The organism is Nonomuraea recticatena (assembly GCF_039533245.1).
Classification (GTDB): domain Bacteria; phylum Actinomycetota; class Actinomycetes; order Streptosporangiales; family Streptosporangiaceae; genus Nonomuraea; species Nonomuraea roseola.
In genome coordinates this window covers 110,266-164,012 of sequence record NZ_BAAATE010000021.1, presented here as the reverse complement: position 1 = coordinate 164,012, position 53,747 = coordinate 110,266, and the positions used below count along the sequence as shown (strand labels likewise).

Below are 53,747 nucleotides of genomic sequence, written 5' to 3'. Positions count from 1 at the left end.
GATCGCACCTACGAAGATACGGTGCTCGAAGGCCCCGAGCCCCTCCGCAACTGGGCCGCGTTCCAGTGACCGAGCGCCGACCATTCGACGCCTGACCGGCGGTGTGGCTCAAGGCCGTTGCGTTCTCGGCTGTTGAGACGGTCACACCCCTGGGCCGGGGGGCGGGTGAGGGCACGCGCCATCCACCGCCAGGTCGACGGGCTCACCCTGACCGAGAACCGCCGCCAGCGCGACCCGATGGAACGCAAAGCGCTGGAGCTGTGGCGCGCCGACCAGCGGCGCGAGGCCCTACGGACGTGGGGCGAGGGCGGCCGCGTGCACGCCAGGGCAGGCGCCGACGACACCATGGCACGCCTGATCGCCGACTGGGCGACCGCGCGCCAGCCGTACCAGGGCGAAGGGCCGGGGGCGGTGCATGACGAGCTGGCCGGGGTGCTGGTGCTGGCGGGCATCAAACGAGGCCGTCGACCGGCTCAACCTCGCCGCCCGCGCGCGCGACGTCCAGAAGCTTGGCGGATCCACACGCCGCGGCGAGGCGCGCGAACATACCGAGGACATACCACGTGTCACTACCGTCGCCTCTCGTCCAGACACCCTGATTCGGGAGAAGACGGTAGTGAGATATCTGCGCAAGACAGCCTTCATCGTCCCGACGTCGTGACGGCCCTGGTCCCGGTAGACCCAGCCGAGGAAGCTGCGGAGCTGGGCCTTGTCCTCCCATGCGCCGATGCGGTCGGCCACCTGATGGCGTGCGCGTAGATGTCGGCCAGTTGGGTGTGCCAGCCCTGGTAGTAGGAAGGCCAGTGGAGGCCGATGGCCAGGCCGATGGCCAGGCCGATGGCGGTCTCCGGGTCGGAGCCGGCCAGCGCCTGCTGCGCGGCGGCGAGCAGGTTGTCCCGCTCGTCCTGGGCCCATCGTCCCGCCTCGGCCGGGTCCTTGAAGGTGTTGTCGGGTAACTCGACGGGGCATCGCACTACAGGGTCGTTGTGGAACATGGTGGTCGCCATCCAGGCGGTGGTCAGGTAGTGGTGGAGCGCGCGCCGTACGGCGGCGGTGCGTTCCTGCTCCGGCAGGTCCTGGTGTGCGCGTTCGCGGGCGTAGAGGCCGGCCAGGTCGTGGAACTGGTAGCGGTCAGGCCCGGCGGGTTCGAGGAGGCGGGCGTCTTGGAGGCGTTCCAGGGCGGCTTCGGCGCGGTGGTGGGGCCAGCCGGTCAGGGCGGCGGTGGCGGGGGTGTGGCTGGGCAGGTCGAGCAGCCCGAGCAGAGGCAGCAGGTGGGCGGCGTCGTGGCCGGCGGGTTCTTCTCGGAGGTGGTGGTGGCTGACGGAGATGCTGGCGCGTACGGCCAGGTCGGCGTACTCCAGCACATCCAGGCGGCGGGTGGCGTCGGCCAGGCGTTTGGCCAGGTCGGACAGGGTCCAGTCGGGCCGGGCGGCCAGGCGGGCGCCGGCGATCCGCAGGGCGAGGGGGAAGCCGCCGCACAGGTGCACGACCTGTTCGATCGCCTGGGGTTCGGCGGGACGGGTGCGCCGTGGCGGGATGTGCCTGCGCGGTATGGCGAATGGGAGACGGTGTACGGGCTGTTTCGCCGCTGGCAGCGCGATGGGACCTGGCCTCGGATCGTGCGGGACCTGCAGGCCCTGGCGGACGCCAAAGGCCTGATCACCTGGGACGTCAACGTGGACTCCTCGATCGCTCGCGCCCACCAGCACGCCGCTGGCGCGCGGAAAAGGGGATCTGCAGGTCGAGCCGCCCGGCGGAGTGAGTACGGAGCCCGCCGACCACGGGTTGGGCCGTTCCCGGGGCGGGCTGACCACCAAGATGCATCTGGCCGCCGAGCAGGGCCAGAAGGTGCTGTCGTTGATCGTCACCGCTGGTCAGCGGGGGGATTCTCCGCAGTTCCAGCCGGTGTTGGAGAAGATCAGCGTGCCGAGGCTCGGCCTGGGACGGCCCCGCAAGCGACCGGACAGGGTCCGGGCCGACAAGGCGTACGGCTCCCGCGCCAACCGCGCCTACCTGCGGCGACGAGGTATCACCTGCACGGTCCCGGAGAAGATCGACCAGATTCGTCATCGCAAGAACCGAGGCAGTCGAGGAGGCCGCCACCCGAAGTTCTGCACGATCGACTATCGCGCGCGGCACGCCGTCGAGTGCGCCATCAACCGGCTCAAACGCCACCGTGCCGTCGCGACCAGGTACGACAAGCTCGCCGTCCGCTACGAGGCCACCGTCCAGATCGCCATCATCAACGACTGGCTGACCTGCTTATGAAACAGGCCCTCTAGCACGCGCACTATCGGTGAGCACTTCGCCATCGAACGGGAATTGCTCAAGCCGCTGCCGGGCGAGCCGTTCGAGACGGGCCGGCACTTCGCTCTGCGCGTGGACCGCCACAGCCAGATCAGCGTTCGCACGAACCGTTACTCGGTGCCGGTGCGCCTGATCGGCCGCAAGGTCCGGGTACTGCTGCACGCCTCCGAACTGGTCGTCTATGACAGGCGCGAGGAGGTTGCCCGTCACGAGCGGTTGAAGGCCAAGGGTCAGGTCCGCCTGGTGCTGGACCATTACCTGGAGGCGTTGGTGCGTAAACCTGGTGCGCTGCCAGGGGCCACAGCACTGGAGCAGGCCCGCGCGGCCGGGCGCTTCACCCCAGTCCACGACGCATGGTGGGCTGCGGCCTGCAAGGCTCACGGCGATTCCGAGGGCACCAAAGCCCTGGTAGCGGTGCTACTGCTGAATCGTCACATGAAGCACGAACACGTCGTCGCAGGCTTAGCTTCAGCGCTTCGCGCTGGTGCGCTGACCGTCGACGCGGTGGCGCTGGAAGCCCGCAAGGCAGCTGAAGCCGAACAGGCGGAATCAGCGGCTCCATCGCAACAACCACCGGAACCCACCCAGCACGCCACGGTGACATCGCTGACCGTGCGGAGGCTGGCCCAGCTTCCGCCCGATACACGGCCGCTGCCTTCGGTGGCCGTCTATGACCAGCTACTGCGCCGCAGATCCAGCGGTCAGGGCCCCTCCAGCAAGGGAGAACTGTGATGACGTTCAACCGCAACCGCGGACTGTATGAAATGGGAGACGTCGGCCGTCCGCTGGGGGTGTGGGTGGGAACGAGCGCCTCACGCCAGTAGCCGGGGCGGGCGCCTCCCAGGAGGGTGTGGTCGGCCAGGTCCTCGAAGCAGACCACGTCCTTGCTCGTCAGGGGATGCGTGGGTGAGAGCGCGAGCACGATGGGCTCGGTGTAGACGATCGGACCGACGGTGAGGTCGGGTTCGTCGACGGACAGCCAGATGAGCGCGATGTCGATCTCTCCACTGCGCAGCGTGCGGAACGGGTCGCCGAAGTCGATGCTGCGGATCTGCAGATCGCATGAGGGATGACGGGCCTTGAAGGCGTAGAAGAGGGGCCGGAGATCTTGGGGGTTGTGCCCGACCATGCCCAGACGCAGCACGCCGGTCCTGCCTTGGGCGGCCCGGATGGCTCGCTCGATGCCCTCGCGCAGGCCCTGATATGGGGTGGAGGTCGTGGTAGAGCTGCCGGCCGATCGGTGTCAGGGCCACGTTGCGGTTGTCGCGGTCCAACAGGGCGGCGCCGATGCGGCGTTCCTGCTTCTTGATCGCCTGGCTGACGCGGGCCTGGGTGACGTGCAGCCGCTGGGCTGTCCGGCCGAAGTGCAATTCCTCTGCCAGTGTCAGGAAGATCTCGACGTCGCGAAGCTCCACCTGCAGCGCGCCCCTCAAGTGATTAGCGGCAGGTTATGGCGTGTTACCGGACTTGCGATTGTTCTCCCGGCTCCAGAACGCCAGGCTTAAGGACATCCGGAACGACCGGATAAGCGCTGGTCCATCTGCCTGTTGCAGGAGATGGCAGCCTAAACGATCATAAAGGAGACAGGTCAGTGAGCGACGTGAACGAGCCGGTTGAGCGCTATATGGCGGCGTGGAACGAGACAGGCGCCGAAACGCGGCGGACCCTGGTCGCCCAGGTGTTCGCTGAGGACGTCACGTACACCGACCCGCTGGTGGCGGTGCAGGGCCGTGACAGCCTGGACGCCACCATCGCGGCGGTGCAGGGGCAGTTCAAGGGGCTGACGTTCAGTCTCGGCGCGCCGGTGGACGCACACCACGACATCGCCCGCTTCACCTGGCATCTCGGCGCCGAGGGCGCCGATCCGATCGTCATCGGCTTCGACGTCGCCGTGATCGGCGACGACGGCCGCATCAGCCAGGTGCTCGGGTTTCTCGATCGCGTGCCGGCCGGCGCCTGAGCCGGCACGGGCGGCCCCGTTCAAGGGCCCTCCCGCCGGCCGCCGAGACAGTTTCGGTGTCCGGCACCCGCGTATCTGATGGAGGAATGATGACCGCTTACATGCTCGCGCACCTTCGTAAGTCCGCCGAGGTCCACCCCGAGGTACTGGAGTACCTGGAGCGGATCCAATCAGTCTTGGACCCGTTCTCCGGCCGGTTCCTCGTACACGGAGGCACAGTGGAGGTCCGGGAGGGAGATTGGCCTGGAGACGTCGTGCTGGTGGAATTCCCGTCGATGAAACACGCACGCGACTTCTACGACTCGGCCGCCTACCAGGAGATCAAGCCGCTCCGTACCGCCCATCTCGAGGGCGATCTGATCATCGTGGACGGTGCCGACCCCGACCACGACTCGGCCGAGATGGCTGCCGCCCTGCGCTCCGCCTGACGGAGACGCCGGCACACTTCGACACCCCTGCCATGGCAGGAGAGCACCGCGCTGAGCGGGCGATCCGCCATGACCATCACCGCCGGAGCCCCGCCCCTTGTCGACGTTCCCGACAAGGCGCCGGCCGGCGCGCCAAGCCGACGAGCGCGAGCAGCGCCCGGCTTCATCTTCGCGTCCTCCCGGCCGGTGGCCGCTACGAGCATGAGATCCCCCGCTTCGCCTGGAAGCGCCGGCGGGCTTCGACGTGGCACCTGATCATCCGCCGACGGCTGCATCGGCCGCATGCACGGCTCTTTCCCAGAACATCCCGACCGGCACCTGCGCTCAGGCGCCCGAGGAGAAACGACCATGACCAATAGGAAGCGGTTCCTGACCGCCGCCCTGCTCACCACCCTGACTCTCACCACATTCGCCGGGCCCTCGTGGGCCCAGCAGGAGGACGGCCCGGTGACCGAGGGCACGATCTCCCCTCAGGCACAGACCTTCATCGACCGGCAGACCCGGTTCGGCTCCATGCCCACCGGCGACGGCACGGAGCGGGTCGAGGCCTACGCCGTGATGTTCGCCGAGGATGCGACTCTCTGGGAGGCCGCCAGCCCCCTCATCCGCGGCAAGGAGAACATCAAGCAGTCCATCACGGCCACCCTCGGGCTGGTGCCGCAGATCGGATTCACCCCGCAGCGCATCGCCGCCGGCGGCGACACCGTGATGTACGGAGCCCACAACTCGGCTGTCATCGGCGGCAAGGCGATCGACTACCCCGCCATCTACCGGGTGGCCCTCGACGAATCCGGCGACGTGGTGCAGGGACGGCGCTACTACGACCGGTACTCCTGGTTCGCGCCCATCGCCACCGGGGAGTTGAAGCTGGACAACCTGTTCGGCGGGATCACCGACCGCACAGCCGACGCCGAGCGCCCGGCCGAGGTGCCAGCGGCACGGTTGCGCAAGGGGCTGCTCGGCCGGGCCGCCGCCTGGAACGCCAGGAACGCCCGCGCCCTGGTCGCGGCCTCCGGCCGGGCACCCCTGACCGGCCCGGGACTGGAGGGCCGCAAGCTGTACACGACGACCGCCAAGCTGGCCTACCTCGACAGGCTGCTCGGCAGGTTCGACGACGACGAGCAGGGCCGCAACCCCACCGCCCTGCGCCCCGGACAGGCGATCCCCACGCGCGAGGCCACCTACCAGGAGTGGTACGGCACCGTGCGCAGCCAGGGCCGCGAGATCACCTACGGCGTCATCGAACGCTTCGGCCACCACAACGGCAAGGTCACCGACTGGAGCCTGACGTTCGACACCCTGCCTCTCATCGCCGACGCCGACAAGATCACCAACCTGTACGGCCTGCTGCGCCCTACCTCGTGAACCACCGTCACCACCTCGACAGCTGAAGGAAGACCATGGCACTGGACGGACTCCGCCCGGACGAGTGGATCGCGCCCTCGCGGGACCTGCGCGCTCGCCTCGAGCACTGGTCCAGCCTGACCGGAATCGCCGTAGAGGTGTGGGCACTGCCTCGCGAGCCCCTGGCCGGCCCGCTCACGGAGCTCGTCCAGGCCACAGTCCTCCACGTCCTGAACGGCTTCGAGGCGGACGGCACGGTGCGGCACGTGGGCTTCGCGCTCACCGCAGGCGCCCGCGGCCTGCGCCTGACGATCAGCGGCGACGGCATCGGGCTGCCGCCGGGGCGACTCGTCGAAAGCCTGCGCGCCGACCGGGCGCGGTTCGCGGAGCTGGGCGGAAGGTTGTCGGTGAACGCGGTGCTCGGCGGCGGGATCACCGTCAGTGCCGCGCTGGCGCTCGCCGGCACCGACCGGAGATAGTCGACGGACGGGACCCCTTGGACAACCGTGCGGTGCTCGTCCACATCACCGCGACAGGCACGGCCATCGTGGAGGGACGCCGCACCGACCGCATCGCGCATCTCGCAGACCTCACCGGCCGCCTGACACCGGCCGAGTGGGCCCCCATCCTGGCCGCCCTGCCCGCTCTGAGGCGGCTGGTGGACCTCGACCAGCAAAGTGAACAGCAGGAGCAATCGTGACGCAGTCGCCCCAACCGGCCCCGATCCACGTCTCCGACGAGGTGCTGCATGACCTGCAGCGGCGCCTGGAGCTGACCCGCTGGCCGGACGACGCGGGCAACGAGGACGGCTACTACGGCGTCCGCCGCGCCTACCTCGAAGAGCTCGTCGAGTATTGGCGTGACGGCTACGACTGGCGCAGGGCCGAGGCCGCGATCAACGCCTACGAGCACTACCGCGTCGAGGTCCGCGGCGTCCCGGTCCACTTCATGCGTAAGCCCGGGACCGGACCTGCCCCCACTCCGCTGATCCTCACGCACGGCTGGCCCTGGACGTTCTGGCACTGGTCCAGAGTCGTCGACCCGCTGGCCGACCCGGGCGCCCACGGCGGCGACCCGGCGGAGGCGTTCGACGTGATCGTCCCCTCCTTTCCCGGGTTCGGCTTCTCCAGCCCGTTGCCCAGCCACCCGGACATGAACTACTGGAAGGTCGCCGACCTGTGGCACACACTCATGACCGACGTCCTGGGGTTCGAGACATACGGTGCGGCGGGCTGCGACGTCGGCGCCCTGGTGACCGGGCAGCTCGGTCACAAGTACGCCGACAACCTCCACGCGATCCACATCGGCTCCGGCCAGAAGCTCACCTTCTTCAACGGCGAGCGGGCCTGGGACCTCACCGGCGGCCGGCCCATCCCCGACGGCCTGCCCGCGGAGGTTCACGCCGGGATCGTCGCGATGGAAAGGCGTTTCGCCGTTCATCTGGCCGCGCACATGCTCGCCCCGAGCACCCTCGCCTACGGCTTGACCGACTCCCCCGCCGGGATGCTCGCCTGGATCCTGGAACGCTGGGCCAACTGGAGCGACAACGGCGGCGACATCGAGACCGTCTTCACCAAGGACGACCTGCTCACCCACGCCATGATCTTCTGGGTCACCAACTCGATCGGCACCTCGATCCGTACCTACGCCAACAACAACCGCTACCCCTGGACCCCGGCACACCACCGGCAGCCCGCCGTCGAGGCCCCCACCGGGATCACCTTCGTCGGGTACGAGAACCCGCCCGGGGTCACAACAGACCGTCGCGTCGAGCACTTCCTCAACAGTGACCGGGCCTCCTGGTACAACCTCGTCAACCTCGCCGCCTACGACCACGGCGGCCATTTCATCCCCTGGGAGATCCCTGACCAGTGGGTCGATGACCTGCGGCGAACCTTCCGGGGCCGCCGATGAGGAATGCGGCCCCAGACGGCCGGCCAGGATCGATGGCTGCTTCGCCGCCGGCGTGGAGGAGGGCCGATGGCAAGCTGACCTGATCAGCCGACAGGACAGGGCCGTGCGCCTGACGACGTATGGCAGTCGCGACATCGCAGGCCGGCGTTGGTCCGGATCCACTCCGTGTCGAAGCCGATCATGTCGGTGGCGGTGACGATGCTCCAGAGTGGGCCCGCGGCCTGACTACCGGTTCACCCGGATGCTGCTGCGTCGCGGCCAGTTCGAGGGAGCTCGCGTTCTCGGCTCGCGCACGTCGCCCGCATGACGCGCAATCACCTACCCGGTGGTGCCGACGTGGCCGGCTGACCCATATCGAGCCATCGGGCCACCGCAACACCCGCTGCTGTGGTGCTCAGTGGTAGAGGCCGGCGACGGCCTCCAGCAGGCGCTGCCGGGCGACGCTACCGAGGGTGACGCCGATCAGCACGTAGGCGGCCAGTCCTTCGGCCAAGGCCACGAGGCCCAGCGCCGTCGCGTCGGGATCCAGTTCACCGGGAACGCGCCCGGCCTGCTGGTCCATACGGATGAAATCGGCCATCTGGCGGTGGAAGTCGTCATACAAGGCGCGCAGCCGGGCCGCGATGGTCTCGTCGGCGAAGGCGTAGGCGTGGAAGGATTGGCGGACCCTCATGTGCGCCTCGGTCGTGGCGTCGGACGGGATCAGCTCGGTCAGCACGGTGGTGAGCACCAGGCGCGGGTCAGCGACGCCGGTTTCGGAGCCCGCCCGCTGCCGGATGCGGGCGCTGCTGAGTTCGTTGCCGCGCTCGAAGGCGGCCTCGATGAGCTGCTGCTTGGCCGGGAAGTAGTGCTGCACGCGGCCGGGCGAGACGCCCGCCTGGGCGGCCACCTCGGTCAGCGAGACAGCGGCCAGCCCGCGCTCGGCGACGATCGCCAGCACGGCGTCAGCGAGGTCGTTGCGCCGCTGCTCGTGCTCCGCCCAAGGCCCACGTGTACGCCGCTCTGCCACGCCACCACCTTCGCCGTTCCAGCTGTGAGCCCGGTCACGCCACGGCGACCAGATAGGGACTTCTCATCTCCCCGAAGTATGCCTCGGGCGAGCCTTCCAGGTGCTCGGGCAGCGCGTTCATGAAGGCGCGCAGCAGTGGGGTCGCGTTGTGCCGGTCGAGGTCCTCCTGGGAACGCCAGACCTCGTAGAGAAAGAATCGGCCGTCCTCCTGCTCGTGAAGGTGGTACTGGAGGCTGCCTTCGTGCCCTCGGGACGGCTCGACGAGGTCCGTCAGAAGCCTCCTGAGCTCGTCGGCGTGTCCGGGCTTGGGGGTCAGGAATCCATAGAGCGAAACGGGTACCGGTGCAGTCGATGCTGTCGTCATGTGATCAACGTTAAAAGGTGACATCAATGTGAGATTCAAGCCCCTGAGCTATGAGGTGGCTCACAGACGCGCTCCACCCCAGGATGCCGACAGGAGGATCTTGATCCGTTATGACGGCACCGGGCGCCCACTGCTGCTCGCAGGGAACTTCGATCCACCGGACAGAGTCGACAACGGACGGGGCATGCCCCTGATCCACCCCGATCTCCTGATGCGTCGGATTGCATGCTGAAGGAGTAAACCGAGGTGATCATATTGCTTTGATGCGAGGCCGAGAGTGAGAGTCGTCCTGGCGCTGGTGTGCGCGGCGCAGTTCATGGTGGTGCTCGATGTGTCGGTCGTGAACGTGGCGCTGCCGTCGATCCAGGACGCGCTCGCCTTCGACGGGCGACATCTGGCTTGGATGGGCAACGCCTACGCGCTGGTCTTCGCCGGCTTCCTGCTGCTCGGCGGACGTCTGGCCGACCTGTACGGGCACCGCCGCGTGCTCGCCGCCGGCCTCGGCCTGTTCACCGCCGCCAGCTTGGCCGGTGGCCTGGCCGCCACGGCGGGGATGCTGATCGGCGCCCGCGCCGCTCAAGATCTCGGGGCCGCCGTTCTCGCCCCGGTCACGCTCACCATCGTGACAACCGTCCTCCCTGAGGGGCCGCGCCGCACACGGGCCGTCGCCATCTGGACGGCTGTGAGCCTGGCGGGTGGGACCGCGGGCAACCTCGCCGTCCAGTTCGGCGACCGTCTCGTGGGTGGCGCGCCACTCCGCCCCAAGGAACGGCACCAGCGACCGGCCGCGCTCCGTCAGGTCGATCCGCCGGGTGCGGGCGTCGGGTCCTGACTCTGAGGTGACCAGATCCTCCGTGCGCAGGGCAGCGATGGTCTGGCTGATCGCAGAGTGCGAGCGGTTCAGGGACACGGCGAGCTCGCGGATGGTGAGCGGGCCAGTGTGAGCAAGCCGGATCAGCGGATAGGCGAACCGAGGCCACACCCCCTTGAGGCCACGCTCGACGTAGACCTGCTCGATCTCGGCGTCCATCAACGCAAGAAGCTCGTGCAGAGAGTGCCAGGGATCGAGTAGCGCAGTAGGACCCTAAGATGTCACAGCACTAATATAACAGCGCTACGATAATTTCGCCGTCTCGTCCCGGGTCTCCGTCATGGACATCAGCAGCCTCGACCAACCCTCACGGAACCGGGCGAACGGGGATAAGTCCTGAGATGTACATCGCCGAGAGGAACCCTCTTGTATCCCCCGATCGAACCGTACGAGCACGGCATGCTCGACGTCGGCGAAGGCAACCTCATCTACTGGGAGGTCTGCGGCAACCCGGACGGCAAACCCGCCGTAGTCGTGCACGGCGGGCCGGGGGCGGGCTGCTCGACCGGCTCCCGCCGCAGATTCGACCCCGAACGGTTCCGTATCGTCCTGTTCGACCAGCGCAACTGCGGCCGCAGCCGCCCGCACGCCAGCGACCCGGCCACCGACCTGACCGGCAACACCACCCAGAACCTGATCGCCGACATGGAACTGCTGCGCGAGCACCTCGGCATCGACAAGTGGCTGCTGTACGGCGGGTCGTGGGGCTCGACGCTGATCCTGGCCTACGCCGAAACCCATCCCGAACGGGTGACGGAGATCGTCATCCCCGCCGTCACGACGACCCGCCGCTCGGAGATCGAATGGCTCTACCAGGGCGTTGGCAGGTTCTTCCCCGAGCAGCAGGAGCGGTTCGTGCACGGCGTCCCCGAAGCCGACCGCGACGGGGGCGTGTTCCAGGTGCTGGCCGCCTACTCACGGCTGCTCTCCGACCCCGACCACCGGGTACACGAGAAAGCCGCCCGGGACTGGATCACCTGGGAAGACGCGGTGATCTCCCAGGAGGCTAACGGCGACCCCAACGCCTACAGCGACCAGCCGGACGACGCCGTCATGGCCATGACCCGCATCTGCGCGCACTACTTCTCCAACGGCGCCTGGCTGGAGGAGGACGCGCTGCTGCGCGACGCCGGACGGCTGACCGGCATCCCCGGCGCGCTGATCCACGGCCGCCTCGACATGGGTAGCCCTCTCCACACGGCCTGGGAACTGACCAGGGCCTGGCCGGACGCTGAGCTGCACGTGGTGGAGGACTCCGGACACACCGGCAGCGAGATGCTCAGAAAGGTGCTCCACGAGGCCATCGAGGGCTTCTCCCCCGCCAAGAAGGGGTGAACCCACGGCTCGCGATCATCTCGTGCCCTCGGATGCCACCCCCAAGGCGACCACCGCCGCGGGGGCCGGACGACTCCGTACGGGTGAGCCGCGGGTTCGCCGGCCAGCAGGCGGACAGGGCACGGCGAGGCGACCCAGCCGACTGACGCCGGTCGGCGCTGCCGGGCACCGCTACGCCTTCTGCCAGGTGGCGGCCGGCTCAGGCGTCGGCGAGTGCGCGAGTTGAGGCTTCGAGGATGTGCCCCAGCGCCGTGCGAGCTTGGGTGAGGTCGGCTATGCGGGAGTCCAGCTCGGCGTACTGAGTTTTCAGGTGGTCCAGAACGCAGGCCTGGAGCTGGGTGCCATCGCCGACGAAGCAGGGCATGAGCTCGCGAATGATCTTGGTTGGGAGCCCGGCGGCGAGCAGGGTGCGGATGCGCTCGACGGTGGCGAGGGCCTCTGGCCCATAGTGGCGATGGCCGCCTTCGCTGCGGTGCGAGGTGAGCAGCCCCTGGTCCTCGTAATAGCGGAGAAGGCGTACGGCCACACCCGTTTCGCGCGACAGCTCCCCGATCTTCATGTGACCCACCTCATGGCGCACCGGCTTGAATCTCACACCCGTGTCACATTCTAACGTTGACCACATGACGACGACATCCACTTCACCAGCACCCGTCTCGCTCTACGGATTTCTGACTCCCAAGCCCGGACACGCCGATGAGCTCCGCAAGCTCCTGATGGACCTCGTCGAGCTGACGCGAGGACATGAGGGCAGCCTCCAGTACCACCTTCACGAGCAGGAGGACGGCCGATTCTTTCTCTACGAGGTCTGGCGTTCCCAGGAGGACCTCGACCGGCACAACGCCACCCCGTTGCTGCGCACCATCATGAACGCACTGCCCGAGCACCTCGAAGGCACTCCCGAGGCCTACTTCGGCGCGATGAGGAGTTCCTACCCGGGCCGTCGTGACCTGACCTGATGCGCAACTACTTCCAGCCGATGAGCCCCCCTTCTCAAAGCGTCCTAAGCGCGGCCGCCCAAAGCTCCAGGAACAACTTCACCGCCGGCAACATGCCATAACCTCCGCTAATCAGTTGAAAGGGAGCGCGCAGGTGGAGCTTCGCGACATCGAGATCTTCCTGACACTGGCAGAGGAATTGCACTTCGGCCGGACAGCCCAGCGGCTGCACGTCACCCAGGCCCGCGTCAGCCAGGCGATCAAGAAGCAGGAACGCCGCATCGGCGCCGCCCTGTTCGACCGCGACAACCGCAACGTGGCCCTGACACCGATCGGCCGGCAGTTGTTCGAAGATCTCCAACCCATGTACCGGGGGCTGCGAGAGGGTATCGAGCGAGCCATCCGGGCCGCTCAGGGCACGACCGGCATCCTGCGACTGGGCATGGTCGGGCACAACCCCCAGGACCTACGGCCCCTCTTCGACGCCTTCAAGGCCCGTCATCCCGGATGTGAACTGCAGATCCGCAGCGTCGACTTCGGTGACCCGTTCGGGACGCTGCGCAGCGGGGATATCGACATCGCGCTCATCTGGCTCCCCGTTGACGAACCCGACCTCACCGTTGGTCCGATCGTCTACACCGAACCCATCGTGCTCGCGCTCTCACCCACGCACCCGCTGGCGTGCAAGGACTCGGTGTCGTACGAGGATCTCGCCGACCACACCGTCTTGGGCGGTGCCCGCCCCGGCTACTGGCGTGAGGCGCTCGTCCCCGCCCACACCCCCAGCGGACGGCCGATCCCGGTGGGCCCGCATGTCTCCCATTTCATGGGGATGATCCCGGTCATCGCCAGCGGCGAGGCCGTCTCGCCCGTGCACATCCATGCCGCCCGCTACATGACGCGGTCCGACATCGCCTACGTTCCCATCCACGACGCTCCGCTCGCCCGCTGGGCTCTGATCTGGCGCACCGCCGCCGAGACCGACCTCATCCGCGCCCTCGCACACGCCGCTGGCGACGCGACCTGCAGCATCCGATGACCCGCGACGGAATCGTTCTGACGATCTTTGTTGCGAATCCCCAAGTCGCCGTGGCGTACCAGCGGGAATCGTCACCGCCATCGCCGGACTCCTGTCCGACCAGCAGACCGCACAAGAGCCCCGACCACAGGCCGCGGCGCCTCAATCCCAACAATGCACGAGGTCGTTATCGCGTGCGCGTCCGTCGCGTTCGACCTGACCCCGCAGGGCCGCGGCGACTGGGACGCGAGCCTCGACTACTGACTCTCTAAAACGGCCCGGCGCTGCTCCCGGTAGTGCTTCCGCCTGTGTGATCTCCTCAGCCGCGGCCACCATTCACTCCGCCCGATGGCCAGGCCAGCCGAACCGGTACGGCGCGGCCACCGCGCAGCCCGCCACCGGCGGGGGAAGCCGGCCGCGTCCTACCCGTCCCGCACATCAGCCACCTACCGAGCAACGTTGAGGTTGTCGAGGATGCCGAGGTTGTCGAGGATGTTATTGATCGGAAGATCGATCGCTGCGGCCGGGGTTGCGCTCGCCATCGCCAGAGTGATCGCTACGGCGGCCATGTAAAGCAGCTTTTTCATGAGCTTTTGGTCCTTTCGTCAGGGCTATGGAGAACCGGACCGCGCCTAGCCTATCACTGAGAGTATGCGCTAAGTTACTTTAAGCTACTAGAGCGGCCAGCAAGAACCGAGCTTCGAGCCGGTGGGGCTGTGCTTGGTGCGTGGCGGCGTGGCAGGTCGCGGACGTGGGTGCTGATGCGCGCGCGTAGGTCAGCTCTTCCGGTTCCCACTCCCGACGCACCAGCGCGCTCCCTCGTCCGACCGGTCCCCGAGATCGGGACCCACCGTCGAACGTCCAAGAACTGCTATCGGCCGGTATGCCTCACTTGTGACCATCGCGCACCGCGACCGGATCTATCACAGAGGTACGTGTGGCTGGGGCCACGTTCGGGAGAAGACCCCCTATTCCGGCGGCACCCCTCGTAGAGGCCCGGAGCTCCGGCAAGCCACCACTCTGTCGGCGACGGGCGCCAGAACCTCGGTGACCTTCGCGACGGTTTCGGCGCCGGGTTTGACGCAGCGCATGGCGGTGCGGGGGTTCTTGTTCCGGGTCTTGCCCGTGATGAGCTGCAACGGCACTTCGGCTTCGCTGTCTTCTGGCGGGCAGGCGCGGGCCGCCGCCGCTGCAGTCGTCGATACTTGCAACGAGGATGAGGTGTATGACTGCTCTCACACGTCTAGTGACGTTTGTCGACGTCGATAATCAGGCGGCTGACACCATCTCGGTGTCGGCGCGTCACGAGGCAGAGCTTGTCGACGGAACTCGGGTGCTGCTGCTGAATGACCGAGGTTGGGGCTCATCGCAAGGCTGGGCCGCGACGTCGGTGGCAGACATACAAGAGACGACGCGGGCGGTGGTTGGGCCCGATGAGCCGTTCAGCGGCCGTTCCCAGGAAGACATGGAAGCAGACCATTGGGCCTCGCTCCAGCAGATCGCCCAGCGGCAGGGAGTCATTGTCGACACGGCCGCGCTCAGGCAGCTGCCGCACGACGTCGTGCTCAGCCAACGGGTGCTCGCGCGCATCACTCCGAGATGAACGGCTCCGTCAGATGCGGCGTCGCCAGGTGCGGCGTGGTGGCGGTTTCGCGGCCGAGCATGCGCTCCCTTGAGTGCCTGGCCGCCTCAGGGTCGATCTCGTGCGAGTAGGCGAGCTCGGGGTGGAGCAGCTGGAGCGCGTGCACCAGGAGGTCGCCGGTGACGAGCGCCAGCTCGCGCCCGTCGGCGACCAGCACGCTCTGGTGACCGGGCGTGGCGACCGGGCGCCCGGCGCGCAGCGGCGTGTCCCCGTCGAGGAGCCGGAGCCGGAGCCGACCGGCCGCCGCGAGCGGGTCGGTGAGGGTCTCGCGAAGCTGCGGGTTGAGCGCGTCGAGGGCGTCGACGCGAGCTGATCGGCGAGTTCGTCGCGACCCGGATAGCGTTCAACCGCACCGGCAGGGCGCTCAATGAGCTCGCCGCCGCTCTCGACCTCGCACGCACCCACGGAGTGAGCGGCGCCGCCGTACGGATCGCCCTCGCCGACCTGCTACCGGACAGAACGGCCAGCGGCGGAGCGCGCTGTCCGCGGGCTCGTTAACGCCACCGGCCGTTCGGTTGCCGCTCACGCCCCGGCTCTCCCCGATCGGGGAGAGCCGTTGACGCTCAGACACCGTGCGGCTTACGGGCGGTGCGGGAAGCGGCCGTAGTAGTCGCCGACCTGCTGGCGGTACGTCGGCTCCTGGTAGTTGTTCTCGTCGAACTCCGGAGCGTTCTTGATCTCCTCCTTGGTGCGGGCGAGGTAGACCTTCTTCTCCTGCGGGTCGATCCTGATGATGGTGCTCGCGGGCATCACGACCTTCTTGCCGAAGATCCAGAACCCGGTGTCGACGACGAGGTAGCTGGCGCCGACCGCGTTGTTCTCCTCGTCCACTGAGCCGATCTTGCCGTCGGTGGCTTCGACGTCGAAGCCGACCATGCTCATGGTCGGGTCGGAGACGACACCCTCGCGGTAGCTCCAGTGCTCGGTCATGTAGGTGACTCCCAGTTGTCGAGAATGTGAGTCGCCCAGCTACCCGGCGAAGGCGCGCCAAACCCCGGCGCCCCTCAGGGGAGGCGCCAGCGACCGTCCCTCATGAGCTCGCGGCCTTGGAGCTCGTTGACCTCCCGCCACGCCTGGATCCGCTCAGGACGGATACGGAAGTACAGGTACGGGCTGCTCAGTTCACGGGGGTCGAAGCCCGTCTTGACGGCGAAGGCGTCGCCCACCTCGGCGGGGACCTCTCCCATCCGCAGCGGCTCGGCCGTACCCTCGATGAGGATCACGTCGCGGGTGAGGCCGAGGCCGAGTCGAGCCTTCCCCGAAGCCTCCAGGTTGCGGGCGGTCGCCGAGTCGGCGGCCGTGGCGAACAGCAGCGTGTCGCCGTCCCACAGGAACGACAGCGGCACCATGTACGGCTCGCCGCCCTCCGGGCCGGCCGTGGCCACCCAGGCGTCGACATCGTGCTCCAGTCGATGCAGGGTGTCGAGCCTGCGCTGTTCGAAGGTGCGGGCGGCTGGCAGGGTCATCGCGGACAACTCCTCAAGGCGACCGGAAAAATCGCGCCGATGGTATCGAGCCGAGGTCGGCCACTCGCGCGCGGGCAGCCGGTGGCGCCGATCACCAGGCGTCCCACCCTCGGGCGCCACCCGCTCCGGGTGTACGACTTCATCCTCGGCTGTCTCGACGGGTACGGCCTCGACAACGGCCTGGAGCGCCTGCTCAACGGTCTCGCCGCGGCCCTGCAGGAACGAGCGTGAGCCTCAGCCCTCCCTGGTGAAGGCCATGTCCATCCAGTGCCGCCAGGTCGCGTCCTCGCCCCTGCGCTCCCACACGGCCGCCATGGCGCCGCCGTCCTCGGCGATCGTCAGCGTCGCGCGCTCCGTCTCGCCCTCGAACGTCCACACGCCCCCGTCGTCCACCCTGGCCAGCATCGTGACGAAGCCGCCGTGGCTGTCGAAGGAGCGCATGGGGCAGGTCCTGCTCGCCTCGTCGTAGGGTCCGATCATCTCGATGACCTCGACCCTCTCCTCCCCCATGCGCACGTCCACGCGGTGGATGAGGAAATGCCCGCCGGCCAGCCACGTGTAGGTGTCCGTCCCCGCGACGTGGATCGCGGGCTCGGAGGCGGTGCCCACGGTCTGCCCGCGCGAGCGCCAGTGACCCGCCAGCGCGTCAAGAGGTCGCCGATCCTTCATGGTGCACGTCTCTCTTAGCTATGTAAGATAGTGCTTAAACACTTACACACAATGCGAGCAGCGCGCAACGGAGGCGGCCGAGCGTGGACGAGGTGTTGAGGGCGGTCTCCGATCCGACCCGTCGCGCCATCCTGGACCTGGTGCGGGAGCGGGAGGTGCCGGCAGGAGAGATCGCCGAGCGCTTCCCCGAGATCAGCCGCCCCGCGGTGTCCCAGCATCTGCGGACCCTGGCCTCCGCCGGCCTCGTCGAGGTGCGCCGCGCGGGCAACCGCCGCTTCTACCGCCTGCGCCCCGAGGGCCTGACCGAGGCGCTGACGTTCTTGGAGACGATGTGGTCCACCTCGCTCGGCCGCCTCAGGCAGGCGGCCGAGCGAGAGGACCGGGACGCGAGAGGGTCATTGTGAGCAGGACGATCGAGCAGACGCTGCACATCCACGCGGGTCCAGAGACCGTGTGGCGGTTCTTCACCGATCCTGCCCGCCTGGCCCAGTGGTGGGGAACGGCCGAGCTGGACGCCCGCCCGGGCGGGACCCTGCGGGTTCACATGGACGGCGGCCCACGCCCCGTCATGCACGGGCGGTTCGTGGAGCTCGTGCCGTACGAGCGGATCGTCTTCACCTTCGGCTGGGAGGCCACCCCCGGAGCCCCCGACATCCCGCCGGGAACCACCAGGGTCGAGGTCACCCTGACCCAGGACGGCGAGGGCACCCGGCTCACCCTCCGCCACAGCGGCCTTCCCGACCTGCTCGAACAGGAGACCGGCAGCGGCTGGGCCGATGTGCTCGGCCGTCTCGCGCAGAGCGCGGACGGGCGCGGACGGCCTCAGCGGGGCGGCGACACCGGCCCCGCCTCGTAGGCGATGATCACCAGCTGCACCCGTGACGCCCCTCCACCGGCGCTCTGGAGCACCCTGTCCGGAATCGGGCCGCCCGTTCGTCATAGTGGTGAGTTCACGGGAGTGAGGAACAGCGATGAAGTACATGATGTTCGTCTGCACCGACACCGAGCCCGACACCGACAAGGCGGCCGAGCCCGACATCGAGGTGTGGGTGTCGGACAATGACGCGCGCGGTCGTCGTCTGGAGGGCAGCGCGCTGGCGCCGACGTCGGCGGCCACGACGGTCAGGGTCCGCGACGGCAGCCTGCTGGTGTCCGACGGGCCCTTCACGGAGACCAAGGAGGTGATCGTGGGCTACGACCTGCTGGAGTGCGCCGACCTGGACGAGGCGATCGAGGTGGCCCGCGCCCACCCGATGGCCAGGGCAGGACGGCTGGAGCTGCGCCCGCTGGCCGACCTGAACGATTGACCGGCGTGACCGATGTTCGTGCGGCGGCGACGGCCGAGGCCGTCGCCGCCGCGAGCGTGGACGCGTACGCGCGGATCGTGGCGGCGCTGATCCGCGTCACCGGCGACTGGACGCTGGCCGAGGACTGTGCCCAGGAGGCGCTGACGCTCGCGCTGCAGCGGTGGCCGCTGGAGGGGGTGCCGCGCAACCCGGGCGGCTGGCTGATGACGGTGGCCCGCAACCGCGCGGTCGACGTGCTGCGCCGCGCTTCGGTCGAACGCCGCAAGCTGGCCGAGCTGGCGGTGCTCGCGCTGAACGATGAGGGCCACGTCCCGGCGCGAGAGGAGGTGGTGGACGACCGGCTGCGCCTCATCTTCACCTGCTGTCATCCCGCCCTCGCCCTGGAGGCGCGCGTGGCCCTGACCCTGCGGACGATCGGCGGGGTGCCCACCGCTGACATCGCGCGGGCCTTCCTGGTCAGCGAGTCGACCATGACCAGGCGCCTGACCAGGGCCAAGACGAGGATCGCGGAGGCCGGCATCCCGTACAGGGTGCCGACAGGTTCCGCGCTCACCGAGCGGCTGCCCGGCGTGCTCGCGGTGCTGTACCTGCTGTTCACCCACGGCTACAACGCCGACGGACGGCCCGCGTTCGCCGAGGAGGCCATCCGCCTGGCCAGGCTCCTGCGGCGGCTCATGCCCGGCCAGGGCGAGGTGTCCGCGCTGCTGGCGCTGTTCCTGTTCCAGCACTCGCGGCGCGAGACCCGCAGAGATGGACAGGGCAACCTGCTCACCCTGGACAGACAGGACCGGCGCCGGTGGGATCACGCCGCGATCGCCGAGGGCCTGCGCGTCCTCGACGGCGCGCCAGAAGCAGGACCGTACGCGCTGCAAGCCAGGATCGCCGCCTGCCACGCCACCGCCGCCTCCGCCGACGCCACCGACTGGCCGGCGATCGCCACCTGGTACGACCGGCTGGCAGAGCTCCAGCCCTCGCCGGTGATCGAGCTGAACCGCGCCGTCGCGCACGGCTACGCGCACGGACCCGCGGCCGGTCTCGCCCTGCTCGCCCAGGCCCGCGCGGGCGGCGCGCTGGACGACTACCCGCTGGCCGTGGCGGCCGAAGCGGACCTCCTCGCCCGGCACGGCCGGCGTGAGCGGGCCGCGACCCTGTTCCGGCAGGCCGCCGTCGTCGCCCACTCCGAACCCGAACGGCGCGCCCTGCTCGATCGGGCCGACGAGGCGGCTTCGCACTCTTCGGGCTGAGGCTCCGCCCGCGGCGTCTGTCAGGGAAGGCCGGATACGTTCTCGGTCGGCGGACTCGGCTTCCCCGCCCCCGCCGGACCGCTCGCCTTCATCGACCTCGACCCGGTGCCCCTCGCGCTGGTGGCCGCACCCGCCCATCCGTTCGCCGCTCGCCGCTCTGACACCCGGAGACCTGGAGCACGAGCGGCTCCTGGTCAACGTGCCGGAGTGCTCGTTCTGGATGGCAGGCAACAAGATCCTCGGTTCGGGCCCCCGGCGGATCAAAGCAGGAGGCGTCCCGGTGATGCGCGCATGGGAGCACGGGCTCGGCATCTCGCTGCTCCCCCGGTTCGCGGTCGCCGACAGCCTCCGCTCCGGCGCCCTGGTCCCGCTCGACCTTCCGCTCCCGGATCTCAGCCTGCGACTCGTCTGGCGAGAAGACCGGGAGTCGCTGCCCGGCATGCGCGACATCCTCTACGCCGCAGCCCGTCCCTGAACACCGACCCCCGCTGTACTGCCAGGACCGACCATCCAGAGCCGCGATGTGGAGCCGAACCGCCTTCGCCGCGCGGATGAGCGTGCGGGCCGACCCCCGACGCGCCGGCGTCCGGTCGCAGGGCGGATGATGAGTCTTCCGCCCTGCCAGTGCAGCGAGGTGAAGGAGCGATCGTGATTCGGGTATTGCTGGCGGAGGACATGGACCTCATCCGCGGGGCCATCGTCGCGCTGCTGGGGCTGGAGAGCGACCTGACGGTCGTGGCGGAGGTCGCGACAGGGAAGGCGGCGGTGGCGGCCGCCCTGGAACATCGGCCGGACGTGGCGGTGCTCGACGTGCACATGCCAGGCGAGATGGACGGGCTTGCCGCGGCAGGGGTGCTGGCTGAGCGGCTTCCCGCGTGCAGAGTGGTGCTCCTCACGTCGCTGGGGCGTCCTGAGACCTTGCGCAAGGCACTGTCGTCCGAGGTCAGTGGATTCATACTCAAGGACGCACCGCCCGCCCAACTGGCCGAGGCGATCCGGCGGGTGGCCGCAGGAGAGCGCGTGCTCGACCCGGATCTGGCCGCGCAGGCGATCATGGGCAGGCCCAACCCCCTGAGCGCCAGGGAGGTCGAGGTGCTGCGGCTGGCGGCCGACGGCGTGGAGCCCGCGGTGATCGCCTCGACGTTGTTCCTGTCGAAGGGGACGGTGCGCAATTACCTGGGTGCGATCGTCACCAAGCTAGACGCGCGCAACCGTCTTGACGCCGTCCGGATCGCGACCGAGGCCGGTTGGCTGTAGGACGAGGAGCTCATACCCTCCGGGGACGTGCGCCGTCCGCAGGGTGCCGCCCAGCGAGGTCACCCGCTGGGCCAGGTTCGTCAGGCCCTGACCGGGCGGCGCGGTGGCTTCGCCGACTCCATCGTTGGTGATCCGCAGGCGTGCGGTGGCATTCTGCAGAGTGAGCTCGACGCGGCAGTGCCGGGCGCGGCTGTGCCGCAGGACGTTGGTGACCGCCTCGCGCAGGACGGTGGCCAGCAGCGCGTCGATCTCCCCTGGCAGCTCGACGACGGAATCGGCGTGGACGGTCGCGCCCGCAGCGGACAGCACCTCGCGAGCGGAGGCCAGCTCGGTTCCCAGTGACAGCGCGTGGCCGCTGTCGCCTGGAACCGCGGCCAGGTCGGTGAGGGCGCGCTCGGCGATGCGGGTGATGTCGGCGAGCTGCTCGGCGGCCCGCTCGGGGACGTGGACGGCCAGTTCCCCCTTCACCACGATGGCCGACAGGCTGTAACCGAGCAGATCGTGGACGTCCCTGGAGATGCGGCGGCGCTCTCTGGCCAGCGCGATCCCGGCCAGGGAGAGACGTGCCTGGCGCACCTCGGTGACCATGTCGGTGTGCACGGCCAGGCCGTGGAACATGACCGCTATGGCCAGCGCGTTCAACGTCCAGTAGAGATTGTCGGCCGGGGGGACACCGCGTAGCGCCATCGTGGCGGCCGTGGCCACCAGCATGGCGCCGACCGCGGGGAAGGCCGCCCAGCGGGTCCACAGGATGAGAAGCGAGCCCGCCGCGAAGCCGATCAACTGCGGGTAGGGACGGTCCGGGAGGAACAGCGGCACCAGGACGAGGACGAACTGCAGCGGAAGCGTCCACCCGGCGTGCCGGGGCCGGACGCCGGGCGGCCGGGGCAACGAGTGGTGGAGCTGCAGGAGCGTGACGACGACCACGGCCGGCAGGCCGATGGCCAGGACGGCGGAAGGCAGGGCCGCGCGCCAGAGGAACACCGCCGAGACGATCAGAAAGCCCAGGTGCGCGGCCACCAGGATGGGGACCGCCAGTCTGGGTGTGAGGTCGTCGAAGGACGGCTGCGCCTGGGCGGGGGGAGCCTGCCGAGCGCGTGCGGCGGCGCGACGGGCCAGAGTGAGAATGTCGCCGGTGCGCCCCTGCGCCGCCAAGGCGATGATGGCCGACAGGCTGGAGCCCAGGACGCTCTCGAGGTCGCGGGAGGCACGCTCGCGTTCCTCGGCGACCGACGCCTCGGCCAGTTGGTGACGAGCGGCGTGCAGCTCGATGCGCACGTCGTTCAGGCGGGTGACGCCGAACAGGACCAATCCCTGGGTGAGCGCGTTCACCATGGCGTTCACGCAGGTGTAGACGTCGACCGTGTTCATCAGGCCCGCGGCGGCCACGACGGCGCAGAACAGCACCCAGCGCAGCGGGCCTCGCGCGATCAGGAGCACGGAGGCGGCGAGCAACCCGGGGGCGCCCTGCCCGGCCCACGGGAACAGCAGGGCCTGGGCGGCGAGGGTCCACGGACCGCGCAGGCGGCGCAGGCGCGGCAGGCTGTGCACGATCTGCAGGGTGACCATAGCGACCGCAGGAACGCTGGGCAGTGGGGCCAGAGGGTCGAATACCACGGCTGCCAGGATCACCAGGATGACCGTCACAGCGGAGGATCTTACCGATATGTACTGATTATGCGTTTCGCATGCGGTGTCGATGCTCCTGACACTGGTCCCGCGTCGCCCCAGGTCGGCAGGGTCTACTTCATGAGAGCCCACCTCCTCCGCATCCTGGCGACGGCGCTGACCGGCGCCGTGATCCTCACCTCGGGACCTGCCGTGGCTGCCGCCGAGCCGACCCCGCCGCAGGCAGATCTGCCGGGACTGGCCGAGTTGGTCGACCGTGTCGTCCCCGAGCAGCTGGCCAGGGACCGCATCCCTGGCGCGGCGGTCGTCGTGGTCTCCGGTGGGCGTACGGTCCTCGCCAAGGGGTACGGGGTCGCCGACGTGGCCACGGGGCGGCCGATCGACCCCGGCCGCACCGGCTTCTTCACCGGCTCGCTCGCCAAGCTGTTCACCGCCACGGCGGCGATGCAACTCGTCGAGGACGGGAGCCTCGACCTGCGAGCGGACGTCAACCGGTACCTCACCTCGTTCACCATCGAGGACTCCTATCCAGGCCGGCCCGTCACTCTGGAGCACCTCCTGACCTACACGGCAGGCTTCGACGAGGACATCGTCGGGCTCGCCGAGGCCGATCCCGAAGACGTCGGCCCGCTGTCGCGCAGTTTGGCCCAGCGGCAACCGCCTCGCGTGCGCCCACCGGGCACGCGCGTCGCCTACGACAACTACGGCATGGCGCTCGCCGGCCACCTCGTGGAGGCCGCCTCAGGGCAACCGTTCGCGCAGTACGTCGAGCAGCACATCCTCAAGCCGCTCGGGATGAACGCCACCAGCATGGCCGTGCCGCACTCCGCGGCGCTGGCCGCCGACCTCGCCGGCGCCTACCGCCCGAGCGGAGACGGCTACGCCACCGTCAAGGGCCAGTACGCGCCGTGGGCCCCCACCGGAGCCGGCCCCGTCTCCACCCCGGCCGACATGGGCCGTTTCATGCTCGCCCAGCTCCGCGACGATCCTCGCCTGGGCAGGAACCTCGCCGGCCGCCTCCAGGAGCAGCACTACGCCCAGGACTCCCGCATCCCGGGCATGGGCTACGCCTTCGAGCTGGGGTCGCGCAACGGTCACCGGCTCATCTACAAGGACGGCGACGTGCCTGGCCACCACAACGTCCTTGCCCTGCTCCCCGAGGAGAACCTCGGCGTCTACGTCGTCTACAACGGCGACGGCGTCGGCACCGTCGCCGGCTGGAACGGCCAGAGCCTCGTCAACCGGATCGTCGACCGCTACCTGCCCGCGAAAACGGCCACCGCGGGCGCCGCCCGTGCCACCGCAGGGGTCGGCGACGTGACGCGATACGCCGGCACCTACCGCTCCACGCGCACCAGCCGTACCAGCCTCATGAAGGCGGGCTCCCTGTTCGCCGCGCCGACCGTGCAGGCCAACGCCGACGGCACCCTGACGACCACCGGGCTGTCGCCCGACCCGGCCAGGACGACCCAGCACTGGACGCGAACCGGCCCCGGCCTCTTCCAGGAGCGCGACGGCCAGGCGCGGATCGCCTTCGACGGCGAGGGGACGCTGTCCAGCTCGATGAACCCGTCGGAGGCCCTGGAGAAGTTGGCCTGGTACGACGCCCCGACACCGCACACCATCCTGTTCGGTCTCAGCGCCCTGGTGTTCGCGCTCGCCTTCCTCCTCCTTCCGATCACCGCCTCGGTGCGCCTCCTGCGGCGCTCCCGCGCCGGTGCCCCGCGCCAGCCGGCCGGCGCCCGTGCCGCCCGGCTCCTGGCCTGGATCACGGCCGCGCTGGTGACCACCTTCGCGGCCGGGTTCGCGATGATCATGTCCGACCCGAACGTGGCCGCGGAGCTGACCGCCCTCAACGCGCTCCCGCTCGCCGCGCTGCCGGTCATCGCCACGGTCGGGCTCCTGTGCGCCGTCCTGGTCACCGTCGCCGCGGTGCCGGCCTGGGCGAAGGGCTGGTGGGGCCTGCCAGGACGGCTGTGCCACACGACGCTCGCGCTGGCCGGCGTGGTGTTCTTCAAGATCGCTATGACCTACAACCTCCTCGCCCTGCCCTTCCCCACGAACTGATCAACCGACCCGCTTGGCCGCCGCCATGGCGTGCGGCATACTGTTCCCGCCCGATCATGATCATTCGCCTGAATGAGGACCGCTTGCGGCGACGCCGGCACTTCCCCAGCGCTGGGGTGCCTCGACTGCCCTTGGACGCGGTCCACAGCGTCCCTTCCCTGCGTGAGCGCCCTGGTCCCCGCTCAGCACCGGCTCACTTCGCACGCCGGTGACGGGGGTCGAAGAAAGGAAAGAACGTGTCCGAACAAGGAATCAATCGGCGTCAACTCCTGGCCTCGGCTGCGGCCGTCGGCGGTTTGTCCCTCGGCCTTTCACTCGCCCCCACCGCGGCCCATGCCACGTCCTCAGCCGCCGACCGCGCCCGCCGCACCGGCGCCTCATGGGAGAACCTCATCGAGAAGTCCTCCTTCAGCAGCACCTCGGCCTTCAACCGGGAGTGGAACCACCTCTACCCCTGGGACGGCAGCGCCGACACCCACAACGGCGCCGCCAGGATGCACGCCGGCCAGGTCTCTCTCGCTCAGGGCGTGCTGACCCTGACGGCGACCCGGCTGGCCGCGGCGGACGGGAACAGCCCGCACGCGCCGAACGCTCCGCTGTGGTACCGCTCGGGCGCCGTCCACGCCAAGGAGCAGATCCTCGTCAACGACCAGTTCCCCGAGTACGACATCGAGGGCGAGTTCCGCACCCAGACCGGACAGGGCATCTGGCCGGCGTTCTGGACCACGGGTACCTGGCCGGCCTGGCCGCCGGAGAGCGACATCCTGGAATACGTGGGGAACTCGACCAACCTCTTCAACACCTGGAGCAAGAACGCCAGCGGCGAGGAGGTCGTCGAGCGTGAACCGGTCAGCGGCCACAACCCCGACGCCTGGCACAAGTACCGCGTCTGGATGTACAAGGACGGCGACGACGTCATGCTCGACTACTACTTCGACGGGGTCTGGAAGGCGACCCACCGGGGAGTCGGCTGGGCGGGTGTCCCGCAGTGGCTCATCATCAACCTGCAGATGGGCTCCTGGGCTTCCGGGATCGAGCCCGGCGGTCCTGGCTGGAACGAGCAACCAGGCCCTTCCGGCAACACCTACTTCCGTGCCCGGAACGTGTGGGTGGGGCGTACCCGCGCCTGGTGACGCGTCGCGGACCTTCGCCTGATGTCGAAGCCCTGATGTCGAGGCCCTGCCCGTCGGGGCCTCGAGCGGTCTCAGCCGCCTCCTGGAGCGGTCAGCGCCACCGTGACCGCCCAGCCGATGTAGGCGGCGTTGACCACCAGGCGGGCCACCGCGCCCGCCGGACGGTCCAGCAGTCGCGGCCGGTCGCGATGCGCGTGCCGTAGCGCGTCCACGTGCGAGGCGAGATAGGCGGTGATGAGCGCGGCGGCGGCCCAGCCCCCCGCCGCCCTCCCACCTGGAACGACCAGCAGCCCGCCCACGAGGATCTCCGCCACCCCGCTGGCGGCGACGGCCGGCCCTGCCCAGGGGAACCAGCCGGGGACGAGCGTGCGGAAGTATCCGGGGAAGAGGAAGTGCGAGGCTCCCACGGCGATCAGGAAGAGAGCCAGAGCGCTGGCGGCGATATCGTGCATGACGCGATGCTGACCCCTACGCCCGCGCAGGCGCTTGAACGAAACGATCGCCGGTTGCGGTCCGTCCCCGGCGGCGGGATGACCGTGTTCGAGGAGAACGGACCTGCGAGGGTCGCCCGTCACGTGCATCCCGTGTGGAAGATCGTCCTTCCTGAGCGAGGGCCCGCCGTGGCCGGGCGGATCTCGGGCGCGGGGCTGCTCGTGCCGCCGCAGCTCGCCCACACCGCCGCGGTGACCTCGGCCTACACGGCGCTGTTCGTCGATCCGTGGCTGCTGCGCCCGCGACAGGAGGTGACGGTGCTCGACGAGCGAGCCGTACGGCGGATGCGGGCAGCCCTCGGCTCCGGCGCCGCCTTGACGGAGCTCGTCACGCTCGCCGGCCCAGGCCCGCGCCTCGACCCGAGGGTGGCTCACGCCCTGGATCTGGCCGCCGACCTGCTGCCCGTCGACGCCATCGCCGCCGAGGTAGGGCTGTCGCCGCCACGGCTGCGCGCCCTGGTCCGCGCGTCCGTCGGGATCCCGCTGGTACGGCTGCGCCAGTGGGCGCGGCTGCGGGCGGCCGTCACCCAGCTCGGCCTCTCGTCGGTGGCGTCGGCCGCGGCCACGGCCGGCTTCGCCGACCAGGCCCACCTGGCCCGCACCTCCCGCGCCCTGCTGGGCCGCACCCCCGTGTCGCTCGCGCCCCACGCCACACGCCAGGCCACAGTGCCGCTCTAGGGGGTGGCGGTCGCGGCTCTGGTGTAACGGCCGGCCAGGTGCGCGAAGGCTTCCTTGAGCTCGGCCGGCCCGACGACCTCGATGTCTGCGTCGAAGGCGCCGACGGTGGCGGCAAGGCCGGTCCATGACCACGAGCCCAGGACGAGCCGGCAGCGGTCCTGGCCGAGTTCCTCGACGACTCCGTCGCGGGTGTAGCTGGACACGGCGGCGGCGGGCAGGTCGAGGATCACCTCGCCGCGGCAGGGCCAGTCGCCGGAGCCGTCGGAGCCCCGGAACCTGCCGGCCAGGAAGGCGGCCACCTCGCCTCCGGGCAGCTCGCGCGGGCTGAAGCGGGGCCCTGTGGGGGTGCGAGGGGTGATCCGATCGGCACGGAAGGTGCGCCAGTCCTCGCGGTCGAGGTCCCAGGCGACGAGGTACCAGCGCCCGCCCCAGGTGACGAGGTGATGGGGCTGCACCCGGCGAGGCGGGGTACCGCCGCCGCCGTCGTCCGCCCCTGCGGGCGCGTAGTCGAAGCGCAGCACCTCGCGGGCGTGGACGGCGGCGCTGAGAACCATGAGCACGCTGCTGTCGACCTGTGGGTCCGGCCGGGTCGAAGGGCGCTCGACGGCGGTCACCTGGAGGGTGTCGATCCGGCGGCGCAGCCGTGCGGGCATCACCTGCCGGACGGTGTTCAGCGCGCGCGCCGCGGCCTCCTCTATGCCGGCACCGGCGGTGGCGGCGATCTGGAGCGCGATGGCCAGGGCGACGGCCTGCTCGTCGTCGAACAGCAACGGGGGCAGCTCCGTGCCGGCGTCGAGCCGGTACCCGCCGTCGGGCCCCTTGAAGGCGGTGATGGGATAGCCGAGCTCGCGCAGGCGGTCGACGTCCCGACGCACGGTGCGCGGGCTGACGTCCAGCCGCTCGGCCAGCAGCGCCCCCGGCCAGTCCCGGCGCGCCTGGAGCAGCGAGAGCAGTGACAGCAGTCGCGCTGAGGTCTTCGGCATGAACCCCATACTGCCCCGAGAAGCGGCCACACCCTGTCCGCTACCCCTGCGACTGTTGCCTCAGGCCGGACAGCCGATTGCGAGATCGGCAGTTCGGTCCGGGCGCTTCAGAGCGTCCGTAGACAATCACCGAAGGCTGGGAGCCGACCATGTCCGTCAAGTCCGTGACTCATCTGAACTTCCGGGGCGACGCCCGCGCGGCGCTCGAGTTCTACCAGGCCGTGTTCGGTGGTGACCTCGCCGCCGTCACGTACAAGGACGCCGGCAGCGTGCAGGACCCCGCCGAGGCGGACCAGGTGATGTGGGGCCAGGTGGTCGCGGACAACGGCTTCCACGTGATGGCCTACGACGTGCCCTCGCGAACGCCGTGGGAGCGGGGTGAGAACTCGTTCTTCGTCTCCCTCCGCGGCGAGACCACGGAGGAAGTCACCGCGTACTGGGAGAAACTGTCCGCCGGAGCGACCATCGCGCAGCCGTTGGCGCCTGCGCAGTGGGCGCCGCTGTACGGGATGCTCACGGACCGCTTCGGCGTCGTCTGGGTCGTGGACGTCGTGAGCGAGTACAACGGCTGAGCCGTCATGCGTGGTGAGGGAGGCGCGCACCGTCCGTCCTCCCCCACCACGCTCCTGTCCCCGCACCTTCTTCCGAAGGGAACAACCACCATGAGGATGCGGCCCCCGGGGAGGACCGGAACGCAGATCAGCCCCTGCCCCCTGAGCGTGTCCTACGACCCGCCGCCCACCACACGAGCGGCGTGGCCCCGATGACCGTTCTCGACACCCGGGCGCTCAACCGCGCGACGCTGGCTCGGCAGTTGCTGCTCGATCGCGCGGACATGCCGGTCCTCGACGCCGTCGCGCACCTGTGCGGTTTGCAGGCGCAGGAGCCGCAGGAACCGTTCGTCGGGCTCTGGTCGCGGCTGCGCGTTCGACCCGGCGATGCTCTCGGCCCTGCCGCAACGTCCTGCTCTCCTCCTGGCTGGGACGCGAGAGCGACCCGCCGGCCCCTGAGGGCTCCGATCCGGTCGGCGAGGCGCTGGTACGGCGCTATCTCGCTGCCTTCGGCCCCGCCGCCACGGCCGACCTGCGCGCCTGGTGCGGCCTGGCCGGACTGCCGGGCGCGGTGGCCGCGATACGCGAGGAGCTGGTCACCTTCCGCGACGAGCGAGGCCGGGAACTGCTGGACCTCCCCGGGGTGTGACCGAGATACGCGCCAAAGGGGCAACGGGATGATCTTGAAGCCCTGAGCGCTCGTCGCCCGTCACCCATTCGGCCCAGTGTCGTTGATGGTGATGTTGAGCGTCCTCTGGGGCCTGGGGTGGGTTGTGACATCGATTGAACGGACCGCGTATCCACGGTTCAAGCGGCTGATCACCGCGCATGAGCTGCATCTGTTCTTCTCCCCGAGCCGCGATGAGCTGGAGTGGGCAGCCGATGCCACGGACTGCGATGAGCATCTGTTGGCGCTGCTGCTGATGCTGAAGTCGTACCGGCGCATGGGGTGTTCCCGGCGCTGGAGGACGTCCTGGAAATGGTGGTGGACTTCGTCCGGCGTGCGGTGGAGCTGCCGGAGGGCACGCTGCCGGTATACCGGGCGGAGCGGACCGCCAAGCATCACCGGGGCCTGGTCCGCAAGCAGGCCGGCGTGACGTATGACCAGGCCAAGGCCCGGCAGATCGTCGAGCAGTCGATCCGCAAGGAGGCCGCGGCGAAGAACCGCCCGGCGGACCTGATCAACATCGCGCTGGAGAAGGTGGTGGAGGCCGGGCTGGAGCTGCCGGGGTTCTCGACCTTCGACAAGCTGGCCTCGAAGATCCGTACCGAGGTGAACTGGGTGGAGTGGTGGCGCCGTTTCGGCCCGGCCTCGGGCAACGAACCCAAGCTCACCGGCCCTTTGGGCCGCTACGTGATCGTCACGTTCGTCAAGGGGCACCAACATGGGCCCGTACGAGGCCGCCCGGCACATCCCCGGCGTGAGCGGGCACGAGCTGTCGTACGTCGCCAACAAGCACTTCTCGATCGTGCTGCTGAACGAGGCGGTCGCCGACCTGGTGAACGCGCACGCCCGCCCGGACATCTCGCAGGCGTGGGGTGACGGGACCGCGGTGGCGGCGGACGGCACCCACATGGACACCTATCTCGACAACCTGCTCTCCGAGACGAGCGTGCGGTACGGCAAGCAGGGCGGCATCGCCTACCACCACGTCTCGGACACCTACATCGCGCTGTTCACGCACTTCATCCCGTGCGGCGTGTGGGAGGCCGTCTACATCATCGAGGGCTTGCTGAAGAACACCTCCGAGGTGCAGCCGACCACGGTGCACGCGGATACGCAGGGCCAGAGCTTCCCTGTCTTTGCGCTCGCCCACCTCCTGGGCTTCGACCTGATGCCCAGGATCAGGAACTGGAAGGAACTGACCTTCTACCGGCCCTCCAAGCAGAGCGAGTACGTACACATCGACGCCCTGTTCGGAGAGCCGGGCAAGAACACAATCGACTTCGACCTGATCGAGTCCCAGTTCCGCCACCTGATGCGGGTGGCCGTCTCCGTACGCGAGGGCACCATCTCCTCCTCCACGCTGCTCAAGCGGCTGCGGTCGGGGTCGCGGAAGAACGCCACCTACGCGGCCTTCCGCGAGGTCGGCCGCGTGATCCGCACCGTCCAGCTTCTGCGCTACCTCTCGGACGCGCCGTTGCGGCGGCGGGTGACCGCGGCGACCAACAAGGTCGAGTCGTTCAACCGGTTTTCCCAGTGGATCGGCTTCGGCAACCGCGGCGTCATCGCCGACAACGACCCGATCGAGCAGGAGAAGGCGATGAAGTTCAACGCCCTGCTCACGAACGCGGTGATCTTCCACAACGCCCTGGACATCGCGGAGATCGTCCGCCAGCTGCTGGAGGAGGGATGGGAGATCGACCCGGAAGACCTGGCGCACATCTCGCCGTACCTGACCGAACACATCAACCGGTTCGGCGAGTACAGCACCCACGAAGTCGGCATCCGGCCGGAAGACGTCGACTTCACCCCGCTCCGTGAGCAGGGTCTGATCGCCGCCGGCCTCGGTCAGGCCGCTTGACCCAACGTTCTCGCCTATGCGGCCGCCCTTTCGGATCGGGATGCGGGTCGGCTATGTGGTGGGCCGCAGAAAGCCGACGACGGCCTCCTTTTCCATGTCGATACCCTGCTCGATCTGAGGCGGGACAGGTTCGAACGCATCCACCTGGATGGAGCGCGAGCCGGGGCCACGGGTCCAGGTGGCAATGGCCAGGCCGTCGGCGATGACGGTGGGGCGGATGAGGCCGCCTCCTGGCCAGACGCGGGCCTGGTGGAGAGCGGGGACGGACGCCTCGCGGGTGCGGTAGCCGATCAGGTAGTTGTCGTAGGCGGGCAGCATGCGAACGTCCGGGGTGTCAGACGAGCGTGGGAGTTCTTTCACCCGCCCGGCGAGCATGGTCAATGCGCCGTACTCGGTGATCACGCCGGATTCCGCCAGCATTTTCCAGGCCCTGCGGGCCCAGGTGATCGGCAGTCCGGACCAGGCGGCGAAGTCCTCCAAGGTGGCGGGGGCGTGCGCGGTCAGGTACCGGCGGGCCAGCTCGGCGAGAGCATCGTCGCCCTCCCACCGGAAGCGCCCGGTGGAGGGCAGCCAGTCGTCGAGCAACACATACGTGCCCTCACCGGCGCGCTGCGGACCATGGCAGAGGATGCCGGTGAGTGCTGCGTGGCGGATCAGGTAGAACGGCGCCTGCCCGTCCGGCGGAATACCGAGGGTGGTAAGGCGCTCGGTCAGCTCGGCCCGGGTGAGTGGGCCGTGCGCGGCAAGAGCACGCCGGATGAGATGGTCGGCGCGCTGGCGCAGATCATCGCCCAGGCCCAGCTGCTGGTAGCGGCGGCTGGTTGCGGCAAGGATCCGCGGGGACAGCAACTGCAACACCCAGCGGGCGTCGTCGCTGGGGATGGTGTGCAGGGTGCCGCGCATGTACCAGTTGCGGACGATACTCCGCTCTTTCTCGTATGCCGTGCGGATGGCCTGGGCGGTGATGTCCCGGCCGCGTACCCGGATGCCCAGGTCGGCGGCCGTGGCGTCCTGGGCCTGGATGGCGAAGACCCGTCGGACGACCGTCACGGCAGAGGCCTCGCATGCTCCGCCAGCCAGGGCCTGCGCACAGGCCCGCAGCCTGCGGATGCTCTCGTGGTCAGGCGTCGGGCTGTGCCTCTCGGCCGGCGCGGTCAGGAGACGGCCTTGTCGAGGACGCGGGCGAGTTCGGCGGGCGCGGACAGCATCGGCCAGTGCCCGGTGCGCAGGTCGAAGCGCCGCCACGGCGGCTGGTTCAGGTAGGCCAGCATCGGCACCCCGGCATCCAGCAGCCCCGTGAAGTCACGGCAGGCGATCAGGACACGGTCCACACCGGGACCGGGCTCGGCCGGGCCGGCGAGACGCTGGGTGAAAGTGCCGAACGGCTGAGGGGTGGCACGCGTGCGCAGAGCGTTCCGCTGGCCCTCATCGAGCCCGTCGAGGCTGCTGGACAAGCCCAGGACCTCAAAGGGCGGCATCGGTAGCCGCCACCCGTCGCCGGAAGCGTCGACCTGCTGGCGCAGCTGGTCCGCTGCCTGCGGTGGCATGAGGTCGAGCATGCACATGCCTGGGGCGAACGGGGCGCTGTCCACGTAGATCACGCGCTCCAGGCGGTCGCCGAGACGTCCGGCTGCCCCGGTCACCGGGGCAGCCGCGTAGCTGTGGGCGACCAGCGTGACGTCGCGCAGATCGTTCCGCTCGACGAATCCCGTGATGTCCGCGATGTGCGTGTCCAGGTCCGTCTGGGGTCCGCCCTGGTCTGCGTGCTCGGCCAGGCCGGTCAGTGTCAGCGGCAGCGCCGTGTGGCCGCGCTCCTGCAGAGCGCGGGCGGTGTCTTCCCAGGCCCACGCCCCGAGCCAGGCGCCGGGAACGAGTACGAAGGTGGCCATGTGATCTCCCAGAAGTAGGTACTGCGGGGAGCGTAAAGTCGATACAGGACAGAATCCGCCCTGAAATGCCGAGTGATCCATGTCGCATCCCCTGACCCGTGTACTGACCCTGCTGGAACTCCTCCAGTCCAACGCCCGGCTCACCGGGATGGAGCTGGCCGACCGCCTGAACACCGACGTCCGCACAGTGCGCCGGTACATGTCCCACCTACGGGACCTGGGCATCCCCGTGGAAGCCGAACGCGGCCGCTACGGCGGCTACCGGCTGGCCCGCGGCTACCGCATGCCACCCCTGGTCCTCACCAATGACGAGGCCCTCGCCGTCGTTCTTGGCCTGCTCGCCGCAGACCGTCTGGGCATGGGCACCGCCGCGCCGGCCACTGCCGGTGCCCTGGCCAAGATCGAACGGGTGCTCCCGCAGGCCCTGCGCGAACCGCTCGCTGCCATGCGGGAGACCCTGTCGTTCACCGCCAACGCCGTAATCGGGCAGGCCCCCGGAACCGGCGTCCTGCTGGCACTGGCCCAGGCCTCCCGCGCCCACACGACCGTCGCCATCAGCCACCAGTCCTGGCGCCAGGAACACACCGAACGCGACATCGACCCCTACGGCGTGGTCTTCCACACCGGCCGCTGGTACGTCGTCGGCCACGACCACCTCCGCGACAGCTTGCGCACCTTCCGCATCGACCGCATCACCTCCGTCAACCCCCGAGCCGACAGCTTCACCGCACCTGACGGCTTCGACCCCGTCGCCCACCTGACCTCGACCCTCGCTCAGGGGCCCTACCGCTGGCAGGTCGAGGTGACGATCCATGGCCCCCTCGATGAGATCGCTCGCCGGCTGCCTCGCTCAGCGGTGACCCTCACCGCCCAGCCCACCGGCGTTCTCATGCACGCACGGGCAGAACGGCTGGACGGCATGGCCCACATGCTCGCCTCCCTGGAGTGGCCCTTCACCATCCACCATCCCGACGAACTGCGGCAGGCGCTCAAGAATCTGGCCGCCCAGCTCACCGCAGCCGCCCAGCGGAAACCGGAAGAACTACCGCAGTAAATGCCGGATTTACTGCGGCGGAGCCCCTACCGTGATCACCGCGACCTGCGGCGGGCCATTCCGGCCGCCGGGGCGAGGTGTACGCATTTACTGCGGCAGTGCCGGAAGGGCGGGACGGCGTGACGATCGAACCAGTGACCGATCTCGGGAGCGGGGGCGCACTTCGGTTGCCGCGCGCTCGGGTCGTATCTCTGTCCGCCCCACCCGCGTCGTACACCGCGGCGGTCGAGCGCTACCTCACCGGCGCGGGCATCGCGAAGTCCTCCGCCCGGATCTACCGGATCTCCCTCACGACGTGGGGATGGATGCTCACCGGAGAACCCGCGCCGACCGGGCCCGCCCGACGAGGCGCGAAACCGCCCGTCTTCCCCATCACCTCGATCGACGACCCGGCGCTGCCGGAAGTCTTGGCCGAGCTGGCCGCCGCGCGGGCGGATGAGATGGACGCCGACACCGTCAACCGTGAACTGTCCATCGCCCGGAAGGCGATCGGCTGGTGGCAGCGCCAAGGCTGGATCGAAGGCGATCCCACGATCGGCATCGAGCGGCGGCCGGCACCGCCCGACCGCACCAAGGCTCTCGCGGAGAACCAGATCGCCGCCCTGTGGCGCCTCGACGTCGCGCTGCGGGAGAAGACGCAGTGGAAGATGCTCTACGAGTCCGCCGCACGGGCCGACGAGGTGCTGTGCCTCAATGTGGAAGACCTGTACCCGCAGGACAAGCGTGGGAAGATCACCGCCAAGGGCGGAGCGACCGAGTGGATTCACTGGCAGTCCGGCACCGCCCAGCTCCTGCTCCGGCTCATCACCCGCCGCACCCGCGGCCCGCTGTTCCTCACCGACCGCAAGGCCCCGGCCGGAACGCCGACGCTGGACGTGTGCCCGGAGACCGGTCGGGGCCGGCTCTCCTACCGCCGAGCTGAAGAAATCTTCGAGGAGAACACCCGGCTGCTGGCCAACCCGCTCGCCTCGCCCGAGGACATTGAGGACTTGGACGGCTGGACCCTGCACCGGCTCCGGCACAGCGCTCTTACACACGACGCCGAGGAGGGCGCCTCGACCCCGATGCTGCTGGCCCGCTCCCGCCACGCCTCCGTCCGCTCCCTGGAGCGGTACGCCCGCCCCGGCGTCGACTCGGTCGCCCGGCACGTCGTCGAACGCGACCCCGCTGCACGCCGCCGCACGTAAATCCGAGCAGATCAGGGCTTCAAGATCACCCCATTGCCCCTTTGGCGCGTATCTCGGTCACACCCCTCCCCGACGCGCCGCGCCCCGACCCCTACACACCCGCCCCTGTGCGGTTCCTGCCGGCCTTCGACAACGCGATCCTCGGTTAACACGTCCGCAGCCGGATCATCGACGACGCCCATCGCGGCCTGTCGGTCGCCGGCGCCCGCGTTGTCCTGGTCGACGGCCGGGTCGCCGCGACCTGGAGCGTCAAGGCAGGCGCCGTGACCGTCACTCCGCTGCGCCGCTTCTCACGAGGCGACCGCACCACCGTGGCCGAGCAGGGGCGGGCGCTGGCGGCGTTCCTGTCCGACGGCGACGGTCACCGCGTGGAGATCGCCGCCTCTCCCGGCTGAGCGACACGCCTACAGGCTCAGGCCGGACTCCAGGTGGGCGAGTGCCCTGTCGATCTCGGCGGGCCCGTCCATGTCGGGGTCCTGCGCCCATTGCAGCCAGACCATCGCCACGACCCCGAAGACGGCGCCGGCGACGTTGCGGATCCGGGGGTCGTCCGCGCCGCATCCCACCCTGTCCGCGACGATCTCGGAAAGTTCCCGCAGCAGGCCGGGGCTCCTGCGCAGGTTGGCGGCCAGCAGCTCGGGGACGGTCGCCGCGAACACCTCCCGCGCGTGCCCCGCGGCGATCTCCTCGGCGGTCAGGGAGGCGAACGCCGTACGGAACGCGCCGCGCAGCACGGCGACCGGTTCACCGGGCGGCTGGACCTGGAGAGCCTCGATGAGCGGAGGGAAACGATCGAAGGTGACCAGGTCCTCCTTGGTCGGGAAGTAGCGGAAGAAGGTCGCGGGCGAGATCTCGGCGGCCTCGGCGATCTGGTCGATGGTGGTGGCGTTGTAGCCGCGTTCACGGAAGAGCCTGAACGCTTCGCGCAGGATCGCCTCCCTGGTCCTGGCCTTCTTGCGTTCGCGTAGCCCGCTGGTGCCCATGGTCGAAATGTACCGCACCAGCAAATGGTGGTTTACTCTCAAAATAGGGTGAGCTATCAGAACTTCCTGAACGGAGCTGTGTCAGTGACCGATCAGAATCTTGGAACCCCGGTGACCCTGCCCACCCGGCGTGATCCCGCCTGCCCGTTCGACCCGCCCGAAGAGCTGACGCGGCTGCGTGACTCCCAGCCCCTCACCCGGCTGGCCTTCCCGGACGGCCACGTCGGCTGGCTGGTCACCCGCTACGACGCCGCACGCAGGGTCCTGGCCGATCCACGCTTCAGCGTCCGGATGGATCTCAAGCATTCGCCGCTTCCGCGGCGCAACGTCCTGGCCGGGAGCGGCGACAAGCCGGCGCCCGGCATGTTCGTCGTCATGGACGATCCGGAGCACAGGCGGTTCCGGCGCCTGCTGACCGGGCAGTTCACCGTTCAGCGGATGAGGCGCCTCGAGCCTCGGATCGTCCAGATCACCGCCGACCACCTGGACGCCATGGCCAAGGCCGGGCCGCCCGTCGATCTCGTGCAGGCGTTCGCTCTGCCGATCCCCTCGCTGGTGATCTGCGAGCTGCTCGGCGTTCCCTACGAGGATCACGCCTTCTTCCAGGAGCAGACGGCCGTGGCCGTCGATCTGGACGCCTCCGTGGAACAGGCCACGGTCGCCGCGGGACGACTCACCGACTACTTCGCCGACCTGGTGCGGCGCAAGCGTCCGCGCCCCACCGACGACCTGCTGGGCGGGCTGATCACCGACAGCGACCTGACCGACGAGGAGCTGACCACCATCGGGTTGGCGCTGCTGATCGCAGGCCACGAGACCACCGCGAACATGCTCGCCCTCGGCGTCTTCGCCCTCCTGAGCCACCCCGAGCAGCTCGACGCCTACCGCGCCGACACCTCACTGACCGACAGCGCGGTCGAGGAGCTGCTGCGTTACCTGACCATCATTCACCGGGGCTCGCCCAGTCGTGCCGCCCTGGCGGACGTCGAGCTGGACGGGCAGCTCATCCGCGCGGGCGAGACCGTGATCATCGGCCTGCCCGCGGTCAATCGCGATCCGGCGCGGTTCGCCGACCCCGACGTCCTGCGGCTCGGACGTGATGGAGCCCGGCACCACCTGGCCTTCGGCCACGGCGTGCATCAGTGTCTCGGTCAGCAGTTGGCGAGGATCGAGATGCGCATCGGCTATCGCATGCTGTTCGAGCGGTTTCCCGCACTGCGCCTGGCCGTGCCGGCGGCTGAGATCTCCATGCGCGAGGCGTCCCTGGCCTATGGGGTGCGGCGGCTTCCCGTCACCTGGGAGCAGGCATGAGAGTGATCGCCGACCAGGACCGCTGCGTGGCCGCCGGTCAGTGCGTCCTGTCCGCGCCGGACGTCTTCGACCAGCGCGAGGAGGACGGCGTCGTCATGCTTCGCGATCCCACACCCCGCCCCGACCTGCACGACGCCGTCCGCGACGCCGTGGCGCTCTGCCCCGCCGCGGCCATCCGCGCCCAGGAAGGCCGATGACGGCTCCGCCGCCGTGCTCGTCAGGGGCGCGGGAACCCGCACTCAACGCGGGCGGTGGTGGCCCCGGTCACGGCGGGGTCCGGCGCGATGGAGCCAACGGTGGCGGATGGTCCGGTTGAACGCCCAGGAGGTTCACCGCCAGGATGGTCACCATGATCCATTCGCCCACGCTGTCCGCGACGGAACTCGGCTCGGATCGACTCCTGCTGCGCAAGGCGCAGGAGATCGACCGCGAAGGATTCATCGAGCTGGCCACCGATCCCGAGGTCAGGGCCTATCTGGGCGGTCCGAAGCCCCGCAGCGACGTCGAGTGGTACATCGATGCCGTCGGCGCCGCCGGCCTGACATCCCATCCAGGGAGTTTCGTCATCGCGGACATCACGACCAACCGGCTCGTCGGAACACTGGCCCTCGAGCGCCGGTCGGCCGACCGGCCCGGCCACGTCATCGAGGACGGCGAGGAGCTGGAACTGTCCTATGTGCTGCGGCGCAGCGCGTGGGGCGCTGGGCTCGCGTTCGAGGCCGCGACGACCGTGTTGCGCGCCGCCGCCGGCGAACTACCCGATCAGCCGGTCGTGGTCGTGACCCAGACAGCCAACCTGCGCTCCCTCAAGCTCGCCGCCCGCCTCGGCTTCCGCCATGTCAGCACCTTCGAGGAGTTCGGCGCGGAGCAGACCCTGAGCACCGCCGGCCTGCACACATTCACCACCTGACAGCGACAGGCAGCACGTGGTCGTCGTGCCGCCCGCGACTTCAGGCGCCCTGCTCAAGGTCGGCTATCGCGTTGAGCCTGACCCTGCCGTGGGCAGAGGCTGGGTGGTCGTTCGCAACCGGGCCTCGGCGGCCCAGTGGGGTGCGTTCCATTGGTCGGCGATGGTGGCGGCTTGGGTGAAGTGGGTGGCGGCCTCGTCGGTGCGGCCGAGGAGGACGGCCAGTTCGCCGAGGGTGTAGGCGACCGGGCGCAGCGCCACCGACAGGCTCGTGGCGCCCGCCGGGGGGCCGTTGCGGTGCGGGAGCAGCGTCGCGTAGATCTCCTCGGCGGCGTCGCGGTCGTTCAAGGCGACGATGGCCATCGCGCGCAACGTCGTGAGGAAGGTGAAGAAGAAGTCGCGGCGGATCGGGCTGGGTGACGCGCGGACCTCACGGGCTTCGGCGTCCAGGCCGTTGGCGTGGAGGGCGAGCGCGAGCAGGTCGGAGGTCATGGAGCCGAGCGTGGCGTGGAGGGCGCGCACGTCGTCCAGGTGCGCACCGAGCGTGCCGTCGTTCAGCCAGATCATGGCCAGGGCGAGGTGGAGAAAGCCCGTGGCGTGCACCGATCCGGCGCGCCGCATGCCCTCGTCGGCCTTGAGGTAGAGGAGTTCGGCGTCGGCGAATCGGCCTTCGATGAGCGCCAGGCTCGCCAGCGTGATCTCGGTGACGGCGATCGCCTCGCGCATTCGGTAGGTGCGCGCGATCTCCAGGGCCTCGGTGATCACCTGGTGCATGGTCACCGGGTCGTTGGCGGCGGCGGCGACGTTGGCATGGTTGAGCAGCCCGGTGACGCGGTAGACCGGCAGGTCGTGCTCGGTGCCGATCTCCACGAGCTCCCGGCAGAGCTCGGCGTCGCCGTGGACTCGGGCCAGGATCTGGAGTGCCGCGGCCCGCAGCCGGGGTCCGGTGGCGAGGTCGAGTGCCTCCTGCGCTGCCTCCAGAACGGTCGGGTCGTCCTCGCCGGCCAGTTCGTCCGCGTACGCCGTCAGGAGCCGGCACCGCACCGAAGGGGCCAGGTCGCGCTTCAACAAGCGGCTCAGGCGGTCGACGATGGGCCGGTCTACTGTGCCGTAGGTACGGGCCTGCCAGGGGGTCGGCTCTGTCCACGCGGTGAATGCGGCGATCATCAGGTCGTCGCGGCCCAGGGACTCCGCGTACTCCACGGCTTCACGGCGTGTCTCGCGGGCGGCTCCGACGGCTCCCGCCCGGATCTGCGCGCGCAGCAGCCTGCCGAGCAGTTCGACCCGTTCGTCCGGCCCGGTCGAGTTGGCGACGGCGTCGCTGAGGAGGTCGGCCGCCACGTCGTGGGCGTAGCGGGCCTCGGCAAGCTGGGCGGCCTGGACGCAGTAGCCGACGGCCTTCGGTGAGCCGGCGCGCGCGTAGTGGTGGGCCAGCGCCGCGATGTCGTCGGTGCCTTCAAGAGCGGCTGCGATCCGGGCGTGCATGCGCGCTGTGCGGAGGCGGCTGAGGTCGGCGATGAGCGTGTCCCTGACGAGGGCGTGGACGAAGCGGATGAGGCCTGGGCCGGGCTCGTCGAGGAGCCCGGCGATGACGCCCGCGTCCAGCGCGTCCATCACGCCGTCCTCGTCGGTGTCGGCCGCCTTGACGAGGACGTCCACTGAGCTTTCCCGGCCTGCGACCGCGGCCAGCCGGAGGATGGACACGCCGCCTTCGGGCAGCCGCGCGAGCCGACGGCGGAGGACGTCCCGTACGCCCTCGGGACCTCGGAGAGGGCGACCAGCGCGCCCTCTCCGTTCAGCAGCCGGGCGCTTTCGCGCACGTAGAACGGGTTGCCGCCGGTGCGCGCGGCGATCCCTGCGATGGTCTCCTCGTCGGCCTCGCACTCGGTCCGTACGAGCTCCGCGACGGCCTCGTCGTCCAGCCCCGGCAGCGCCAGGCGGAGGGGCGTGGCGCGCGCGAGGGAGGCCAGGGTTTCGGTGAGGTGCCCGCTCTCGTCCGCGCGGTACGCGGCGACGACCAGGATCGGGGCCCGCATGCCGAGGCCGCCGCCGAGCAGCTCCAGCGTGGCGGCGTCCGCCCAGTGCAGGTCGTCCAGCACGACGGCGACCGGGCGTTGCGCGGCGACCGCCGCCAGCCACTTCCACACGGCGCGGCGCAGCCGGAACCGTCCCGCGGTGGCGTCGTCGTCCGCCTGCCCGGTGTCGGTGAGCAGCGGCGCGAGGTCATCGGCGAACCCGCCAGGGGACGTGGCCGCGGCAACGGCTCTCAGCGCCTCGGTCCAGGCCCACGCGGGCGGCGCGCTGTCGACCTCGGGGCAGCGGCCGACGGCGACCAGCCACCCGTCACGTTCGAGCCGTCTGCCCAGGTGTTCCAGCAGCGTCGACTTGCCGAGCCCGGCCTCGCCGGTGACAAGGGCGATGCGGGCTCCGTCGGCGGCGGCCTCGGCGGCGGCCGTGACCAGTGCCGACAGCTGTGCCTCGCGTCCGACGAACGGCGCCTCGATGATCGGAGCCGGCCGCGACAGCGGGACGGTCGGCGGTGGCGGGGGCACGGACGCGCGCATGACGTCCGTGCGCTGGGCGAGGATCGCCTCCTCCAACGCCGTCAGGTCCGGGCCAGGGTCGAGCCCGAGCTCCTCGGCGAAGATGCCGCGGGCGCGGCGGAGCGTCGCCAGCGCGTCGGCTTGGCGGCCGCTGCTCCACAGCGCCAGGGCGTGCAGCCGCCAGCCCTCCTCGCGCAGGGGCTCGTCGCGGGTGAGCCGCTCGGCCTCGGGAACCACCGCGGCGGGGTCGCCGATTCGCAGACCCGCCGCGACGTGCAGCTCGGTGGCGACCAGGCGCAGCTCGTTGAGCCGGGCCGTCTCGGCGGCGGCCCACGGCTCGTCGGCGACCTCGGCGAACGCCGGCCCCTGCCACAACCTCAACGCCTCGGCGAGCCGAGCCTGGGCGACGCGCGGGTCGGTGACCGTACGGGCCTGGTCGAGCATGTCCTCGAACCGCCACGCGTCCACCGACTCCGGCGGCAGCCGCAGCGCATAACCGGGTGACGCGCTCACCAGCAGCCGGGCCGGCGTGCGCGGCGGGCGCCCGGGCTCCAGCAGCCGGCGCAGGTTGGACACATACGCCTGCAAGGACATCAGCGCCCGCGCGGGCGGCTCCCCGCGCCACAGATCCTCGATCATCCGGTCGACCGGCACGACCTGCCCACGCGCCGCCACCAGCAACGCCAGCACGCCCCGCTGGCGCGGCCCGCCGAGGTGCACGGACTCACCGTTCACCTCGGCCGTGAACGCTCCCAGCACCCCGATCAAGACCATGACCCGCACATCTTACGTGGACGGCTCCAAGTCGACTCCAAATCCCCTCCAAACACCCGGGAGCAGCCTGAACACGTCGCAACCGATGAAGGGCAGGAACAGATGAGCGTCAACACCCAGGACATGGAGATCGTCCACCGGGCCTTCCGCCGCGAGTCACGGCTGCTGATGGAGCTCGTCGCGGCGGTCGCCCCGGGTGACACCGCTCGCGCCAAGGTGATCGCCGACCACTTCCGCGACTACCGGCTGGGACTGAAGAACCATCACGAGGGCGAGGACGAGCTGCTGTGGCCGCCGCTGCTGTCCCGGGTCGATCTGGAGGCCGACATCGTCCTGCGCATGGAGGCACAGCACGAGCGCGTCGCGGCCACGCTGACCAGGCTGGACGCCGCGGTCCCTGCGTGGGAGGCCGCCGCAGGGGCGGACGAGCGCGACACGCTCGTGGCCGCCCTCGCCGACCACCGGGCCGTGCTTCTCGAGCACCTCGACGACGAGGAGGCCACTCTCCTTCCGCTCGCGGCCGAGCACATCACCGAAAAGGAATGGGCCTCCCTGGGCGACCACCTGGTGGCCAACACGCCCAAGTTCACCCTGCTCACCCTCTTCGGCCTCGTCCTGGAGGACGCGAACCCGGCCGAGCGCGCCACGCTCCTGTCCGCCCTTCCCGCTCCGGTACGCGGCATCTGGCACATCATCGGCCGCCCTCGCTACGCCCGCCACATCAGCCGCGTCCGCGCCGCCTGACCAGACCCCACACGACTCCCAAGCCCACCAAGCTCACAAAGACTCGCCAGGAGAAGAACAATGTCACTGAAGAAGATCAACACCGTCTTGGCCGCCGCCTTCATCCTCTTCATCCTCTGGTTCGGGACGGAGTTCATCCTGAGGCCGGAGACGGTGGCGCCGGGCTTCGGCCTGCCGAGCTGGCCGTCCGGCGACGGCGGTGGCTTCCTGATCATCAAGGGAATCCGCGACGTCGTCTTGGCCCTGGTCATGGGCATCCTGCTGGTGACGGGCCACCGCCGGGCGCTGGGTTGGGTGCTGCTGGTGGAGGCCCTCGCCGCGTACGGCGACATGACCACCGTGCTGGCCCACCACGGCTCCGTGCCCACCGCGCTCGGCGTCCACGGCTTGACCGCGACGCTGATGGTGGTCAACGGCCTGCTGATGATGCGCGAGACCCGCAAGGTCGAGGCCGCTCCGGCGACGCCCGATCAGCGCGCTCTGCTCATCGTGTAAACCACGCGGTCCGGGCGACCGGAGCTCTTCCAAGCGTCCCGCCATCCAGCAGCCGGTCGCGCTGGACCAGAACACGCGGTCGGGTCGCAGCACAATATTCCTTCGCACTTTCTGAGAACTCGAAAAAGGAGACGACGATGACGATCAACGATCTGCGCGGTGTCCTCAAGGGGCGCGTGCTCCTGGCCGGTGACGACGGCTTCGAACAGGCGGCCACCGCGTGGAATCTGACCGTCAGACAGCCCGTGGCGGCCGTGGTGGAGGCCGCGGATGTCGATGATGTGGCGGCGCTCGTGCGTTACGCGCGGCGGGCGGGTATGACGGTGACCACGCAGCCGAGCGGGCATGGCGCCTCGGGTGATGTGGAAGGCCTGATCCTGTTGCGTACCGGCCTGCTGAACGAGGTGGAGGTACGCGCACAGGAGCGCGTGGTCCGGGTGGGCGCGGGCGTGAAGTGGGGGCAGGTGCTGGCGGCGGCCGGTCCGCTGGGTCTGACTGGCCTGGCCGGCAGCGCGCCGGGGGTCAGCGTGACCGGCTACACCCTGGGCGGTGGTGTCGGCTGGTTCAGCCGCAAGTACGGCTTGGCCTCCGACAGCGTGCGGGCTATCGAGATCGTGGACGCCGATGGCGAGCCCGGCCGGGTGACCGCCGAGTCCGATCCCGAGCTGTTCTGGGCGCTGCGCGGCGGTGGCGGGGACTTCGCGGTGGTGACCGCCCTCGAACTCGAGCTGTATCCCGCGCCAGTCCTGTACGGCGGGCGCGTGATCTGGCCGGAGCACCGGACCAGGGAGGTGTACGACGCGTTCCTGGAGATCACCGCCGAGGCGCCGCGTGAGCTCAGTGTCTGGATCAACCGGCTCCAGCCCCCCGGCGCGCCGCCGATGGTGACGCTGGATCTGGCCTATCTGGGTGAGGCGGCTCAGGGGCAGGACCTGCTGGCGCGCATCGACAAGATCGATGACGCGATCTCCGACAGCCGCGGCGTCGTCCCGGTCGCCGACTTGGGTGACATCGCCGCCGAGCCCACCGATCCGGCCCCATCCATCGCTCGTGCGGAGCTGCTCACCGGCCTGGACGCGGACGCGGTGGAGCTCCTGCTGGCCAAGCCGGTCGAACCGCTCATCAACGTGCAGATCAGGCACCTGGGTGGGGCGCTCGCCGAGCCGGGCGACGGGGCCGGTGCGAGCGGCGCGGTGGCTGAGCCGTACCTGCTCGGCATGGTGGGTCTCGGCCTGCCGCACGCGGCCGACGCGACGCGCGCCAAGCAGGCCGAGGTCGTGGCCGACCTGGAGGCCTACATCAGCGGCCGCAAGCCGTACACCGTGCTGTCCCCCGGTGACACGGCGGCGAAGTCCTTCTCCGGCAGCGCGCTCGCGCGGCTGCGGGAGATCAAGCGGGCCCGTGACCCGCACAACGTGTTCCGCGCGAACTACCCGGTGCTCGGATAGATCGGTCCCGGGCAGGTCACGCTGGCCCCGCCCCCAGCCACCCGCATCAGAACGGCCAGTCACGACAAGAGGTGCCCACCGGGCTCCTTATCGTGACTGGCCGTTCGGTTGCGGCTCAAGCCCCTACTACTGGACCCCGCGCTGGACGAGCCCGGCCGTCACGGACTCTCGATCGGGTGAGGGTGCCGACGACAGGCGGCTCGTGTCCGTGGCCGCGTTCAGGTCGCCGGGTGGTCTGTCGCGGCGTGTGCCTGCCGCGACCCGAGTGGCTGGACCCTCTGCCGCGGCTGGGTGAACCGCAGCATGGTGCCGGAGGGATCGAGGCAGGCGCAGTCGCGGACGCCGTCAGGCCGGGTGATCGGTTCCTGCATCACTTCGGCGTCCGCGGCCTCGAGGTACTCGAAGGTGGCGTCGCAGTTGTCGGTCTGGAAGATCAGACGGCTCAGCAGGCCCTTGGCGACCAGGTCCTCGATGGCCTGCCGATCGACCGGCGAGACCCCCGGGTCCGCGCCGGGCGGCCGGAGGAAGATCTGCATGCCCGGCTGCGAGGGCGGGCCGACGCTCGCCCACCGCATCCCCTCGAACTCGACGTCCTCGCGGACGGCGAAGCCGAGCACGTCCCGGTAGAAGCCGAGCGCCTCGTCAACGTCGTGGACGGTGAGGGTGCAGGAGGCCAGCTTGAGATCCATGCCTGCCCTGCGATGAGCCGGTTGGGAAGGCCGGCTCATCGCCGCTCCGTGTTGCCGGTGCCGAGAAGGACGATGTCGTGGTCGTGGAGCCGGTCGGGGTCGGTGTCGATGGCGATGTGGGTGATCTTCTCGTCGTGGATGGTGAAGGTGATGACGGCCTTCGGCTGGCCTCGGTGCAACCAGACGGCCGCAGGGACGCCGTCGACCAGCGCGAGCCGGGCGGCCTGAGCCCGTCCGGCGAAGAAGGCCGCCACCGCTTCGGCGCCGCGGATCTCTATGGCCACGGCTTCCGGATCGAGCAGCTCGACCAGGGCTGTGAAGTCCCCCCCTCGGGCCGCGGCGAGGAATGCCTCGACGATGTCCCGCTTGGCCGATTGCGCGGCATCGGAGGCTTCGGCCGTTCCTTGCACCCGGCGCCGGGCTCGGCTGGCCAGTTGCCGGGCCGCCGCCGGGGAGCGGTCGATGATGGGGCCGATTTCGGCGAATGACACGGCGAAGACGTCGTGCAGGACGAACGCGAGCCGTTCGGCGGGAGACAGCGTGTCCAGCACCACCATCAGCGCGACACCGACCGAATCGGCGAGCATCGCCTCATCCTCGGGTCCGGCCTGACCGTTCGGGTGGATGGTGGGCTGCGGTGTGTCCGGCTCGGGCGGCAGCGCCCCGGCCGCGTCCTCTCGCCGGGCCCGGCGAGCGTCGAGCATGTTCAGGCAGACCCGGGCGACGATCGTGGTCAGCCACCCTCCCGGGTTCTCCACCTGGCTGGTGTCGGCGCGGCTGACCCGCAGCCACACCTCCTGCACCGCGTCCTCGGCCTCGCCGGGTGAGCCGAGCATCCGATAGGCCACCGCGTGCAAGCGATCGTGGTGCTCGGCGAACCGCTCGCTCAGCCAGTCCTGCTCGATCATCTGTCACATTCCTCCGTCTAGCCGGTCATTACCGATTGACCGGTGAGTACACGCCGATGTGACATCCGGCGCCCGACCTGCTGGTTCAGGCAGCACCTACACCTTTAGTACACAAGGAGACATGACATGACAGCGCACGTGATCCCGACCCTGATCGGCGTCCGGGACATGGAGGCCGCCAAGCGTTTCTACACCGACGGGCTCGGCTGGAAGATCAAGAACGACTACGGCATCTCGGTGTTCTTCGAGTCCGACGGCGCCTCGCCCATCGGCCTTTACGGCCGCGAAGGTCTGGCCAAGCTGATGGGCACGAGCCCGGAGGGCAGCGGCTTCAGCGGGCTGGTCCTCACCTACGAGGTCAGTAGTGAGACGCGCGTCGACGAGGTGATGGTGGAGGCCGAGCAGGCCGGCGCCACGATCCTCAAGCCCGCCGACGCCCTGCCGTGGGGTGGGTACGGCGGCACCTTCGCCGACCTGGAGGGCTACATCTGGCGCGTCGGCCACAGCGCCCAGGGCAACGATCAGCCCCCCGCGAAGTAGCCGCAGAGGAAAAGCAAGAAGTAGGAAGTAGATCATGAAGTTTCGCACCCTCGTCGAGCCGCCCGAGCCCATGCGGGGGCTGGAAGTTCCGCCCGAGGTGGTGGAGGCGCTCGGCGGGGGCGCGCGACCGCCAGTGACGATCACAGTCAACGGGCATTCCTGGAAGAGCCGCATCGCCATCCTGCGCGGCCGTCACCTGCTCGGTCTCAGTAACGCCAACCGGCAGGCCGCGGGTGTCGCGACAGGCGAGGAGATCGAGGTCGAGCTGGAGCTCAACACCGAGCCACGCGTCGTCGTCGAGCCCACGGACTTCGCCCGAGCCCTCGACGACGACCCGGCCGCCCGCACCGCCTTCGACCGTCTCACCGACAGCCGCAAGCGTGAGCACGTGCGCGCCATAGAGAGCGCGAAGAAGCCCGAGACGCGCCGGCGGCGTATCGAGAAAGCCATCGCCGCCCTGCGGGGCTGAACCCAGAACAAGACTCCGCGCCGACCCACCTCGTCATCATGGGCGTCCTCGCGCTGGCCAACTGGCCCGCCGACTGGCGACACTCCTGCGGGCTTCTACCGCGCCGACAGCCCGAACACCACGCCCATCCAACACCTTTGAAGGGAAACCCTGACCTGCACCGACCCGCGGCGGGCCTCATCGCCCCGCCGCTGGTGCCTGGCGCCGACGGTCATGCCCAGTTCGGCAGCTGTCCGACAGCGCTCCCCGCGGGCTCGTGAACGCCACTGGCCGTTCGGTTGCTGCTGAAGCCCGGCCTCCGCCCCTCGGCGTCAACGGATGTGACATCAACCCTGGCTCACCGGTCGTGTTGCAGCGGGAGGCCGCCTTCTAGGACCGGGTCATGCGGTGCCGTGGGGGTTGTCGATGACGTACCGCCATTGGCCGTCGGGGCCGCGGCGGGCGACGTCGGTGGCGGTGCCGCTCAGGTCGACGGTGCTGCCGTCGCGGGCGGTGCCGCGCATCGACCAGTCCACGATGAGCAGGGCGATGTCGCCGGCGACGTACACGTGGCGGGGGCGGGCCTCGATGGGGAGCCCGAAGCTCTGCAGGTGTTGGTTGGCGGCCAGGCGCGCGGCGCCGGTGACGGGGTGTCCGGGGACCGGTACGAGCACGGCGTCGTCCTCGTAGACGTGGTCGACGGCCTGGGGGTTGCCAGAGTTCATGGCCGCGACGAATCGGGCGGCGGGGCTGTCGGGGTCGCCGGCGAGGATCACGTGCGGCTGCGAAGCGTCATGACTATGGCCAGCGGCTCTCGCCTGCCCCCCGAAGGACAGGCGAGAGCGCGCCTACGAGCCGATGGAGACGCCGAGCGCCGCTTCGATGATTCTGAACATGAGGTCCCAGGACTTCCACTCGGTGTTGGTGTGGACGGCGACCGTCTGCCGGCCGTCGGGCGTGCCCACCGCGAGGAACCAGGATCCCCAGAGGCTGCCGCCCACACCGCGCACCGTCCTGCCGCCCGTCGCCTCCTTGTCGAACTCGAACAGGCCGAGGCCGTATCGGGCGTGCGGCATCCAGTGGCCGCCCTCGGTGGAGACCGTGGTCCACATCTCGCGGTGCTGGGCCGGAGGGAGCAGGCTGCCGCTCGCCATCGCGTTCACGAACCGGATCATGTCGCCGGTGGTGGAGACGACGTTGCCGGCCGACCAGCCACCTGAGGTGCCGGCCTCGGTGACGTCGAGGGGTGCGAGCCCGGGGTCCTCCATCATCGATTCCCAGTTCGCGGGGGTGATCGCCGCCGGGTCGACGCCGTCCTTGAAGAACAGCGTGGAGTACGCCCGCGGGTGCGGCTCGGGGTATCCCTTGTCCTGGGCGGGGCGCACGTAGGTGTGGGTCATGCCGAGCGGCCGGATGACCCTGCGCTCGACCTCCTCGGCGTAGCTGTTGCCCGTGACCTTCTCGATGATCGCCCCGACGAGGTGGAAGCCGCCGTTGGAGTACGCGAAGCGTTCGCCGGGCTCGCCGACGGGCGGCTGGGAGACCGCCACCCTCAACAGGTCGTCGGTGGTGAACTCGTCGAAGCGATGCTTGATGAACCCGGGGCGGGTGAGGTACCGGTGGGAGTTCTCCGGCGCCAAGCCGGTGATGAACAGACCGCTGGTGTTGTTGAGCAGGTGCCTGATGGTGATCGTGTCGCCGTCATAGCCGTTGACGTCCAGCACGCCGGGCAGCCACTTGTTCACGGTGTCGTCGAGGCTCAGCAGGCCCTCGGCCTCCAGGGCCAGGACAGTGGCGGCGGTGAAGGCCTTGCCGCTGCTGCCGGTGTGCACGTGCTCCCCCGGCTGTCGTCGGACACCGGTCTCGATGTCGGCCACACCGGCGGTGCCGAACCAGGTCCGGTCCCCGTCCCTGACGTCGGCGACGATGCCGGGGACACCGGCCTCGGCCACCGCCCAGTCGAGCACCTGCTGCAGTTTCTCGTACGCTGCCATTGCACTGCCTTTCGGACGTTTCTTCCGTACGTCCTCCACGATGTCGAGCGGCTCTGACAGGCGGCTTATGACGCTCTTCCACCCGCCACCGGCTCGCTGTAAGCGGGATGTCAGGGCGGCGGACGTGCCCGACGGCGGGCACGACCGGGTGCCTGCTCACCGGTGCTTGATCGGTTTCCTCGCCGGTTAGCCTGGTGCGCATGCGGATTGAGGTGCTCGGGCCTGTCCGGGCCTATGCCGGCGACGGAGCACCGATCGAGGTCGGCGGGGTCAGGGTCCGCGCGCTTCTGGCCAGGTTGGCATTGGCCAGGGGCGAGGTGGTCTCGGTCGATTCGCTTCTCGACGGCCTGTGGGGCGACGGCTCGTCAGGGGGCAACGTCAACGCCTTGCATGCGCTGGTGCATCGGCTGCGCAGGGCGCTGGGCGGAACGGGGGTCGTGGAGACGGTGGCCGGCGGCTACCGCCTGAACGTGGGCGCCGAGGAGGTCGACGCCGTCCGGTTCGAGGCCCTGGCGAAGCGGGGCGGCCGCGAACTGGCCGCGGGCGCTGCGGAGCAGGCGGCCGCGCTCCTGCGCGACGCCCTGGGGCTGTGGCGGGGAGACGCGCTGGCCGATGTGCGCAACCTCCCTTTCGCCGGTACGGCTGGCACGCGCCTGGACGAACTGCGACTCGGAGCCGCCGAAGACCGCTTCGAGGCGGAGCTGCGACTCGGGCACCATGGCGAGGTGCTGGCCGACGTGGAGGCGGCGGCCGCTGACCATCCGCTGCGCGAACGGCTGACCGGGCTGCGGATGCGGGCCCTGCACGCGGCGGGCCGCCAGTCCGACGCGCTGGCCGTGTTCGACGAGGTCCGCCGCACGCTCGCCGAGGAGCTGGGCGTCGACCCCTCCGAGGAACTGCGCAGGACGCACGTCGCCGTGCTACGGGGCGAGCTGGAGATCCCCAAGGCGGCGCAGGCTCGGCCTGAGACGGCGCCTGGACGCCTGCCTGCCCAGCTGACCAGCTTCGTCGGCCGGGAGGACGAGCTGAGGTTGCTGGCCGGACTGCTGGAGGCCTCCCGGCTGGTCACCGTCGTGGGTCCCGGCGGGGTGGGGAAGACCCGGCTGGCCGTGGAGGTGGTGGGCCGGCACCGGGCCCATCGTCGCGGCCGGGTCTGGCTCGTCCCTCTGGCCGGGGTGAACACGGCGGACGGGCTGCCCGAGGCGGTTCTCGGCACGCTCGGCACCGCCGACGGCCGAGCCTCCGGTACGCCGTTGGATCGAGTGGTCAACCTGCTCGCCGGTGGTGAAGGCGTGCTGGTGCTGGACAACTGCGAACAGATCTCCGAGCCCGTCGCGGAGTTCGCCCGGCATCTGCTCGAGCGTCAGCCGTACCTCACCATCCTGGCCACGAGCCGGGGGCCGCTGGAGGTCATGGGTGAGGCGCTGTGCCGTCTGGGCCCGCTTGAACTGCCTCCGGAACACGCGGATCCCGATCGTGCCGCCGGATCGGCCGCGGTGCGGCTGTTCCTCGATCGGGCGGCAGCCGTATCGTCGCAGGCTCCTCAACTTCGTATACGGCCAGGCTTCGCACTGGACGCGCCGACGGCGGCCCTGGTCGTGGACATCGTGCGCCGGCTGGACGGGCTGCCGCTCGCCCTGGAGCTGGCCGCGGCGCGGCTGCGTACCATGAGCGTCGATCAGCTGGCCAGGCGGCTCGACGACCGCTTCCGGCTGCTCAGCACCGGCAACAGGGCAGCCGAGCCCAGGCAGCAGACCCTCCACGCGGTCATCGAGTGGAGCTGGGACCTCCTCACCGATCAGGAACGGATGCTGGCCCGCCGGATGTCGATCTTTCCGGCGAGGACGGGGATCGCCGCGATCGAGGCCGTCTGTGCGGATGAGCTGCTTCCCACGGGCGAGGTCATCTATCTGCTGGACTCCCTGGTCGACAAGTCCATCGTGGAGCGGGCCGGCGACGGGCACCGGATGCTGGAAACCATCCGAACCCATGCGGACGGCAAGCTCAGGCTCGCAGGGGAACGCGAAGCCGTCCTGGAAAGGCTCACGCGGCACTTCGCCGACCTGGCCGACGAACACGAGCCACTGCTGCGCTCGGACAAGCAGGTGGAGTCGCTGCGCCTGTTCGAGGCCGAGTACGACAACGTGCTGTTCGCCCTGCAGACGGCCATCGACGGCGGAGACGCCGAGGCGGCGGCCCGCATTCTCGGCCCGCTGTACTGGTACTGGGTCATGCTGCGCTACGACGGCCGGGCCGACGCCTACGTGGCCAGGGTCCTCGAGCTCGGCGACGCGCTGCCCGCGGAGGCCAGGGCCGCCTTCACCGCGATCCATCTGGTGGCAGGAGCGGGAGGGCCGGTCACCGATCCCGTGCGGCTGCAGGCGCTCGTCGACGACTGCGCGCGCACCGGCGCGCTGCGGCGCTACCCGATGCTGCTGACGATAGTGGTGGTGGCGGGAGCGATGAGCGGGCTGGACGAGCTGGTCGACCGAGAGATCGCCCAGGTGCGGAGCGGATCGGACCGCTGGGCGATCGCCTGCACCTTCGTGATCGAGGCCGCGTGGTGGCGCCTGCGAGGCGGCCACGAGCGCTGCGCGACCGCGATGGCAGCGGCGCTGCACGCGTTCGAGGAGGTGGGCGACCGATGGTGGATCGCCAAGACGCTGATCGGCATGGCGCAGATCCACGCCCTCGACGGTGAGCACGACAAGGCCGTCGCCGCCTACGAGCGCAGCATCGCGATCGCCACCCACCTTCGCTCGCAGGACGAGGTCCTGACCCGGCTCGCGCTCGCCGTCGAACGCATGCGCGGCGGCGACCTGAAGGGCGCAGGGCACGCCATCGAAACCGCCGAACGAGCGGCATGGGACCGCGGTCAGCTCATGCTGGAGATCGAGGTCGCAGGCGCGCTGGCCGAGCTGTATCGCCGCGGCGGCGAGGTCGAGCGGGCCGATCAGGAGCTCGACCGGATGAGCAGGCTCGCCCGCGAGCCCACCCTCCCGGTCGAGGCGATGCAGAACAACCTGGTCCCCGCCCGGATGGCGAACCTCCTCACCGCAGGGGAGGCCGCACGCGCCCGCGTGCTGCTGCCCCGCGCCTTCCAGGCGGCCCAGGCGAACAACGACATCCCATCGGCCGCCCAGTTCCTGGCCCGGCTGCTGTTCCTGGAGGGCGATCCGGCCGGTACGGCCACCGCGCTCGGCCTGAGCCATGCCATCCGCGGCGCCTTCGACCACGGTGACGTCGAACTACGCGCGCTCGTGGAGGCTGTCATGGAACGCCTCGGCCGTACCGCCTACGACAGGGCCTACCGCCGAGGCGCCGACATGACCCGGCAGGAGGCCATCGACCGGCTGACGCAGCTGAGCTCGTGAACAGTGCCCGGCGGTTGGAAGCGGCTCGAGGCGCGGCGCCGTCAGGTGAGGTCAAGGGAGGCCAGCCCCAACCGCCCCGGCGACATCCCCTCCTGGACGCTACCTCCGGCGAGCTTCGAGCGCATCCAGAATCAGGTCCAGGCCGTAGCCGAACTCGCTCGTGTAGTCGTAGCCCGGCCGCAGGGCGTGGTCGACGATCATCTCTGTGAGGTACGGCAGCTCGTCCACCGGCAGCCGCTCGAGGATGCCGCCGGCCACTTCACCGACATCGTCCGGCGTCTTCATCGGCAGGTTCGCCTCCTGGAGGACGAACCCGCCGATGTAGCTGTCGATGAGCGAGACAGCGTGCGCGGCCATCGGCAGCGTGAACCCCGCCTTCCTGAGGACGCCGAGGACGGCGTCGTGGTGGCGTAGCGTCGCAGGACCAGGGTTGCGACGGGAGTCCATGAGGCCGAGCGCCCAGCTGTGCTGCGACAGGACCGCACGCGCGGAGGAGGCGCGCGCACGGATCGCGTCGCGCCAGTCGTCGCACTCGGCGCTGGGCAGCTCGATCGCCGCGAACACCGCGTCGACCACGCCGTCGAGGATCGCGTCCTTGTTCGGTACGTGGTGGTAGAGCGACATCGCCTCCACACCCAGTTCCTGCGCCACCCGGCGCATCGTGATCGCCTCCACGCCGCCGCGATCCGCGACCCGGATCGCGGCTTCCAGCACGAGGCCTCTGCTGAGCGGTTGGGGGGGTGGCGACACGACAGCTCCAGGGTATGGACGGGTTGACAACCTTACGGCTGTAAGCGAGCGTTACAGACGTAAGCCATCTTACGGTCGTAAGTCCTCTGGGTGATGTCTGACCGACAACGCGCCTTGCCCGGGCGAGAGAGGGAGATCCCGATGCCGATGCCGCTGTGGTGGGGGCATGTGAACAAGCGGGTGTTCAACCCCCTGACGATCGCCCGCGGGAAGTCGCCGGTACTGACTCACGTCGGCCGCGTCTCTGGCGCGACGTACCGCACGCCTCTCGACGCGCATCCTGTCGACGGCGGCTACCTGTTCATTCTCGTGTACGGATCGCGCTCGGACTGGGTGCAGAACGTCCTGGCGGCCGGCGGTGCGCGGCTCCAGGTCGACGGGAGGGAGGTGGAACTCTCAGCCCCCCGCCTCGTCGGGGAGGACGAGGCGTTCCGGGCCCTCGCCGACGAGGTGGCACGCCCGCCGAGGATGCTTCGCATCACCGAGTTCCTTCGTCTGGACGTGGCCACAGGCTGACGCTCTCCGTCAGCGTGGCGGGACCGCGTCGACCAGTCGCCTGACCGCCTCAAGGTCGCCGGT

At 69.8% G+C, this 53,747-nt stretch carries 61 protein-coding genes and 7 pseudogenes (2 of these 68 only partly in view); 43 read left to right on the top strand and 25 right to left on the bottom strand.

Annotation, left to right across the window (positions count from 1 at the left end; translation table 11 throughout):
• Window positions 1–69 carry the 3' end of a serine/threonine-protein kinase gene (locus ABFX50_RS32905; protein ID WP_346151879.1) on the top strand. It extends 1,671 nt beyond the left edge of the window, so only the last 69 of its 1,740 coding nucleotides appear in the window; its start codon lies beyond the left edge, outside the window; the stop codon is at window positions 67–69.
• Window positions 70–641: 572 nt separating this feature from the next.
• On the opposite strand, the gene ABFX50_RS32900 is transcribed toward ABFX50_RS32905, so the two are convergent.
• A complete protein-coding gene (locus ABFX50_RS32900; protein WP_346151877.1) occupies window positions 642–1,487 on the bottom strand; it encodes a hypothetical protein in 846 nt (281 codons plus the stop codon).
• Here ABFX50_RS32900 and ABFX50_RS51455 point away from each other — a divergent pair.
• From ABFX50_RS51455 to ABFX50_RS32890, 3 genes and pseudogenes are all read left to right on the top strand, one after another.
• A pseudogene (locus tag ABFX50_RS51455) lies at window positions 1,482–1,607 on the top strand (transposase); the annotation flags it as partial. The gene ABFX50_RS32900 and the pseudogene ABFX50_RS51455 overlap by 6 nt on opposite strands.
• 151 nt (window positions 1,608–1,758) lie before the next feature.
• Entirely contained in the window at window positions 1,759–2,268 is a 510-nt protein-coding gene (locus ABFX50_RS32895) for an IS5 family transposase (protein ID WP_346151875.1), read from the top strand.
• A 54-nt stretch (window positions 2,269–2,322) separates the two neighbouring features.
• Window positions 2,323–3,039 carry a Mu transposase domain-containing protein gene (locus tag ABFX50_RS32890; protein ID WP_346151873.1) on the top strand — a complete coding sequence of 239 codons (717 nt, stop codon included), beginning with the start codon at window positions 2,323–2,325 and terminating at the stop codon, window positions 3,037–3,039.
• A 133-nt stretch (window positions 3,040–3,172) separates the two neighbouring features.
• Here the strand turns inward: ABFX50_RS32890 and ABFX50_RS51450 are convergent.
• Both ABFX50_RS51450 and ABFX50_RS51445 read right to left on the bottom strand, forming a co-directional pair.
• Window positions 3,173–3,436, bottom strand: a pseudogene (locus ABFX50_RS51450) (LysR substrate-binding domain-containing protein); the annotation flags it as partial.
• Window positions 3,437–3,596: 160 nt separating this feature from the next.
• Window positions 3,597–3,722: pseudogene (locus ABFX50_RS51445) on the bottom strand (LysR family transcriptional regulator); the annotation flags it as partial.
• A 176-nt stretch (window positions 3,723–3,898) separates the two neighbouring features.
• On the opposite strand from ABFX50_RS51445, the gene ABFX50_RS32880 reads away from it, so the two are divergent.
• The 6 genes from ABFX50_RS32880 (at window position 3,899) to ABFX50_RS32855 (ending at window position 7,953) form a co-directional block, all read left to right on the top strand.
• Window positions 3,899–4,267, top strand: coding sequence for a nuclear transport factor 2 family protein (locus ABFX50_RS32880; RefSeq protein WP_346151870.1), 369 nt, complete (start codon window positions 3,899–3,901; stop codon window positions 4,265–4,267).
• Window positions 4,268–4,353: 86 nt separating this feature from the next.
• Window positions 4,354–4,695 (top strand): DUF1330 domain-containing protein, encoded by a 342-nt coding sequence (locus ABFX50_RS32875; RefSeq protein ID WP_346151868.1) that lies wholly within the window; start codon window positions 4,354–4,356, stop codon window positions 4,693–4,695.
• A 348-nt stretch (window positions 4,696–5,043) separates the two neighbouring features.
• A complete protein-coding gene (locus ABFX50_RS32870) occupies window positions 5,044–6,060 on the top strand; it encodes a nuclear transport factor 2 family protein (RefSeq protein WP_346151866.1) in 1,017 nt (338 codons plus the stop codon).
• 35 nt (window positions 6,061–6,095) lie between these two features.
• Window positions 6,096–6,518: a sensor histidine kinase gene (locus tag ABFX50_RS32865; protein ID WP_346151864.1), complete on the top strand. Its 423-nt coding sequence runs from the start codon at window positions 6,096–6,098 to the stop codon at window positions 6,516–6,518.
• Between the two features lie 17 nt (window positions 6,519–6,535).
• On the top strand, window positions 6,536–6,739 hold the full coding sequence (locus ABFX50_RS32860) for a hypothetical protein (RefSeq protein WP_346151862.1): 204 nt from the start codon (window positions 6,536–6,538) through the stop codon (window positions 6,737–6,739).
• The gene (locus ABFX50_RS32855; RefSeq protein WP_346151860.1) at window positions 6,736–7,953 is read left to right on the top strand and encodes an epoxide hydrolase family protein; all 1,218 of its coding nucleotides are present in this window, start codon (window positions 6,736–6,738) and stop codon (window positions 7,951–7,953) included. Before ABFX50_RS32860 ends, ABFX50_RS32855 begins: the two co-directional genes overlap by 4 nt.
• Before the next feature lie 394 nt (window positions 7,954–8,347).
• On the opposite strand, the gene ABFX50_RS32850 is transcribed toward ABFX50_RS32855, so the two are convergent.
• The gene (locus ABFX50_RS32850) at window positions 8,348–8,962 is read right to left on the bottom strand and encodes a TetR/AcrR family transcriptional regulator (protein WP_346151858.1); all 615 of its coding nucleotides are present in this window, start codon (window positions 8,960–8,962) and stop codon (window positions 8,348–8,350) included.
• Window positions 8,963–8,996: 34 nt separating this feature from the next.
• Window positions 8,997–9,326, bottom strand: a complete 330-nt coding sequence (locus ABFX50_RS32845; protein ID WP_346151856.1) for a putative quinol monooxygenase — start codon at window positions 9,324–9,326, stop codon at window positions 8,997–8,999.
• A gap of 277 nt (window positions 9,327–9,603) precedes the next feature.
• On the opposite strand from ABFX50_RS32845, the gene ABFX50_RS32840 reads away from it, so the two are divergent.
• Entirely contained in the window at window positions 9,604–10,158 is a 555-nt protein-coding gene (locus ABFX50_RS32840) for an MFS transporter (protein ID WP_346151854.1), read from the top strand.
• A gap of 12 nt (window positions 10,159–10,170) precedes the next feature.
• On the opposite strand, the pseudogene ABFX50_RS51440 reads toward ABFX50_RS32840, so the two are convergent.
• Window positions 10,171–10,356 (bottom strand): annotated as a pseudogene (locus ABFX50_RS51440) (MarR family transcriptional regulator); the annotation flags it as partial.
• Window positions 10,357–10,563: 207 nt separating this feature from the next.
• On the opposite strand from ABFX50_RS51440, the gene pip reads away from it, so the two are divergent.
• Window positions 10,564–11,532 (top strand): prolyl aminopeptidase, encoded by a 969-nt coding sequence (pip, locus tag ABFX50_RS32835; protein WP_346151852.1) that lies wholly within the window; start codon window positions 10,564–10,566, stop codon window positions 11,530–11,532.
• Window positions 11,533–11,731: 199 nt separating this feature from the next.
• Here pip and ABFX50_RS32830 read toward each other — a convergent pair whose 3' ends face one another.
• Complete coding sequence (locus ABFX50_RS32830) at window positions 11,732–12,091, bottom strand: MerR family transcriptional regulator (protein WP_346151850.1); 360 nt, start codon at window positions 12,089–12,091, stop codon at window positions 11,732–11,734.
• Window positions 12,092–12,155: 64 nt separating this feature from the next.
• Between ABFX50_RS32830 and ABFX50_RS32825 the strand changes: the two genes are divergently transcribed.
• Together ABFX50_RS32825 and ABFX50_RS32820 are read left to right on the top strand one after the other, a co-directional pair.
• A complete protein-coding gene (locus ABFX50_RS32825) occupies window positions 12,156–12,491 on the top strand; it encodes a putative quinol monooxygenase (RefSeq protein WP_346151848.1) in 336 nt (111 codons plus the stop codon).
• A 133-nt stretch (window positions 12,492–12,624) separates the two neighbouring features.
• Window positions 12,625–13,509, top strand: a complete 885-nt coding sequence (locus tag ABFX50_RS32820) for a LysR family transcriptional regulator (RefSeq protein ID WP_346151846.1) — start codon at window positions 12,625–12,627, stop codon at window positions 13,507–13,509.
• 425 nt (window positions 13,510–13,934) lie between these two features.
• On the opposite strand, the gene ABFX50_RS32815 is transcribed toward ABFX50_RS32820, so the two are convergent.
• Window positions 13,935–14,075 (bottom strand): hypothetical protein, encoded by a 141-nt coding sequence (locus ABFX50_RS32815; RefSeq protein ID WP_346151844.1) that lies wholly within the window; start codon window positions 14,073–14,075, stop codon window positions 13,935–13,937.
• A 659-nt stretch (window positions 14,076–14,734) separates the two neighbouring features.
• Here ABFX50_RS32815 and ABFX50_RS32810 point away from each other — a divergent pair.
• Both ABFX50_RS32810 and ABFX50_RS32805 read left to right on the top strand, forming a co-directional pair.
• Window positions 14,735–15,091, top strand: a complete 357-nt coding sequence (locus ABFX50_RS32810) for a hypothetical protein (protein ID WP_346151843.1) — start codon at window positions 14,735–14,737, stop codon at window positions 15,089–15,091.
• A gap of 100 nt (window positions 15,092–15,191) precedes the next feature.
• Window positions 15,192–15,443 carry a hypothetical protein gene (locus ABFX50_RS32805; RefSeq protein WP_346151841.1) on the top strand — a complete coding sequence of 84 codons (252 nt, stop codon included), beginning with the start codon at window positions 15,192–15,194 and terminating at the stop codon, window positions 15,441–15,443.
• A gap of 266 nt (window positions 15,444–15,709) precedes the next feature.
• Here ABFX50_RS32805 and ABFX50_RS32800 read toward each other — a convergent pair whose 3' ends face one another.
• Window positions 15,710–16,060 (bottom strand): PRC-barrel domain containing protein, encoded by a 351-nt coding sequence (locus tag ABFX50_RS32800; protein WP_346151839.1) that lies wholly within the window; start codon window positions 16,058–16,060, stop codon window positions 15,710–15,712.
• A 74-nt stretch (window positions 16,061–16,134) separates the two neighbouring features.
• Window positions 16,135–16,596: a pyridoxamine 5'-phosphate oxidase family protein gene (locus ABFX50_RS32795; protein ID WP_346151837.1), complete on the bottom strand. Its 462-nt coding sequence runs from the start codon at window positions 16,594–16,596 to the stop codon at window positions 16,135–16,137.
• Between the two features lie 39 nt (window positions 16,597–16,635).
• Here ABFX50_RS32795 and ABFX50_RS32790 point away from each other — a divergent pair, with 39 nt between their 5' ends.
• The gene (locus tag ABFX50_RS32790; RefSeq protein ID WP_346151835.1) at window positions 16,636–16,827 is read left to right on the top strand and encodes a hypothetical protein; all 192 of its coding nucleotides are present in this window, start codon (window positions 16,636–16,638) and stop codon (window positions 16,825–16,827) included.
• Between the two features lie 3 nt (window positions 16,828–16,830).
• On the opposite strand, the gene ABFX50_RS32785 is transcribed toward ABFX50_RS32790, so the two are convergent.
• Complete coding sequence (locus ABFX50_RS32785) at window positions 16,831–17,265, bottom strand: DUF1579 family protein (RefSeq protein WP_346151834.1); 435 nt, start codon at window positions 17,263–17,265, stop codon at window positions 16,831–16,833.
• 83 nt (window positions 17,266–17,348) lie between these two features.
• On the opposite strand from ABFX50_RS32785, the gene ABFX50_RS32780 reads away from it, so the two are divergent.
• The 6 genes from ABFX50_RS32780 to ABFX50_RS32755 all read left to right on the top strand — a co-directional run bounded on the left by ABFX50_RS32780 (window position 17,349) and on the right by ABFX50_RS32755 (window position 21,073).
• On the top strand, window positions 17,349–17,669 hold the full coding sequence (locus ABFX50_RS32780) for an ArsR/SmtB family transcription factor (protein WP_183643413.1): 321 nt from the start codon (window positions 17,349–17,351) through the stop codon (window positions 17,667–17,669).
• Window positions 17,666–18,121: an SRPBCC family protein gene (locus tag ABFX50_RS32775; protein WP_346151833.1), complete on the top strand. Its 456-nt coding sequence runs from the start codon at window positions 17,666–17,668 to the stop codon at window positions 18,119–18,121. Before ABFX50_RS32780 ends, ABFX50_RS32775 begins: the two co-directional genes overlap by 4 nt.
• Window positions 18,122–18,236: 115 nt before the next feature.
• The gene (locus tag ABFX50_RS32770; protein ID WP_346151831.1) at window positions 18,237–18,572 is read left to right on the top strand and encodes a YciI family protein; all 336 of its coding nucleotides are present in this window, start codon (window positions 18,237–18,239) and stop codon (window positions 18,570–18,572) included.
• A 5-nt stretch (window positions 18,573–18,577) separates the two neighbouring features.
• Window positions 18,578–19,816 carry an RNA polymerase sigma factor gene (locus ABFX50_RS32765; protein WP_346151829.1) on the top strand — a complete coding sequence of 413 codons (1,239 nt, stop codon included), beginning with the start codon at window positions 18,578–18,580 and terminating at the stop codon, window positions 19,814–19,816.
• The gene (locus tag ABFX50_RS32760) at window positions 19,704–20,291 is read left to right on the top strand and encodes a LysR substrate-binding domain-containing protein (protein ID WP_346151827.1); all 588 of its coding nucleotides are present in this window, start codon (window positions 19,704–19,706) and stop codon (window positions 20,289–20,291) included. Before ABFX50_RS32765 ends, ABFX50_RS32760 begins: the two co-directional genes overlap by 113 nt.
• Before the next feature lie 173 nt (window positions 20,292–20,464).
• On the top strand, window positions 20,465–21,073 hold the full coding sequence (locus ABFX50_RS32755; protein WP_346151825.1) for a response regulator transcription factor: 609 nt from the start codon (window positions 20,465–20,467) through the stop codon (window positions 21,071–21,073).
• Here ABFX50_RS32755 and ABFX50_RS32750 read toward each other — a convergent pair.
• Window positions 21,014–22,720 (bottom strand): sensor histidine kinase, encoded by a 1,707-nt coding sequence (locus ABFX50_RS32750; RefSeq protein ID WP_346151823.1) that lies wholly within the window; start codon window positions 22,718–22,720, stop codon window positions 21,014–21,016. The genes ABFX50_RS32755 and ABFX50_RS32750 overlap by 60 nt on opposite strands.
• 102 nt (window positions 22,721–22,822) lie before the next feature.
• Between ABFX50_RS32750 and ABFX50_RS32745 the strand changes: the two genes are divergently transcribed.
• Entirely contained in the window at window positions 22,823–24,769 is a 1,947-nt protein-coding gene (locus tag ABFX50_RS32745; RefSeq protein ID WP_346151822.1) for a serine hydrolase domain-containing protein, read from the top strand.
• Between the two features lie 236 nt (window positions 24,770–25,005).
• Window positions 25,006–25,902 (top strand): glycoside hydrolase family 16 protein, encoded by an 897-nt coding sequence (locus tag ABFX50_RS32740; RefSeq protein ID WP_346151820.1) that lies wholly within the window; start codon window positions 25,006–25,008, stop codon window positions 25,900–25,902.
• A gap of 71 nt (window positions 25,903–25,973) precedes the next feature.
• Here the strand turns inward: ABFX50_RS32740 and ABFX50_RS32735 are convergent, their stop codons facing one another.
• On the bottom strand, window positions 25,974–26,354 hold the full coding sequence (locus ABFX50_RS32735; protein ID WP_346151818.1) for a DoxX family protein: 381 nt from the start codon (window positions 26,352–26,354) through the stop codon (window positions 25,974–25,976).
• A 54-nt stretch (window positions 26,355–26,408) separates the two neighbouring features.
• Between ABFX50_RS32735 and ABFX50_RS32730 the strand changes: the two genes are divergently transcribed.
• On the top strand, window positions 26,409–27,071 hold the full coding sequence (locus ABFX50_RS32730; protein ID WP_346151816.1) for a helix-turn-helix domain-containing protein: 663 nt from the start codon (window positions 26,409–26,411) through the stop codon (window positions 27,069–27,071).
• On the opposite strand, the gene ABFX50_RS32725 is transcribed toward ABFX50_RS32730, so the two are convergent.
• Window positions 27,068–28,054 (bottom strand): helix-turn-helix transcriptional regulator, encoded by a 987-nt coding sequence (locus ABFX50_RS32725; RefSeq protein ID WP_346151814.1) that lies wholly within the window; start codon window positions 28,052–28,054, stop codon window positions 27,068–27,070. The two genes, ABFX50_RS32730 and ABFX50_RS32725, sit on opposite strands and share 4 nt — an antisense overlap.
• 149 nt (window positions 28,055–28,203) lie before the next feature.
• On the opposite strand from ABFX50_RS32725, the gene ABFX50_RS32720 reads away from it, so the two are divergent.
• From ABFX50_RS32720 to ABFX50_RS32700, 4 genes and pseudogenes are all read left to right on the top strand, one after another.
• Entirely contained in the window at window positions 28,204–28,626 is a 423-nt protein-coding gene (locus ABFX50_RS32720) for a VOC family protein (RefSeq protein WP_183643377.1), read from the top strand.
• A 292-nt stretch (window positions 28,627–28,918) separates the two neighbouring features.
• Complete coding sequence (locus ABFX50_RS32715) at window positions 28,919–29,254, top strand: DNA glycosylase AlkZ-like family protein (protein WP_379503448.1); 336 nt, start codon at window positions 28,919–28,921, stop codon at window positions 29,252–29,254.
• An 85-nt stretch (window positions 29,255–29,339) separates the two neighbouring features.
• A pseudogene (locus ABFX50_RS51435) lies at window positions 29,340–29,806 on the top strand (DUF4158 domain-containing protein); the annotation flags it as partial.
• 48 nt (window positions 29,807–29,854) lie between these two features.
• Window positions 29,855–31,130 (top strand): annotated as a pseudogene (locus ABFX50_RS32700) (transposase); the annotation flags it as partial.
• 51 nt (window positions 31,131–31,181) lie between these two features.
• Here the strand turns inward: ABFX50_RS32700 and ABFX50_RS32695 are convergent.
• Together ABFX50_RS32695 and ABFX50_RS32690 are read right to left on the bottom strand one after the other, a co-directional pair.
• The gene (locus tag ABFX50_RS32695) at window positions 31,182–32,180 is read right to left on the bottom strand and encodes a winged helix DNA-binding domain-containing protein (protein WP_346151811.1); all 999 of its coding nucleotides are present in this window, start codon (window positions 32,178–32,180) and stop codon (window positions 31,182–31,184) included.
• A 104-nt stretch (window positions 32,181–32,284) separates the two neighbouring features.
• Window positions 32,285–33,019, bottom strand: coding sequence for an alpha/beta fold hydrolase (locus ABFX50_RS32690; RefSeq protein ID WP_346151809.1), 735 nt, complete (start codon window positions 33,017–33,019; stop codon window positions 32,285–32,287).
• A gap of 79 nt (window positions 33,020–33,098) precedes the next feature.
• Here ABFX50_RS32690 and ABFX50_RS32685 point away from each other — a divergent pair, with 79 nt between their 5' ends.
• The 3 genes and pseudogenes from ABFX50_RS32685 to ABFX50_RS32675 all read left to right on the top strand — a co-directional run.
• Window positions 33,099–34,073, top strand: a complete 975-nt coding sequence (locus ABFX50_RS32685) for a helix-turn-helix transcriptional regulator (protein ID WP_346151807.1) — start codon at window positions 33,099–33,101, stop codon at window positions 34,071–34,073.
• A 119-nt stretch (window positions 34,074–34,192) separates the two neighbouring features.
• Window positions 34,193–35,260, top strand: a complete 1,068-nt coding sequence (locus tag ABFX50_RS32680) for a tyrosine-type recombinase/integrase (RefSeq protein WP_346151805.1) — start codon at window positions 34,193–34,195, stop codon at window positions 35,258–35,260.
• A 65-nt stretch (window positions 35,261–35,325) separates the two neighbouring features.
• Window positions 35,326–35,655, top strand: a pseudogene (locus ABFX50_RS32675) (DNA glycosylase AlkZ-like family protein); the annotation flags it as partial.
• Between the two features lie 9 nt (window positions 35,656–35,664).
• Here ABFX50_RS32675 and ABFX50_RS32670 read toward each other — a convergent pair.
• A complete protein-coding gene (locus ABFX50_RS32670; protein ID WP_346151803.1) occupies window positions 35,665–36,261 on the bottom strand; it encodes a TetR family transcriptional regulator in 597 nt (198 codons plus the stop codon).
• A gap of 93 nt (window positions 36,262–36,354) precedes the next feature.
• Between ABFX50_RS32670 and ABFX50_RS32665 the strand changes: the two genes are divergently transcribed.
• The 3 genes from ABFX50_RS32665 to ABFX50_RS32655 all read left to right on the top strand — a co-directional run bounded on the left by ABFX50_RS32665 (window position 36,355) and on the right by ABFX50_RS32655 (window position 38,464).
• Complete coding sequence (locus ABFX50_RS32665) at window positions 36,355–37,554, top strand: cytochrome P450 (RefSeq protein WP_346151801.1); 1,200 nt, start codon at window positions 36,355–36,357, stop codon at window positions 37,552–37,554.
• Window positions 37,551–37,751 carry a ferredoxin gene (locus tag ABFX50_RS32660; protein ID WP_346151799.1) on the top strand — a complete coding sequence of 67 codons (201 nt, stop codon included), beginning with the start codon at window positions 37,551–37,553 and terminating at the stop codon, window positions 37,749–37,751. The genes ABFX50_RS32665 and ABFX50_RS32660 overlap by 4 nt, the downstream gene beginning before the upstream one ends.
• A 143-nt stretch (window positions 37,752–37,894) precedes the next feature.
• Complete coding sequence (locus ABFX50_RS32655; protein WP_346151797.1) at window positions 37,895–38,464, top strand: GNAT family N-acetyltransferase; 570 nt, start codon at window positions 37,895–37,897, stop codon at window positions 38,462–38,464.
• A gap of 63 nt (window positions 38,465–38,527) precedes the next feature.
• Here ABFX50_RS32655 and ABFX50_RS32650 read toward each other — a convergent pair whose 3' ends face one another.
• Window positions 38,528–40,120, bottom strand: coding sequence for an ATP-binding protein (locus ABFX50_RS32650; RefSeq protein ID WP_346151795.1), 1,593 nt, complete (start codon window positions 40,118–40,120; stop codon window positions 38,528–38,530).
• Complete coding sequence (locus tag ABFX50_RS32645) at window positions 40,075–41,778, bottom strand: ATP-binding protein (RefSeq protein WP_346151793.1); 1,704 nt, start codon at window positions 41,776–41,778, stop codon at window positions 40,075–40,077. Before ABFX50_RS32645 ends, ABFX50_RS32650 begins: the two co-directional genes overlap by 46 nt.
• 102 nt (window positions 41,779–41,880) lie before the next feature.
• On the opposite strand from ABFX50_RS32645, the gene ABFX50_RS32640 reads away from it, so the two are divergent.
• The 3 genes from ABFX50_RS32640 (at window position 41,881) to ABFX50_RS32630 (ending at window position 44,465) form a co-directional block, all read left to right on the top strand.
• Complete coding sequence (locus ABFX50_RS32640; protein ID WP_183643354.1) at window positions 41,881–42,522, top strand: hemerythrin domain-containing protein; 642 nt, start codon at window positions 41,881–41,883, stop codon at window positions 42,520–42,522.
• Between the two features lie 60 nt (window positions 42,523–42,582).
• A complete protein-coding gene (locus tag ABFX50_RS32635; protein WP_346151790.1) occupies window positions 42,583–43,017 on the top strand; it encodes a DUF4267 domain-containing protein in 435 nt (144 codons plus the stop codon).
• Between the two features lie 137 nt (window positions 43,018–43,154).
• Window positions 43,155–44,465, top strand: coding sequence for an FAD-binding oxidoreductase (locus ABFX50_RS32630; RefSeq protein WP_346151788.1), 1,311 nt, complete (start codon window positions 43,155–43,157; stop codon window positions 44,463–44,465).
• A 218-nt stretch (window positions 44,466–44,683) separates the two neighbouring features.
• Here ABFX50_RS32630 and ABFX50_RS32625 read toward each other — a convergent pair whose 3' ends face one another.
• Complete coding sequence (locus ABFX50_RS32625) at window positions 44,684–45,154, bottom strand: VOC family protein (protein ID WP_346151786.1); 471 nt, start codon at window positions 45,152–45,154, stop codon at window positions 44,684–44,686.
• Between the two features lie 35 nt (window positions 45,155–45,189).
• Window positions 45,190–46,062: a sigma-70 family RNA polymerase sigma factor gene (locus ABFX50_RS32620; protein WP_346151784.1), complete on the bottom strand. Its 873-nt coding sequence runs from the start codon at window positions 46,060–46,062 to the stop codon at window positions 45,190–45,192.
• A 126-nt stretch (window positions 46,063–46,188) separates the two neighbouring features.
• Here ABFX50_RS32620 and ABFX50_RS32615 point away from each other — a divergent pair, with 126 nt between their 5' ends.
• Window positions 46,189–46,602 carry a VOC family protein gene (locus ABFX50_RS32615; protein WP_346151782.1) on the top strand — a complete coding sequence of 138 codons (414 nt, stop codon included), beginning with the start codon at window positions 46,189–46,191 and terminating at the stop codon, window positions 46,600–46,602.
• A 34-nt stretch (window positions 46,603–46,636) separates the two neighbouring features.
• Complete coding sequence (locus ABFX50_RS32610; RefSeq protein WP_346151780.1) at window positions 46,637–47,071, top strand: YdeI/OmpD-associated family protein; 435 nt, start codon at window positions 46,637–46,639, stop codon at window positions 47,069–47,071.
• Between the two features lie 380 nt (window positions 47,072–47,451).
• On the opposite strand, the gene ABFX50_RS32605 is transcribed toward ABFX50_RS32610, so the two are convergent.
• A complete protein-coding gene (locus tag ABFX50_RS32605; protein ID WP_346151778.1) occupies window positions 47,452–47,826 on the bottom strand; it encodes a YybH family protein in 375 nt (124 codons plus the stop codon).
• 72 nt (window positions 47,827–47,898) lie between these two features.
• Window positions 47,899–49,044, bottom strand: a complete 1,146-nt coding sequence (locus tag ABFX50_RS32600) for a serine hydrolase domain-containing protein (protein WP_346151776.1) — start codon at window positions 49,042–49,044, stop codon at window positions 47,899–47,901.
• 200 nt (window positions 49,045–49,244) lie between these two features.
• On the opposite strand from ABFX50_RS32600, the gene ABFX50_RS32595 reads away from it, so the two are divergent.
• The gene (locus ABFX50_RS32595) at window positions 49,245–52,418 is read left to right on the top strand and encodes an ATP-binding protein (RefSeq protein WP_346151775.1); all 3,174 of its coding nucleotides are present in this window, start codon (window positions 49,245–49,247) and stop codon (window positions 52,416–52,418) included.
• A gap of 99 nt (window positions 52,419–52,517) precedes the next feature.
• Here ABFX50_RS32595 and ABFX50_RS32590 read toward each other — a convergent pair whose 3' ends face one another.
• Entirely contained in the window at window positions 52,518–53,168 is a 651-nt protein-coding gene (locus ABFX50_RS32590; protein ID WP_346151773.1) for a TetR/AcrR family transcriptional regulator, read from the bottom strand.
• Between the two features lie 141 nt (window positions 53,169–53,309).
• Here ABFX50_RS32590 and ABFX50_RS32585 point away from each other — a divergent pair, with 141 nt between their 5' ends.
• Window positions 53,310–53,684 carry a nitroreductase family deazaflavin-dependent oxidoreductase gene (locus ABFX50_RS32585; RefSeq protein ID WP_346151771.1) on the top strand — a complete coding sequence of 125 codons (375 nt, stop codon included), beginning with the start codon at window positions 53,310–53,312 and terminating at the stop codon, window positions 53,682–53,684.
• Between the two features lie 9 nt (window positions 53,685–53,693).
• Here ABFX50_RS32585 and ABFX50_RS32580 read toward each other — a convergent pair whose 3' ends face one another.
• On the bottom strand, window positions 53,694–53,747 hold the 3' end of the coding sequence (locus ABFX50_RS32580) for a winged helix-turn-helix transcriptional regulator (RefSeq protein ID WP_346151769.1). The gene runs 648 nt beyond the window's last position; the window shows 54 of its 702 coding nt (coding positions 649–702); its start codon lies off the right edge, out of view — the gene reads right to left on this strand; it ends in the stop codon at window positions 53,694–53,696.

Excerpts from the sequence above, each read along its gene's own strand:
- ABFX50_RS32770 (WP_346151831.1), top strand. The coding sequence starts at position 18,237 with ATGAAGTACATGATGTTCGTCTGCACCGACACCGAGCCCGACACCGAC.
- ABFX50_RS32825 (WP_346151848.1), top strand. The coding sequence starts at position 12,156 with ATGACGACGACATCCACTTCACCAGCACCCGTCTCGCTCTACGGATTT.
- ABFX50_RS32690 (WP_346151809.1), bottom strand. The coding sequence starts at position 33,019 with ATGGCCACCTTCGTACTCGTTCCCGGCGCCTGGCTCGGGGCGTGGGCC.
- ABFX50_RS32875 (WP_346151868.1), top strand. The coding sequence starts at position 4,354 with ATGATGACCGCTTACATGCTCGCGCACCTTCGTAAGTCCGCCGAGGTC.
- ABFX50_RS32645 (WP_346151793.1), bottom strand. The coding sequence starts at position 41,778 with ATGGTCTTGATCGGGGTGCTGGGAGCGTTCACGGCCGAGGTGAACGGT.
- ABFX50_RS32795 (WP_346151837.1), bottom strand. The coding sequence starts at position 16,596 with ATGACCCTGCCAGCCGCCCGCACCTTCGAACAGCGCAGGCTCGACACC.
- ABFX50_RS32640 (WP_183643354.1), top strand. The coding sequence starts at position 41,881 with ATGAGCGTCAACACCCAGGACATGGAGATCGTCCACCGGGCCTTCCGC.
- ABFX50_RS32870 (WP_346151866.1), top strand. The coding sequence starts at position 5,044 with ATGACCAATAGGAAGCGGTTCCTGACCGCCGCCCTGCTCACCACCCTG.
- ABFX50_RS32845 (WP_346151856.1), bottom strand. The coding sequence starts at position 9,326 with ATGACGACAGCATCGACTGCACCGGTACCCGTTTCGCTCTATGGATTC.
- ABFX50_RS32600 (WP_346151776.1), bottom strand. The coding sequence starts at position 49,044 with ATGGCAGCGTACGAGAAACTGCAGCAGGTGCTCGACTGGGCGGTGGCC.
- ABFX50_RS32620 (WP_346151784.1), bottom strand. The coding sequence starts at position 46,062 with ATGATCGAGCAGGACTGGCTGAGCGAGCGGTTCGCCGAGCACCACGAT.
- ABFX50_RS32830 (WP_346151850.1), bottom strand. The coding sequence starts at position 12,091 with ATGAAGATCGGGGAGCTGTCGCGCGAAACGGGTGTGGCCGTACGCCTT.
- ABFX50_RS32615 (WP_346151782.1), top strand. The coding sequence starts at position 46,189 with ATGACAGCGCACGTGATCCCGACCCTGATCGGCGTCCGGGACATGGAG.
- ABFX50_RS32625 (WP_346151786.1), bottom strand. The coding sequence starts at position 45,154 with ATGGATCTCAAGCTGGCCTCCTGCACCCTCACCGTCCACGACGTTGAC.
- ABFX50_RS32815 (WP_346151844.1), bottom strand. The coding sequence starts at position 14,075 with ATGAAAAAGCTGCTTTACATGGCCGCCGTAGCGATCACTCTGGCGATG.
- ABFX50_RS32655 (WP_346151797.1), top strand. The coding sequence starts at position 37,895 with ATGGTCACCATGATCCATTCGCCCACGCTGTCCGCGACGGAACTCGGC.
- ABFX50_RS32585 (WP_346151771.1), top strand. The coding sequence starts at position 53,310 with ATGCCGATGCCGCTGTGGTGGGGGCATGTGAACAAGCGGGTGTTCAAC.
- ABFX50_RS32660 (WP_346151799.1), top strand. The coding sequence starts at position 37,551 with ATGAGAGTGATCGCCGACCAGGACCGCTGCGTGGCCGCCGGTCAGTGC.
- ABFX50_RS32800 (WP_346151839.1), bottom strand. The coding sequence starts at position 16,060 with ATGACCGAGCACTGGAGCTACCGCGAGGGTGTCGTCTCCGACCCGACC.
- ABFX50_RS32865 (WP_346151864.1), top strand. The coding sequence starts at position 6,096 with ATGGCACTGGACGGACTCCGCCCGGACGAGTGGATCGCGCCCTCGCGG.
- ABFX50_RS32595 (WP_346151775.1), top strand. The coding sequence starts at position 49,245 with ATGCGGATTGAGGTGCTCGGGCCTGTCCGGGCCTATGCCGGCGACGGA.
- ABFX50_RS32630 (WP_346151788.1), top strand. The coding sequence starts at position 43,155 with ATGACGATCAACGATCTGCGCGGTGTCCTCAAGGGGCGCGTGCTCCTG.
- ABFX50_RS32610 (WP_346151780.1), top strand. The coding sequence starts at position 46,637 with ATGAAGTTTCGCACCCTCGTCGAGCCGCCCGAGCCCATGCGGGGGCTG.
- ABFX50_RS32635 (WP_346151790.1), top strand. The coding sequence starts at position 42,583 with ATGTCACTGAAGAAGATCAACACCGTCTTGGCCGCCGCCTTCATCCTC.
- ABFX50_RS32685 (WP_346151807.1), top strand. The coding sequence starts at position 33,099 with ATGTCGCATCCCCTGACCCGTGTACTGACCCTGCTGGAACTCCTCCAG.
- ABFX50_RS32745 (WP_346151822.1), top strand. The coding sequence starts at position 22,823 with ATGAGAGCCCACCTCCTCCGCATCCTGGCGACGGCGCTGACCGGCGCC.
- ABFX50_RS32790 (WP_346151835.1), top strand. The coding sequence starts at position 16,636 with ATGGTATCGAGCCGAGGTCGGCCACTCGCGCGCGGGCAGCCGGTGGCG.
- ABFX50_RS32725 (WP_346151814.1), bottom strand. The coding sequence starts at position 28,054 with ATGCCGAAGACCTCAGCGCGACTGCTGTCACTGCTCTCGCTGCTCCAG.
- ABFX50_RS32735 (WP_346151818.1), bottom strand. The coding sequence starts at position 26,354 with ATGCACGATATCGCCGCCAGCGCTCTGGCTCTCTTCCTGATCGCCGTG.
- ABFX50_RS32785 (WP_346151834.1), bottom strand. The coding sequence starts at position 17,265 with ATGAAGGATCGGCGACCTCTTGACGCGCTGGCGGGTCACTGGCGCTCG.
- ABFX50_RS32720 (WP_183643377.1), top strand. The coding sequence starts at position 28,204 with ATGTCCGTCAAGTCCGTGACTCATCTGAACTTCCGGGGCGACGCCCGC.